The 56820-nt window shown below is 66.8% G+C and carries 49 protein-coding genes and 2 pseudogenes (2 of these 51 running past the window's edge); 23 read left to right on the top strand and 28 right to left on the bottom strand.

The annotated features are described in order from the left end of the window. A protein-coding gene (locus AC6RIC_RS17020) for a molybdopterin guanine dinucleotide-containing S/N-oxide reductase (RefSeq protein WP_499733213.1) crosses the window boundary here: on the top strand, positions 1-401 show its 3' end. 1948 nt of this gene lie to the left of the window's left edge; 401 of the gene's 2349 nt are visible here — the last part of the coding sequence; its start codon lies beyond the left edge, outside the window; the stop codon is at positions 399-401. A gap of 94 nt (positions 402-495) precedes the next feature. Then, positions 496-1773, top strand: coding sequence for an NAD(P)/FAD-dependent oxidoreductase (locus tag AC6RIC_RS17015; protein ID WP_499733212.1), 1278 nt, complete (start codon positions 496-498; stop codon positions 1771-1773). A gap of 147 nt (positions 1774-1920) precedes the next feature. On the opposite strand, the gene AC6RIC_RS17010 is transcribed toward AC6RIC_RS17015, so the two are convergent. The 10 genes and pseudogenes from AC6RIC_RS17010 to AC6RIC_RS16965 all read right to left on the bottom strand — a co-directional run bounded on the left by AC6RIC_RS17010 (position 1921) and on the right by AC6RIC_RS16965 (position 12630). Continuing rightward, positions 1921-2091: a hypothetical protein gene (locus tag AC6RIC_RS17010; protein WP_499733211.1), complete on the bottom strand. Its 171-nt coding sequence runs from the start codon at positions 2089-2091 to the stop codon at positions 1921-1923. Between the two features lie 201 nt (positions 2092-2292). Beyond that, on the bottom strand, positions 2293-4035 hold the full coding sequence (locus AC6RIC_RS17005) for an ABC transporter ATP-binding protein/permease (protein WP_499733210.1): 1743 nt from the start codon (positions 4033-4035) through the stop codon (positions 2293-2295). After that, positions 4032-4904 (bottom strand): ChaN family lipoprotein, encoded by an 873-nt coding sequence (locus AC6RIC_RS17000; protein WP_499733209.1) that lies wholly within the window; start codon positions 4902-4904, stop codon positions 4032-4034. Before AC6RIC_RS17000 ends, AC6RIC_RS17005 begins: the two co-directional genes overlap by 4 nt. 4 nt (positions 4905-4908) lie before the next feature. Beyond that, a complete protein-coding gene (locus tag AC6RIC_RS16995) occupies positions 4909-5655 on the bottom strand; it encodes a hypothetical protein (protein ID WP_499733208.1) in 747 nt (248 codons plus the stop codon). Positions 5656-5747: 92 nt separating this feature from the next. Beyond that, a complete protein-coding gene (locus AC6RIC_RS16990) occupies positions 5748-8006 on the bottom strand; it encodes a TonB-dependent hemoglobin/transferrin/lactoferrin family receptor (protein ID WP_499733207.1) in 2259 nt (752 codons plus the stop codon). A 240-nt stretch (positions 8007-8246) separates the two neighbouring features. Next, a complete protein-coding gene (locus AC6RIC_RS16985) occupies positions 8247-8783 on the bottom strand; it encodes a chromate transporter (protein WP_499733206.1) in 537 nt (178 codons plus the stop codon). 10 nt (positions 8784-8793) lie between these two features. Further along, positions 8794-9342, bottom strand: coding sequence for a chromate transporter (locus AC6RIC_RS16980; protein ID WP_499733205.1), 549 nt, complete (start codon positions 9340-9342; stop codon positions 8794-8796). 513 nt (positions 9343-9855) lie between these two features. Next, positions 9856-10653: pseudogene (locus AC6RIC_RS16975) on the bottom strand (endonuclease/exonuclease/phosphatase family protein); the annotation flags it as partial. An 87-nt stretch (positions 10654-10740) separates the two neighbouring features. Beyond that, positions 10741-12186, bottom strand: coding sequence for a phospholipase D-like domain-containing protein (locus tag AC6RIC_RS16970; RefSeq protein ID WP_499733204.1), 1446 nt, complete (start codon positions 12184-12186; stop codon positions 10741-10743). 39 nt (positions 12187-12225) lie between these two features. Then, the gene (locus tag AC6RIC_RS16965) at positions 12226-12630 is read right to left on the bottom strand and encodes a TonB-dependent receptor plug domain-containing protein (RefSeq protein WP_499733203.1); all 405 of its coding nucleotides are present in this window, start codon (positions 12628-12630) and stop codon (positions 12226-12228) included. Between AC6RIC_RS16965 and AC6RIC_RS16960 the strand changes: the two genes are divergently transcribed. The 7 genes from AC6RIC_RS16960 (at position 12631) to AC6RIC_RS16930 (ending at position 22309) form a co-directional block, all read left to right on the top strand. Beyond that, entirely contained in the window at positions 12631-12894 is a 264-nt protein-coding gene (locus AC6RIC_RS16960) for a helix-turn-helix domain-containing protein (RefSeq protein WP_499733202.1), read from the top strand. A 32-nt stretch (positions 12895-12926) separates the two neighbouring features. Then, on the top strand, positions 12927-13778 hold the full coding sequence (locus tag AC6RIC_RS16955) for an ImuA family protein (RefSeq protein ID WP_499733201.1): 852 nt from the start codon (positions 12927-12929) through the stop codon (positions 13776-13778). After that, complete coding sequence (locus tag AC6RIC_RS16950) at positions 13684-15228, top strand: Y-family DNA polymerase (protein ID WP_499733200.1); 1545 nt, start codon at positions 13684-13686, stop codon at positions 15226-15228. Before AC6RIC_RS16955 ends, AC6RIC_RS16950 begins: the two co-directional genes overlap by 95 nt. After that, positions 15225-18641, top strand: a complete 3417-nt coding sequence (locus tag AC6RIC_RS16945; RefSeq protein WP_499733199.1) for an error-prone DNA polymerase — start codon at positions 15225-15227, stop codon at positions 18639-18641. Before AC6RIC_RS16950 ends, AC6RIC_RS16945 begins: the two co-directional genes overlap by 4 nt. A gap of 325 nt (positions 18642-18966) precedes the next feature. After that, positions 18967-19776, top strand: a complete 810-nt coding sequence (locus AC6RIC_RS16940) for a phosphoadenylyl-sulfate reductase (RefSeq protein ID WP_499733198.1) — start codon at positions 18967-18969, stop codon at positions 19774-19776. Continuing rightward, complete coding sequence (gene cysD / locus AC6RIC_RS16935) at positions 19773-20675, top strand: sulfate adenylyltransferase subunit CysD (RefSeq protein WP_454657361.1); 903 nt, start codon at positions 19773-19775, stop codon at positions 20673-20675. Before AC6RIC_RS16940 ends, cysD begins: the two co-directional genes overlap by 4 nt. Further along, positions 20675-22309, top strand: coding sequence for a sulfate adenylyltransferase subunit 1 (locus AC6RIC_RS16930; protein ID WP_499733197.1), 1635 nt, complete (start codon positions 20675-20677; stop codon positions 22307-22309). The genes cysD and AC6RIC_RS16930 overlap by 1 nt, the downstream gene beginning before the upstream one ends. A gap of 191 nt (positions 22310-22500) precedes the next feature. Here the strand turns inward: AC6RIC_RS16930 and AC6RIC_RS16925 are convergent, their stop codons facing one another. Genes AC6RIC_RS16925 through AC6RIC_RS16900 form a run of 6 tightly spaced genes read right to left on the bottom strand, consistent with a single transcriptional unit; the run spans position 22501 to position 27943 of the window. Beyond that, positions 22501-22908: a RidA family protein gene (locus tag AC6RIC_RS16925; RefSeq protein WP_499733196.1), complete on the bottom strand. Its 408-nt coding sequence runs from the start codon at positions 22906-22908 to the stop codon at positions 22501-22503. Positions 22909-22955: 47 nt separating this feature from the next. Continuing rightward, complete coding sequence (locus AC6RIC_RS16920) at positions 22956-24596, bottom strand: benzoate-CoA ligase family protein (RefSeq protein WP_499733195.1); 1641 nt, start codon at positions 24594-24596, stop codon at positions 22956-22958. Then, complete coding sequence (locus AC6RIC_RS16915; RefSeq protein ID WP_499733194.1) at positions 24562-25806, bottom strand: acyl-CoA dehydrogenase family protein; 1245 nt, start codon at positions 25804-25806, stop codon at positions 24562-24564. The genes AC6RIC_RS16920 and AC6RIC_RS16915 overlap by 35 nt, the downstream gene beginning before the upstream one ends. A 1-nt stretch (position 25807) precedes the next feature. Further along, positions 25808-26644: an enoyl-CoA hydratase family protein gene (locus AC6RIC_RS16910; protein ID WP_499733193.1), complete on the bottom strand. Its 837-nt coding sequence runs from the start codon at positions 26642-26644 to the stop codon at positions 25808-25810. Further along, positions 26644-27180, bottom strand: coding sequence for a MarR family winged helix-turn-helix transcriptional regulator (locus AC6RIC_RS16905; protein WP_499733192.1), 537 nt, complete (start codon positions 27178-27180; stop codon positions 26644-26646). The genes AC6RIC_RS16910 and AC6RIC_RS16905 overlap by 1 nt, the downstream gene beginning before the upstream one ends. A 1-nt stretch (position 27181) precedes the next feature. Further along, complete coding sequence (locus AC6RIC_RS16900; RefSeq protein ID WP_454657354.1) at positions 27182-27943, bottom strand: SDR family NAD(P)-dependent oxidoreductase; 762 nt, start codon at positions 27941-27943, stop codon at positions 27182-27184. A gap of 233 nt (positions 27944-28176) precedes the next feature. Here AC6RIC_RS16900 and AC6RIC_RS16895 point away from each other — a divergent pair, with 233 nt between their 5' ends. Continuing rightward, the gene (locus tag AC6RIC_RS16895; RefSeq protein WP_499733191.1) at positions 28177-30501 is read left to right on the top strand and encodes a bifunctional salicylyl-CoA 5-hydroxylase/oxidoreductase; all 2325 of its coding nucleotides are present in this window, start codon (positions 28177-28179) and stop codon (positions 30499-30501) included. 9 nt (positions 30502-30510) lie between these two features. On the opposite strand, the gene AC6RIC_RS16890 is transcribed toward AC6RIC_RS16895, so the two are convergent. Beyond that, positions 30511-31773 (bottom strand): MFS transporter, encoded by a 1263-nt coding sequence (locus tag AC6RIC_RS16890; RefSeq protein WP_454657352.1) that lies wholly within the window; start codon positions 31771-31773, stop codon positions 30511-30513. A gap of 461 nt (positions 31774-32234) precedes the next feature. Between AC6RIC_RS16890 and AC6RIC_RS16885 the strand changes: the two genes are divergently transcribed. After that, positions 32235-33332, top strand: a complete 1098-nt coding sequence (locus AC6RIC_RS16885) for a DUF2778 domain-containing protein (protein ID WP_499733190.1) — start codon at positions 32235-32237, stop codon at positions 33330-33332. A gap of 101 nt (positions 33333-33433) precedes the next feature. Here the strand turns inward: AC6RIC_RS16885 and AC6RIC_RS16880 are convergent, their stop codons facing one another. From AC6RIC_RS16880 to AC6RIC_RS16870, 3 genes are all read right to left on the bottom strand, one after another. Next, on the bottom strand, positions 33434-33904 hold the full coding sequence (locus AC6RIC_RS16880; RefSeq protein ID WP_499733189.1) for an aminoacyl-tRNA deacylase: 471 nt from the start codon (positions 33902-33904) through the stop codon (positions 33434-33436). A gap of 225 nt (positions 33905-34129) precedes the next feature. Further along, positions 34130-36805, bottom strand: a complete 2676-nt coding sequence (gene topA / locus AC6RIC_RS16875; protein ID WP_499733188.1) for a type I DNA topoisomerase — start codon at positions 36803-36805, stop codon at positions 34130-34132. A gap of 362 nt (positions 36806-37167) precedes the next feature. After that, complete coding sequence (locus tag AC6RIC_RS16870; protein ID WP_499733187.1) at positions 37168-38292, bottom strand: serine hydrolase domain-containing protein; 1125 nt, start codon at positions 38290-38292, stop codon at positions 37168-37170. Between the two features lie 140 nt (positions 38293-38432). Between AC6RIC_RS16870 and AC6RIC_RS16865 the strand changes: the two genes are divergently transcribed. The 4 genes from AC6RIC_RS16865 to dprA are packed head-to-tail and all read left to right on the top strand — an operon-like array spanning position 38433 to position 42578. Then, positions 38433-39377, top strand: a complete 945-nt coding sequence (locus tag AC6RIC_RS16865) for an aspartate carbamoyltransferase catalytic subunit (protein WP_454657347.1) — start codon at positions 38433-38435, stop codon at positions 39375-39377. A 17-nt stretch (positions 39378-39394) separates the two neighbouring features. Beyond that, positions 39395-40696, top strand: a complete 1302-nt coding sequence (pyrC, locus tag AC6RIC_RS16860) for a dihydroorotase (RefSeq protein WP_454657346.1) — start codon at positions 39395-39397, stop codon at positions 40694-40696. Positions 40697-40729: 33 nt separating this feature from the next. Beyond that, complete coding sequence (gene plsY / locus AC6RIC_RS16855; RefSeq protein ID WP_499733186.1) at positions 40730-41353, top strand: glycerol-3-phosphate 1-O-acyltransferase PlsY; 624 nt, start codon at positions 40730-40732, stop codon at positions 41351-41353. A 7-nt stretch (positions 41354-41360) separates the two neighbouring features. Then, positions 41361-42578, top strand: coding sequence for a DNA-processing protein DprA (dprA, locus tag AC6RIC_RS16850; RefSeq protein WP_499733185.1), 1218 nt, complete (start codon positions 41361-41363; stop codon positions 42576-42578). Positions 42579-42586: 8 nt separating this feature from the next. On the opposite strand, the gene AC6RIC_RS16845 is transcribed toward dprA, so the two are convergent. From AC6RIC_RS16845 to AC6RIC_RS16835, 3 genes are all read right to left on the bottom strand, one after another. After that, positions 42587-43063, bottom strand: coding sequence for a GNAT family N-acetyltransferase (locus AC6RIC_RS16845; protein ID WP_454657343.1), 477 nt, complete (start codon positions 43061-43063; stop codon positions 42587-42589). A 161-nt stretch (positions 43064-43224) separates the two neighbouring features. Further along, positions 43225-43497, bottom strand: coding sequence for a hypothetical protein (locus AC6RIC_RS16840; RefSeq protein ID WP_454657342.1), 273 nt, complete (start codon positions 43495-43497; stop codon positions 43225-43227). 114 nt (positions 43498-43611) lie between these two features. Then, entirely contained in the window at positions 43612-44526 is a 915-nt protein-coding gene (locus tag AC6RIC_RS16835) for an AEC family transporter (RefSeq protein WP_499733184.1), read from the bottom strand. 274 nt (positions 44527-44800) lie between these two features. Between AC6RIC_RS16835 and AC6RIC_RS16830 the strand changes: the two genes are divergently transcribed. Both AC6RIC_RS16830 and AC6RIC_RS16825 read left to right on the top strand, forming a co-directional pair. Then, on the top strand, positions 44801-45181 hold the full coding sequence (locus tag AC6RIC_RS16830; protein WP_454657340.1) for a hypothetical protein: 381 nt from the start codon (positions 44801-44803) through the stop codon (positions 45179-45181). Between the two features lie 145 nt (positions 45182-45326). After that, positions 45327-45710: a hypothetical protein gene (locus AC6RIC_RS16825; protein ID WP_499733183.1), complete on the top strand. Its 384-nt coding sequence runs from the start codon at positions 45327-45329 to the stop codon at positions 45708-45710. Positions 45711-45781: 71 nt separating this feature from the next. Here the strand turns inward: AC6RIC_RS16825 and ruvX are convergent, their stop codons facing one another. Further along, positions 45782-46285, bottom strand: coding sequence for a Holliday junction resolvase RuvX (gene ruvX, locus AC6RIC_RS16820; RefSeq protein ID WP_454657338.1), 504 nt, complete (start codon positions 46283-46285; stop codon positions 45782-45784). 202 nt (positions 46286-46487) lie between these two features. Between ruvX and AC6RIC_RS16815 the strand changes: the two genes are divergently transcribed. Beyond that, complete coding sequence (locus AC6RIC_RS16815) at positions 46488-47069, top strand: GNAT family N-acetyltransferase (protein WP_499733182.1); 582 nt, start codon at positions 46488-46490, stop codon at positions 47067-47069. Next, positions 47066-47998, top strand: coding sequence for a hydroxyacid dehydrogenase (locus AC6RIC_RS16810; RefSeq protein WP_499733181.1), 933 nt, complete (start codon positions 47066-47068; stop codon positions 47996-47998). The genes AC6RIC_RS16815 and AC6RIC_RS16810 overlap by 4 nt, the downstream gene beginning before the upstream one ends. A 434-nt stretch (positions 47999-48432) precedes the next feature. On the opposite strand, the pseudogene AC6RIC_RS16805 reads toward AC6RIC_RS16810, so the two are convergent. The 3 genes and pseudogenes from AC6RIC_RS16805 to ade form a co-directional block, all read right to left on the bottom strand. Next, a pseudogene (locus AC6RIC_RS16805) lies at positions 48433-48576 on the bottom strand (adenine deaminase C-terminal domain-containing protein); the annotation flags it as partial. Positions 48577-48662: 86 nt separating this feature from the next. Then, a complete protein-coding gene (locus AC6RIC_RS16800; RefSeq protein WP_499733180.1) occupies positions 48663-48911 on the bottom strand; it encodes a DUF6719 family protein in 249 nt (82 codons plus the stop codon). Positions 48912-49041: 130 nt separating this feature from the next. Beyond that, the gene (gene ade / locus AC6RIC_RS16795) at positions 49042-50742 is read right to left on the bottom strand and encodes an adenine deaminase (protein WP_499733179.1); all 1701 of its coding nucleotides are present in this window, start codon (positions 50740-50742) and stop codon (positions 49042-49044) included. Positions 50743-50864: 122 nt separating this feature from the next. On the opposite strand from ade, the gene AC6RIC_RS16790 reads away from it, so the two are divergent. The 4 genes from AC6RIC_RS16790 to AC6RIC_RS16775 all read left to right on the top strand — a co-directional run bounded on the left by AC6RIC_RS16790 (position 50865) and on the right by AC6RIC_RS16775 (position 53960). Further along, a complete protein-coding gene (locus tag AC6RIC_RS16790; RefSeq protein WP_499733178.1) occupies positions 50865-51563 on the top strand; it encodes a metal-dependent hydrolase in 699 nt (232 codons plus the stop codon). Positions 51564-51676: 113 nt separating this feature from the next. Beyond that, on the top strand, positions 51677-51964 hold the full coding sequence (gene gatC, locus AC6RIC_RS16785; RefSeq protein WP_199087433.1) for an Asp-tRNA(Asn)/Glu-tRNA(Gln) amidotransferase subunit GatC: 288 nt from the start codon (positions 51677-51679) through the stop codon (positions 51962-51964). A gap of 83 nt (positions 51965-52047) precedes the next feature. Beyond that, positions 52048-53562, top strand: a complete 1515-nt coding sequence (gene gatA, locus AC6RIC_RS16780) for an Asp-tRNA(Asn)/Glu-tRNA(Gln) amidotransferase subunit GatA (RefSeq protein WP_454659007.1) — start codon at positions 52048-52050, stop codon at positions 53560-53562. A 188-nt stretch (positions 53563-53750) separates the two neighbouring features. Then, positions 53751-53960 (top strand): hypothetical protein, encoded by a 210-nt coding sequence (locus AC6RIC_RS16775; protein WP_454657331.1) that lies wholly within the window; start codon positions 53751-53753, stop codon positions 53958-53960. 141 nt (positions 53961-54101) lie between these two features. On the opposite strand, the gene AC6RIC_RS16770 is transcribed toward AC6RIC_RS16775, so the two are convergent. Continuing rightward, positions 54102-56820, bottom strand: the 3' portion of a protein-coding gene (locus AC6RIC_RS16770) for an efflux RND transporter permease subunit (protein WP_499733177.1). The gene runs 473 nt beyond the window's last position; the window shows 2719 of its 3192 coding nt (coding positions 474-3192); the start codon falls outside the window, past its right edge; it ends in the stop codon at positions 54102-54104.

Genomic DNA, 56820 nt, shown 5'->3' with positions numbered 1-56820 from the left:
TCGGCGGCCATAGCAGCGACGCCAAGCATCGCGGCCGCGAGGTCGCGCATATGCACCCGGACGATGCGGCGCTGCGCGGCATCGCCGATGGCGACATCATCCGGCTCTCGAACGAGCGCGGCGCCTGCCTCGCGGCCGTCCATGTCACCGACGGCATCCGTAAGGGCGTGATCCAGCTGCCCACCGGCGCCTGGTACGACCCCGTCGACCTGACCGAGGACAAGCCGCTCTGCGTCCATGGCAATCCGAACGTGCTGACCCGCGACATCGGCACCTCGGCCTTGGCGCAGGGCTGCACCGGCCAGCTCACGACCGTGCAGGTCGCGCGCTTCGACGGCAACCTGCCGCCGATCCAGGCCTTCGACCCGCCGGGGTCGCGCACGGCGCAAGCCGCCGAGTAAGCCTCGATAGCCGCGATGCGCTGCCGGGAAAACCGGTGGCGGATCGCGCGAGCCGACAACGAAAACAACCCGCCGCCTGCCTTCGCGAGACCGCATGTCCTCTTACATCGACACCTATTACCGCCGCACGCTTGCGACCGAAGAGAGCTATCCGCCGGCCGAAGGCACGCTGAAGACGGATATCTGCATCGTCGGCGGCGGCCTCGCCGGCCTCACCGCCGCGCTCAATCTCGCCCGTGCCGGTCGCTCGGTCCTGCTGCTGGAGGCCGAGCGCGTCGCCTGGGGCGCGTCGGGCCGCAACGGCGGCTTCGTCAGCCCGGGCTATGCGACCTCGCTTTCCGCGATCGAGCGCCAGACCGGCCGCGAGCAGGCCGACGAACTCTATCGCCTGACGATGGAAGGCGTGGAGATCGTTCGCGGCAACATTGAAAGCCTCGCCATCGCCGAGGCCGCGCCGTCGCCCGGCATCATGAAGGTCGTCCGCTATGACGGTGGCGCCGGGCTCCAGGCGGTGCGTGACACGCAGGAGAAGCGCTTCGGCCGCAAGCTGCGCTATCTCGGTCGCGACGAGACCCGAGCCCTTCTGAATTCGCCGAAATACCACGCCTCGCTCACGGCCGACGATTCCTTCCATTTCCACCCGCTGAACTATGCCCGTGCGCTGGCCCGCGAGATCGTCCGGCTGGGCGGCAAGATGCATGAGGGCTCGCCGGTCATCTCCTGCGAGCTCGACGGCGCGGTGAAGCAACTGAAGACGGCCAAGGCGACGATCGAGGCCGATCAGGTGCTGTTCACGACCGGCGGCTATACCGGCGATGTGCTGCCGGCGCTGCGCCGCGCCTATATCCCGATCGCGACCTATGTGCTGCTGACCGAGGCCGCGCCGGACCTGATCCGTTCGGCGATCCGCATCAGCACCGGCGTCGGCGACGACCGGCGCGCGGGCGATTATTACCGCACGGTCGAGGGCGGCTCGCGCATCCTCTGGGGCGGGCGCATTACCACGCGCACGACCGAGCCCAGCGACGTCGCCGCAATCCTGCGCCACGAGATGGTCACGACCTATCCGCAGCTGGCCGAGCTCAAGGTCGAGGCTGCCTGGTCGGGCCTCATGTCCTATGCGCGCCATCTGATGCCGCAGATCGGCCAGTATCGGCCGGGCGTCTGGTACTGCACCGCCTTCGGCGGCCATGGCATGAACACCACCGCGATCGGTGGCACCGTCATCGCCGAGGCGATCCGCGGCGCCAGCGACCGCTACAAGCTCTTCGCGCCCTTCGGCCTGGTCTGGAACGGCGGCCCCTTCGGCACGGCGGCAGTTCAGATGACCTATTGGAGCTATCAGGCTGCGGACCTGATCCGCGGGCGGTAAAGCTCTCCGATTCTCGGCGGAACCAAGCCGTCATCCCGGGCTTGACCCGGGATCCATCTTGGAGCGCAGAGCCCTTCGATGGCTTCCGGATCGGCGCCGCTGCCGCGGCGCGTCCGGAATGACGGCGCGTTTCCTGGAGAACGCCCTTCAATGTGCTGCTACGAGATGCGCCTCGACCAGCAGGGTCGGCAGCAGGGCGGCTAATAGCAACACGATCAGCCAGGGTACGAAGAACACGAGCCCTGCGACCAGCGCGAGCAGCGTCACCGCATTCTGGAGCTGCGTGAGGGGATTGGTTACGAGCTGGTCGCCGAGCATCGCCGGCGGCTGGAGCGCGCAGCAGGCGCACCACCGCGATAGCCACGAAGAGCCGCGGGCCGGTCTGCTAGAGCGAGCGCATCAGGCGCGGAACATCGCGCCATTGGGCGAGCCGGCGCCGCAGGGCGCCCGTCATGTCAGCGAGCGAAGGAAAGGCCATCAGCGCAGCGAGAGCGGACGAGAAAGACGTTCCATCTTGGTTCAGCTTGCCGGCTCGGGTTGGGCGAGGACACTGCCGAGAGTGGCGTCGGAGCGCGACGCTTGCTGCCGAAGCTCGATCATCCGCAGCGAGCCAAGCCCTTGCGGGGCGCGATGCGCGATCAGGACCAAAGTGCTCGCCGGCAGAGCCCGGCGCAGCGCCGACAGCGTCTGCGCCTCGGCCTGCGCATCCAGCGCGCTCGTTGCCTCGTCGAGCACCAGCCAGTCGGGCGCTTGCAGCAACGCGCGCGCAAGGGCGAGGCGTTGCTGTTCTCCGCCTGACAGGCCGCGCCGCCTGTCCGTCCAGCCGTCATCGTCGAGCGACCAAAGATCTTCGAGGCCGACGGCGGCGAGCGCCTGGCGCAGTGTTGCCTCGTCGACCGCGTCGGGTGGTTGCGGGTAGGCCAGCGCGGAGCGCAAGCTCCCGAGCGGCAGATAGGGCTGCTGCGGCAGGACGAGAATGCGGCCCTCGGGCCGCTCGATCCGGCCCTCGCCATGCGTCCAGAGCCCGGCGATGGCTTTTGCCAGCGTGCTCTTGCCATGGCCGGACGGTGCCGCGAGCCAATAGCTGCTGCCGGCCTCCAGCACGAGATCGGGCATGGGGGTGAGGCGGCGCCCGGACGGCGTTGCGAGCACGAGGTCGCGCAGGCGTAGCCGCGTGTCGCCCGCCTTGTGCAGGGCAGGGCCGGCCTGCGGCGAGATGGCGCCTTCGGCTCCCCGCATGAAATGCGAGAGACGGCTCGCAGCCGCGGCGAGTTCGGTCAGGTCGCGATAGGAGAACACGAACCAGGACAGCGTCGTCACCACGTTCTGGAAGGCCGAACCGATCTGCATCAGCCCGCCGAAGGTGACCCGTCCGGCGAGATAGGCCGGCAACGCCAGGAAGAGCGGGATGCGCAGCACGGTCTGGAAATAGGGGCGGGTGAAGAAGCCGAGTATGAGTTCGCGATTGGCGAGCCTCTGCCAGTTCCGGGCGATGGCACCGAAGCGCTCGCGGAAGAGCCGCCGTTCCGCCGGCTCGCCGTCGGCCAGCGCCACCGCCTCGACATGCTCGCGCAGGCGCACCAGCGAGAAGCGGAAATCGGCCTCGCGCCGCTGCTGCTCGACCGTCAGCGCCTTCAGCGGGCGGCCAAGCCCATGCGTGATGACGGTGGCGATCGCGACATAGAGCGGTGCGGCCCAGACCATGTAACGGGGAATCTCGATGGGATACCCGAACAAGCTGAATGACAGCGCGAAGGTCGAGAGCGACCACAGGATCGAGACATAGGTCACCAGCGCGACGATATTCGTGGCAAGTTCCAACCCCTCGACCGTGAGCTTCTCGACGAAGATGCGGCAATCCTCGGCGATGCGCTGGTCGGGATTGTCGAGCCCGTGATCGGTGCGCTCGCGCATGTGCCAATAGGCCTTGCCGGCGAGCCAGCGGTCGAGCGCGGCCTCGGTCAGGGCGCGCCGCCAGCGGATCTGCACCATCTTGCGCAGATAGGCGCTGGTGAGGTGGATGCCGACGCTGATCGCGATCAGCCCGAAGAAGATCGCGATCTGCCGGAGCGCGCCGTCGACATCGATCTTCTGCAGCGCATTGTAGAAATCGGCGGTCCAGGAGATCAGACGGACCATGACCTGCACCCCAGCGAGGCCTAGCCCGAAGATCAGCGCGAAATAGAGCGCGCCGACCTTGCCGCCCGGCCCGGCGATGCAGAGCCGGGTCAGCCCGATGATCTGGGAGAGCACGGCTTTCATGACGCCGCTCGCGGCGTCCGTCGCGATTGCGGCGGCTCGGGCGTGTCGAGCCGGAACAGCGCATCGGCAATGCCGGCAAGTGGCTCCGCTTCAGGCGCAGCGTCGGTTGCCGGCAACAAGACCGCGACATCCTCGATGCCGAGATCGCGGAGCTGGAACGGCGTGCCATGGCCGTATTCGAGATGGCCGCGCCCGATGATGCCGATGACCAGCGGATCGTCGGTCGCCTCAGCCAGATGATCGGCGATGCGGCAGGCGAAGGAGCGGTCCCAGCATTGCTGCGCCCGCACGAAGCGATCGAAGCGCTCCGGCGCCATCGCCTCCGGCTTGGCCGAGCCGCTGAAGCGGCCGGTGATGGCGGCCAGATAGTCGCGATAGCCATCGGTCGCGGGGGCAGACGGCGTGACCCCATCGCGCTCCTCGACCGGGATGGCGTCCCAGCCGACCTGTCCGACCCGCGTGACCAGCGGGCGGTGGCAGTTCAGCGCCAGCATCTTCACCCGCTGCTGCCGGCAGAAATGGAACAGCGGCAGATAGAGCTCGGGATCGAAGCCCCAGACCTGCACCCATTCGCTACGCTCGATGAAGGTCGCGGTGTCCAGCTCGCCCGCGACCCAGGCATCGAGCACTGGCTGGATGCGTAGCGGGAACATCTCGAAACCGACAGCTATCTGCGGCCGCAGCAGGTGCAGGCAGGTGGTAACGTGCAATTGCCAGCGATGAATCTCGGCGACGTCATGCGTCTCGCCGAGCACGACGACGTGCTTCTGCGCCATAGCCTGCATCAGTTCGCCTTGCGCCAGCAGGCGGCCCGTGTCGGGGCAAAGCCATGTCGCGCGCGGATGGGCGAAGGTTGCGCCTGCAGGCACCGGTTCAGCCGCGGGAGACATCCGGCACCTCTGCGAAGGCGGCCGCCGGGCCGCGCAGGACGAGGCCGAAGCTCTTGCCCTCGCTGTCGCGGGCTTCGAGCGCCACGGTTCCCGCGCTTTCCGTCCGGGTCCAGTCGGAGACCGAGCCAGCCTTGAGGTGCAGATGGAAATCGCCCTGCATGATGTTGACGAAGCCCATCGCCGGTTTCGGCTCGGGCAGGGCGCCCTGCCAGTGCTGGAACAGCCCGGCGCGCTCGACATCGATCGCGATCGCCTCGCCGCTGGCCAGGATCGCTGCGAAGCTGCGGGCGCCGAGATCGTCTTGCGGCACGTCCGCCGAGCCACCGCCACCCGGCGCCTCGCGCTGCACCGGCTCCAGTTTCTCGCCGGCGCCGAACGGCTCCAGCGCCTTGTCGAAGGGCTTCAGCCCATCGAGTCCGATCAGGCTGAACAAGGTCTCGCCGGACGCGTCCTGGCACTCCAGGCGCGGCAGCACGCGATCGCGCATCTTGCTGGTCCGGTCGGCGACGATACGCACGACCGTGGCGAGGTCGATGCGGCTGTCGTGGAAGGCGCCGGACAAGCGGACCTCGTTGCCGGCGATGGTCACGGCCTCGACCACACCCATCCGCTCATGGGTCGCGCCGCCGGAGCGGGTGCTCAGCATGACGCGCCCCATGGCGGGCAGGCTCTTGAGGATCTCGGCCGGCGCTTGCGCGAGCTTTTCGCGCGGATTGGTCTCGTTGTTCATATTGGTCTCCGGAAAGGGCTGCGACGCCCCGGGGTCTCGGCCAGGGCGCCGCTGATTCGCCGGGCTTTTGGCGTCCGGCGTCTCGAACAGGATCAGAATTCGACGGAAGCGGAGAGCTTGAAGGTGCGCCCCGGCGCCGTCTGGAGTTCCAGCGGGTTGGCGGCCGCGGTCGATGCCGGCGACGGAACCTTCGCATAGGACGTTCCGCCGACGAGATTGGCGAAGTAGCGCTTGTCGAAGATGTTATCGACGCCGCCGCGCACAGTAATGGCGGAGGTCGGCTTCCAGCTCAGATAGGCGTCGAACACCGAGTAGCCGCCCTGCTTGAAGAGGGTGGGCGAGCTGGCGCGGGTCGCGCCGCCGGCGAAGGTGCCGATGACTTCGGCCTCGAGCCCGTATTCCGGCATCAGGTACTTCAGCCCGGTGACGGCCTTGAACGGATTGACGTCGAAGGGTGTGACGGGCAGGCCCGCCTCGACGCGCTGCTTGCCGTACTGGTAGCTGAGCGTCGCGCTCGCCAGCCAGCGCTCGTGGAAGCGCCACTCGGCCGAGGCCTCGACGCCGGAGATCTGCACCTGCGACAGGTTCCGGTAGGTGTAATCGTTCGTGCCGGGGATGTTGTACAGGGACTGAATGAAGTCCTTGTAGCGTGCGTGGAAGACGCCGACCGAGAACCAGCCATCGGCGTACTTGCCGCGGAAGCCGGCCTCGTAGGAGCGCACGCTTTCCGGCCGCAGATCCGGGCTCGGGATCAGGGTGAAGGTCGAGGACGGCAGCGAGGTATAGAGCTGCTCGGCCGTCGGCATCTTGAAGCCCTCGGCATAGCGGCCATAGACCGAATAGGTATCGTCGAGCTTGAAGAGCGTGCCGATCTGGGGAACCAGCCGGTGCGAGGTGAGTTCGCGCGGCTCCTTGCCCTTGGTGGCCTGGTAGCCCGGCCCCGGCCGTGGATCGATGTTGTAGTTCGCGTAGCGCAGGCCGGGCGTGATCGTCCAGCGGCCGGATAGCAGCTCGATCTCGTCCTGGAGATAGAAATCGTAGCGGTTCGTCGTCGAGTTCGCGAAGTTGAAGCCGCCTGCGATCGTTGTCGTCGTCACGCCGGTGGTGAGATTCCGCACGTCGTCGCGACGCTCGTAGTTCGTCTTGGTGATGTCGCCCTGGAAGCCGTAGGTCAGGCGGTGGAAGCTCGAGCTCAGCGCGAAGCTCGACTTCGCCTGGATGTCGAGCTGTGAGAACTGTTCGGAATAGTCGTGCAGGCCGCGTGTCAGCCGTTGCTGGCCATTGGCGAGCCTCTGCAGGTTGTTGGTGACGAAGGTCCGCTCCTGCGGCGAGAACGACGCCTGCCAGCGCACGGAATCGAGGAAGCTCAATCCGGCCTGCCATTCGTGCTCGAATGCGACCCGCTTGCGGCTCTTGACCTGGTTGCGGATATTCGGCCCGTTCCGAATGCCCGCGCTCACGACGTTGTAGTTGTAGAGCTGGTTCACCGTCGAATCGCTGTCGTAATATTCGCCGGTCAGCTTGAAGGTATGATCCGCCGTCGGCTTGAAGACGAGCTTGGCGAAGCTGTTCCAGACGGTGACGTCGAGCGGATTGAGCTTGTCGCAGCCAAGGAAGCGCAAGGTCGGCACCGGGCAGCCCCAGCGGCCGCCATCGGCGCGCGCCTTGCTCAGCCGTGCCTCTTCGGCGCTCTTGTGACTGACGCCGATGATGCCTTCGAGCATCGGCGAGAAGCGGAAGGCCGCGATCCCGGTCTTCACGAAGGAGCGGTCGAGGCTGTCATAGCTGGTGCTCAGCCGGGCCGCATAGGGCTTGTCCTTGCCCTTCAAGAGATCTTCCGGGTCCAGCGTTCGGTAGGCGACGATGCCGCCGAGCGCGTCCGCACCCCAGAGCACCGAGCCGGGACCACGGACGATCTCGACATTCTTCAGGAAGGGCAGGTCGACGAAATCGCGATTGCCGTCGGTGACACGCTCGATCACGCGGGAACCGTCGACCTGCATCTGCACGCGGTTGCCGCCGACGCCACGGATGGTGAAACCGCCGTAATTGCCGAACGGGTCCGTGGCGGTGGTGATGCGGTTGACACTGACGCCAGGCTGGTAGCGCACCAGATCCTGCGTGTCGCGCGTGATCCGTTCGTCGAGTTCCTGCCGGGTGATCACGCTGACGGTGCCGGGAACATCGAGCACCTGTTTCTCGCCGCGCGACGCCGTGACCGTGATCTGGTCGAGCGAGATCATCTGTTCGCTGCTGCGCCCTTTGGCCTGCGGCGTTTGCGCCTGTGCCACCGAAAGCGCCGTCGTCGACAGCAGCGCTGTCAGGAAAACCAGTCTAGAATTATTATTCATTACGTAACCCCAGTCCCATGTCCGGGGCGTGTAATGGTCTAGCGAAAGGATTCGCAAGTTGATTCTTTGTGAATCTATAATATAATAATTGATATAATTCAAAACTGAGCGTTGTATATAATATAATTATTGTAAGGCGCGGGTTTGTAGAAGGGGTTGCAGACTGATTGAGAGATTGATTGTTCGAGATGTTCGCTGTTCTGGCGCGGTGTCTGTTGGCTTCAGCGTTGCGACAGGCGCTTAGATCAGCGCCAGAAAGTGCAGCCCGACGAAGCAGCCGGCGCCGCCGGCGATCAACAGCAGTGGATTGATCGGCGTCAGCAACAGCAGGGCGGTCGAGGCGAGCGCGGTGCCACGGCCGAGCCAGCCGCTGTCGAGCGACTGGATCAGGACATAGCTCGCCGCCAGGATCATCCCAGCCGCGACGGGCCGTAAGCCCTTCTCAAGCGCACGCAGCAGTCGGGCGCCCTCGTAGCGCGACCAGATATGGGCGACGCCGTAGATCAGGAAGGCGGTCGGCCCGAAGATGCCGGCGGTGGCCGCAAGCGCGCCCCAGAACCCGGCGATCTGCCAGCCGATCAGCGTCGCCAGCAGCGAGCCCGGGCCGGGCGCCAGCCGCGCGATGGCGAAGGCATCGACGAACTGCGCGGCGCTCATCCAGTGATGCGCCTCGACGATCTGGCGGTGCATGTCGGCGATGGCGCTCTGGCCGCCGCCGATGGTCACCAGCGAGAGCGGCAGGAAGACGAGCAGGATGCTGAAGGGCAGGGATTGCATGCTGTGGCGCTCAGCCGTCCCGGTAGGTCACGGCGACGCTGAGCGAGCCGAAGCCGAGCACCGTCCAGAGCAGCGGCCATTTCAGGATCGCGACGGCCACGAAAGTCGCGGCCATGATCGCGAGCGGGAACAGCCGGCGCGGCACGCGCCTTGCCGCGGTCAGCCCCATCGCCAGCGACAGGCCGATCGCTGCCGAGGCCGCGCCGCTGAGCGCGACATGGCTGAGCTCATAGCCGGCAAGCGAGGCGAAGACGCTGCCGATCAGGACGATGACGAAGGCGGCCGGCACGACGATGCCGAGCCAGGAGGCGATGGCGCCGTTGCGCCCGCCGAGCCTGTAGCCGATCCAGATCGCCATGTTGGTGACATTGACGCCGGGCAGGGCCTGCGCGACCGAGAGCCCGTTGAGGAAATCCTCCTCGCTCATCAGGCGTCGCCGCTGCACGAATTCGCGGAGCATCCAGCCGCTCAGGCCGCCGCCAAAGCTGGTCAGCCCGATCCGCGCGAAGATCAAAAAAAGTTGCAGCGCGCTCGGGCGCTCTGCCAAGGCATCCGGCATCTGATTCTGCGTCCTGAGACGGCTGGCGAATCCAGAAAGCAGGCTTCGCCGGGATTGGCCAGCGCTGAAGCGCATTGCCGGCATGACCATGGGTGCAAACTACCCTTGTCATTCCGGGGCTTCGCGCAGCGAAGAACCCGGAACCCACGACTGGGCGAGCCGCTCGCAACCGAACACACGATGTCTCACCCGGTCGTGGGTTCCGGGTTCGCGCCTGCGGCGCCCCCCGGAATGACAAGAGGGGGGCGGGCAGGCGCGGCCAGAAATTGGCCGTGTCACCTAGCGCGGCGGCGTGTCCGGTCGTCGCAAGGTCCGTTTGACGGCGCGTTTCAACTGGTCGCCGGCCTTGCGCACCAGTTCGCGGTTGCTGCCGCGGCGACCCTTTCCGGGCGACAGGGCGGTGAGCGGCAAGGGCGTTTCCTTGTCTCGCGGCGCGGCCCTTCCGGGTGGTGCCGCCTCGGTCGGCACGAGCACGAGCTCGGGTGCGCTGACCGGCAGCGCTGCCATGGCGGGGTCGACGAAGGCCTTGATCGGGAGATGGTCGGAAGCGACGCGCGCCAGCGGCGAGTCGTGGACCGCGACCTCCGACAGGATTTCGGGGCGGTTGGCGATGATCCGGTCTAGGGCCAGCAAAGGCAGACCGGCCGGGAAGCTCGGCACCGGCACCGGCATCGCGCCGAAGGCGGCATCGAGCGCGCTGAGCGCCGAGCGGCCGCCGAGGCGCCATTCGTTGAGGTCGCCGAGCAGGAGGGTGGGGCGCTCGTCCCGGCTGCGCATCAGGTCGATGATCATGCGGGCCTGCTGCGAGCGCGAGCGCCTGAGCAGGCCGAGATGCGCCGCGACGATCCTGAGCGCCGCTCCGCTTTCGAGGTCGATGTCGACGACGAGCGCGCCGCGCGGTTCCAGTCCCGGCAGCGAGACCTGATGGACGTCGCGCACCAAGCCCTGCCGGAACAGCACGACATTGCCGTGCCAGCCATGGGCCGCGGCATTGGCGCTCTCGACGGGAACCGGCATGAGGCCGGTTTCCTCCTTCAGTCGGGCGAGATCGAGCAGGCCGTGGCGGGCGCCGAAACGCTTGTCGGCTTCCTGCAAGGCGATGACGTCGGGCGCGATCTCGCGGATCACCTGCGCGACCCGGCCGGGATCGAAGCGGCCATCGATGCCGACGCATTTATGGACGTTGTAGGAGGCGACCAGCGTGCCGCCGGAGCGTCCGTCCGCGCCGGCCGGGATGGTGCCGGGGCGGTTCTTACGCTGGCGCAGCGAGGCGATGATGCTGGCGGGCAGGCTCTGGCTCTTCTTCTGCATCGCTCCGCCGGCTCGTGCTCCGGATCCGCTTGGTCGAACGGGAACCGGCATAGGCATTCATGGCATCAGGGGTATGACCGCTGCGGCTCAGAGATAGGGTGAGCCGAGCCAGATCAGCCTGTCGATCAGACGCATGACATAGGGCCGGGCGCGCAGGCCGGCAAGCGTGACCGGGGTCGCAGTGGCCATCACCGTCTCGATCCGGCGCTCGATCGCGCGGGCGAAACCGTGGTCCAGAACCTCGAGGTCGATCTCGAAATTCAGACGCAGAGAGCGCGGGTCGAGATTGGAGGAACCGACATAGGCCCAGCTGCCGTCGATGGCGAGGAGCTTGGAATGGTCGAAGGCGCCGGTTGAGCGCCAAATCCGGCAGTAATTCTTCAGAATCTGGTCGAATTGCGCAGTCATGGCCCGGTCGACCAGCACGAGATTGTTCACCGAGGGGACGACGATATCGATGTCGACACCGCGCCGTGCCGCGGTGACGAGCGCGCTGATCAGTTCCTGGTCCGGCAGGAAATAGGGCGACATGATCCGGACCGAATGGCGCGCCACCGACAGCGCCCCGATCAACAGCTTGTGATTGGTTTCGAGATAGGAATCCGGCCCGGTCGGCACCGCGCGCGCCAGCACCGGCATGCCGCCGCGCGCCAGTGCCGGAATCTCCCAGGCGGGGCCTGCGAGTGCTTCGCCTGTGGCGAAGCACCAGTCCTCGGCCGCGACCGCGAAGAGATCGGCCACCACGGGGCCTTCGACACGGAAATGCGTGTCATGGGCGAAGGCATCGCCGGCGAATTCGCGGGTGAAGCCCTCGCGGATGTTCATGCCGCCCATGAAGCCGACCGTGCCGTCGACGACGATGATCTTCCGGTGCGTCCTGAGATTGGCGTAGGGCAGCCTGAGGCCCACGATGATGTTGCCGTTGAAGACGTCGACGGCGACACCGCCCTCGCGCAGATGCCCGGCGATGCTCGGCACGGAATAGCGCGCCCCGACTGCGTCGATCAGCACCCGCACCGCGACGCCGCGTCGATGCGCCTCGATCAGCGCGTCGGCGATGCGCAGGCCGAGCGGATCGCGGTCGAAGATATAGCTTTCCAGGATGATGCTGCGTTCGGCCACAGCGATCGCGGCGAGCATCGCGGCATAGGCCGCGTCGCCGGTCTCCAGCGTCTCGATGCGGTTGCCTGTGGTCAGCGGATGGCGGGCGACACGGTCGCCGAGCGTCTTGAGCGCGAGGAAGCGCCGGCCGAAATGCGTCCCGACGACTTCGTCCTCGACATGGAAATCGGCGGCGGCCATGCCGTGGCCCGGCCGCTGCGCCAGGATCGAGGCGCGCCGGATGCGGTTGACCCCGGCGATGGCGTAGAGCAGCGGCCCGACGATCGGCGAGAGGATGATGACGCCGACCCAGCCGATGGCGGCACGCACCTCGTCCTTCGTCATCACCGCATGCGCGCCGGCGACGGTCGACGTCACGACGGTGATGACCGCGAGGATATGCGGCCAATAGGTTGAGAGAATCTCCCACATGCGGCCAAGGCTAGCGCGGGGACGGGCTCTCCGCCATGCTCAGCCGAGTTCGATCGTTCCGGCGCCCGGTGGCTGCATGATCTTCGCAGCGCGAGCATCCGGGCCGTCGCGATCACGGCGATGGCTGAGATGGCGGTCGCCAGCGAGAACAGGCAACCGTAGCCCATCGCGTCGGCGACCTTGCCGGAGACCGTGACCGAGGCTTCCGGCGCCAGCGAACGGCCGATATCTGGGGAATCCGCGGATTGCGGTGCTGACCGCGCCGCCGGTCGCGCCCGCACCATAGAGGCTGGAGGCACCCGCGACGAGTTCGATCCGCTCCACCATGTTGAGATCGATCAGTGAGGGGATGCGCGAGACGTCACGCCGCGGCGCGTTCGTCGGCATGCCGTCGCTCATCACCAGAAGCTGTTCGGGGCCGAGGGCCGGACCTTTTCCGGTCATGTGCTGGAGCGCCGGCTCGACCGCGCCTGGCAGCGGCTGGTCACGGCCGAGGCTGCGACCCTGGCCATCAGCGCCGTCGCTTATGAGGTCGGTTTTGGTGGTCTCTCCTATTTCAACCGCTGCTTTCGCAAGCGCTTCGGCCGCCCGCCCTCGCAGATCAAGGCCCTGGCGTCAGCGGCGAGACCTGGTCCGCGTCACCCTCTGGCAGGGGCATGGGGACGGCTGGAAGACTCGACTCGCCTTCCGGCCGGGAGCGTTCTATAAAAGAACAAAGAGAGAACAATTATCGTACTCCCATGCCAGAGACCGCACCGACCCTGTCCGATCTGCGCCGCAGCCTTGCTGAGGCCGCTCTGCGGAGCGGTCCGGCCGCGGCCGGCCGGATCGGTCTCGGCGTGCCTGCTCTGGACGAGGTCCTGAACGGCGGGCTCGTAAGGGCCGCGCTGCACGAGATCTACGCCGCTGAGGTCGCCGATCTCGCCGCTGCGACCGGTTTCGCGCTCGGACTCGCATTGCGGGCGGGGCAGGGCGAGGAGAAGGCCGATGAACGCACCATTCTCTGGGCGCGGCAGGATTTCGTCGATGCCGAGACCGGGCGACTCCATGCGCCGGGGCTGAACGAGCTCGGGCTCGATCCGGCGCGCCTGCTCCTGGTCCGGGCGCGCGATGGCGAAGGGGTGCTTCGGGCCGGGGCTGAAGCGGCGCGCTGTGCCGCGTTGGGCGCCGTGCTGATCGAGCCTTGGGGCGAGCCGCGCCCTTTCGACCTGACGGCGAGCCGCCGGCTCGCCCTCGCGGCGGAAGCCTCGGGCGTGCCGGTACTGCTGCTGCGCGTCGCGGCCGCCGAGGCACCGAGCGCGGCGCGCACGCGCTGGCAGGTGAGGGCGCTCGCCTCGCGGGCTCTGGAGGCGAATGCGCCGGGCGCCCCGGCCTTCGCCCTGAGATTGCTGCGCCAGCGCGGCGGCGCGGCCGAGCGTGAGTGGCGTGTGGAGTGGGACCGTGACCGACATTGCTTTGCGGAACGCAGCCTTTTCGACCGAGCTTCCCGGACAGACCATGCCGCGCCGCTATCTCGCCCTCTGGTTCCCCTATCTGGCGACGGACAGGTTGCGGCGGACGGGCGCGATACCGGCCTCCGGCGCGCCGGCTGAGAAGCCGCATGTCCTGACCGGGGTGCAGGGCAACGCGCTGCGCCTCGTCGATTGTGACCAGCGCGCCGTCGCTCTCGGCCTGACGCGGGGGATGACGCTGGCCGATGCCCGCGCCCGCATTCCCGATCTCGTTGCATTGGAGACGCAGCCGCAGGCCGACAACGAATTCCTCGAAGCGCTCGCCGGTTTCTGCGACCGCTTCACGCCGCTGGTCGCGCTCGACGAGCCGCATGGCCTGATGCTCGACATCACCGGCTGCGCTCATCTCTTCGGTGGCGAGGCGGGGCTCGGTAATCTTGCCGGGCGCGCCATGCAGCGCGGTGGCCTCAAACTGAAAGCCGCCATCGCCGGCACGCCCGACGCCGCTCGCGCCTGCGCCCGCCATGGCCGGGGTGGCATCGTCCCCCCCGGCCAGGAAGAGGCGCTGCTGCGTTCACTGTCGACTGCCGCGCTCGATACCGACGCCGAGACCGTGATCGCGCTCTCCCGCGCCGGCCTCAAGACGCTCGACCATCTCGCGGAGCGTCCCTCTGAGACGCTCTCCGCCCGCTTCGGCGAGGCGCTGGCGGTCAAGCTCCGGCGCATCCTCGGCCATGAGGACCGCCGCATCACGCCCTTGCGCTCGCCGCCCGATTGCGTAGTCGAGCGTCACTTCGCCGAGCCTTTTGCCGATACCGCGAGCCTAGAGACCGTCGTCGTCAGGCTGATCGGAGAGGCAGCCCGTGTGCTGGAAGCGCGCGGTGAGGGCGGGCGCGTCTTCGAACTCGGCTTCTTCCGCAGCGATGGCGCCGTGCGCCGCCTCGCTATCGAGACCGGCCGCCCGTCACGCGACGCCGGGGCGCTGCTCCGGCTCTATCGCGAGCGCGTCGAGACCCTGGCTGATCCGCTCGATCCGGGTTTCGGCTTCGATGCGATCAAGCTCGCCGTGCCGCTCTGCGAGCCGCTCGACACGCCCCAGCACAGCCTCGACGGCCGGGCGGTCGAGGAGGAGGCGGTGGCCGATCTGGTTGACCGGCTCGTCACGCGCTTCGGCCGCAATCGCGTGCTGCGCTTCGCGGCGCAGGACACGCATCATCCCGTCCGTGCTGCCAAGGCACTCTCGGCCGCAGCGCCGTTGCCGGAAACGCCTTGGTCCGCGCCCGAACCGCAGGAGCCGCCGGCCCGCCCGCTCCAGCTCTTCGAGCCGCCCCAGCCGGTCGAGGCCATCGCGGAGGTCCCCGATGGACCGCCGATCCGCTTCCGCTGGCGGCGCCTCATCCATGACGTCGCCCGCGCCGAAGGCCCCGAGCGCATCGCCCCCGAATGGTGGCGTGACGGCTCGGACGAGCCGATGCGCGACTATTACCGCGTCGAGGATGCGCAAGGACGCCGCTTCTGGCTTTACCGCATCGGTTTCTACGAGGCCGACAGCGCTCCGCCGCGCTGGTTCCTGCACGGGCTCTTCGCATGAATCAGATTGCGAATGCCTTCGTCGAACCCGTTGCCGCCACGCATTTTTCCTTCCTGCGCGGCGCCTCGCCGGGGCCGCATATGGTGCTGACGGCGCTGCTGCTCGGCTATTCCGGCATCGGCATCGCCGACCGCAACACGGTGGCGGGCGTCGTGCGCGCCTGGGCAGCGCTGAAGCAGTTGCGCGAGGATGGCCTGCCGGCGCCCGACAAGGTCAGGGAAGGTGGCAGCCCCGGCGAGTATTACTGGGCCGAGAACCCTGAATTCGCCGCCCTGCCTTTCACCCCCGCGCAGATGAAGGCGAAGGCGGAGTGCTTCAAGCTCGCGACTGGCACCCGCCTCGTCTTCGCCGACGGCACGCCCGATATCGTCGTCTACCCTGCCAATCGCGCCGGCTGGGGCCGGCTCTGCCGTCTGCTCAGCCATGGCAACCTGAAGGACGGCGTGAAGAAGGGCGAATGCCGTCTCGTTCTTGACGACCTCCTGAACGATGCCCGCGACCTGCTGCTGATCCTGATGCCCGCGCGCAGCCTCGATAGCCTGCCCGCATTGCTCGCCCGGCTCGACGAGGCCGCGCCCGGCGCGGTCTGGCTCGCCGCTAGCATGCACCGGCGTGGCGACGACCGCCGCCGCCTCGCGCGCCTCAGGAATATCGCCGCCGCGACCCGCACCCCGCTGATCGCGACCAATGACGCGCTCTACGATTCCATCGCCCAGCGCGACCTGCAGGACGTGCTGACCTGCATCCGCGAGGGCACCACCATCGAGCGGGCCGGGCGCCTGCTCGAATCCAATGCCGAGCGCCATCTCAAGCTGCCGCAGGAGATGGCGCGCCTCTTCCGCGACGCGCCCGAGGCCGTCGCCGAGACGCAGGCCCTGTTCTCCCGCATCGAGTTCGATCTTGGCGAGCTTGAATATGAATATCCCGACGAGCCGATTCCGCCCGGTTGGAAGGATCAGGACTGGCTGGAAGAGCTGGTCCGTCAGCGCAGCCTGATCTGCTACCCGGAAGGAGTGCCTGCAAAGGTGGCAGGGCTGCTGACCAAGGAGCTTGTGCTGATCAAGAAGCTCAAATACGCCCGTTACTTTCTGACCATCCGCCAGATCGTCGAGTTTGCCGACAGCCGGGGCATCCTCTGCCAGGGCCGTGGCTCGGCCGCCAATTCCGCTGTCTGCTACGTGCTCGGCATCACCGCGGTCGACCCCGCCGAGAATGACGTGCTGTTCGAGCGCTTCATCTCCACCGAGCGCCGCGAACCACCCGATATCGATGTCGATTTCGAGCATGAGCGGCGCGAGGAGGTGATCCAGTGGATCTACGGGAAATACGGCCGCCACCGCGCCGGCATCGCCGCGACCGTGATCCATTACCGGCCGCGTAGCGCGATCCGCGAGGCCGGCAAGGTGCTGGGCCTGACCGAGGACGTCACCGCCCGCATCGCCGATACCAATTGGGGGAGCTGGGGCAGCGAGATCGGCGATGCCCGCGTCCGCCAGGCCGGGCTCGATCCGACCAATCCGACGATCCGCCGCGCCGTCGATTTCGCCACCCGGCTATTGGGCTATCCGCGCCATCTCTCGCAGCATGTCGGCGGCTTCGTGCTGTCGCGCGGGCGCCTCGACGAGACCGTGCCGATTGGCAATGCCGCGATGGAGGACCGCACCTTCATCGAATGGGATCGCGACGACATCGACGAACTAGGGCTGATGAAGGTCGATGTGCTCGCGCTGGGCATGCTGACCTGCATCCGCAAGGCGTTCGATCTGATCAAGGCGAACGGAGGAAGGGATTACGCGCTCGCCGATCTCAAGGATGGCGACGAAGCGACCTATGATATGCTCTGCGAGGGCAAGTCGCTTGGCGTCTTCCAGGTCGAGAGCCGCGCCCAGATGAACATGCTGCCGCGGCTCAAGCCGCGGAAATTCTACGATCTCGTCATCCAGGTTGCGATCGTCCGGCCCGGCCCGATCCAGGGCAACATGGTCCATCCCTATCTGAAGCGGCGGGCGGGGATCGAAGACGTGACCTATCCGGCTCCTTCGCCGGAGCATGGACGGCCGGATGAGCTGTTCGAAGTCCTGAACAAGACCGAAGGCGTTCCGCTCTTTCAGGAACAGGCGATGCGGCTCGCCATGGTTGCCGCCAAATTCTCCGACATCGAAGCCAACGGCCTGCGCAAGGCGATGGCGACCTTCCGCAATGCCGGCACCATCGGCAATTACGAGACGATGATGGTCGAGCGCATGGTCGCACGCGGCTATGAACGCGATTTCGCCCAGCGTTGCTTCGAGCAGATCAAGGGCTTCGGTAGCTACGGCTTCCCGGAGAGTCATGCGGCCTCCTTCGCCAAGCTGGTCTACATCTCCTCCTATCTCAAGAAGCACTATCCGGCGGCTTTCGCTGCCGGATTGCTGAATTCCCAGCCGATGGGCTTCTATGCTCCGGCCCAGATCGTACGGGAGGCGGAGGAGAACGGCGGCGTCGAACCACGGCCGGCCGATGTCAATTCCAGCTTTTTGGACAACAGCTTGGAAGCTGTTTCGGAAACAAGTTCTTACCGCGATCGGCCGCGCCAGGAGAGCGGGAGAGACCCCTTCGCCCTGCGGCTCGGCTTCCGCCAGATCGACGGCTTCAAGGATGAGTGGGGCCTCGCCATTGCGGAGGAGCGGGAAGCTGGCGGCCCTTACCGCGACGTCGAGGAGCTGATGCGTCGAGCCAGTCTACCCGCCCGCGCCATGCGTCTGCTCGCCGATGCCGATGCCTTCCGCTCGCTGGGCCTCGACCGGCGCGAGGCGCTCTGGGCCGTGCGGCGCCTGCCGGACGATCCCGCTTTGCCGCTGTTCCAGTCCGCGCAGGCCCGCGAGCTGGGCTCGGAACGGAGCATGGCGCTGCCGCTCATGCCGCTGGCCGAGCATATCGTCGCCGATTACCAGATCGTCCGGCTCTCGCTGAAAGGGCATCCGATGCAGCTCCTGCGCCCGCGCTTCCGGCGCGAGGGCGTGCTGAGTTGTGCGGAAACCGAGGCGAAGCCCGATGCCGCCTTCGTCCGCACGGCAGGCATCGTGCTGGTGCGCCAGCGGCCGGGCAAGGGCAACGCCATCTTCGTCACGCTGGAGGACGAGACCGGCATCACCAATGTCGTGATCTGGGCGCGATTGTTCGAGCGCTTCCGCCGCGAGGTCATGGGCGCGCGATTGATGCTGGTCGAGGGCCGGGTCCAGAAAAGCGTCGAAGGCGTCACTCATCTCATGGCGCAGCGCATCGCCGACCGTTCGATCGATCTGCTCTCGCTTTCGGATACGCATCGCGCCGAGGTGCCGATGCCCATCGACGAACTCAAGAACCCGCCGCTGCCGCGCCATCGCCATCCGCGCAATGTCCGCATCCTCCCGAAATCGCGGGATTTCCATTGAGCGGCAGGTGTTTCGCATGGTCTTAGCCATCTCCATGCGGGTCATCCCGGGCGACCGAAGGGAGACCCGGGATCCATTCCGGAGCCTCTATTCGATAGGCTCCGGAATGGATCCCGGATCGGCGCGACTTCGTCGCTTGTCCGGGATGACGGCGAGGAGGAGGCAAGGGCGGAGCATCGCTCGAGGCGTCGTCGGAAACGTCCGCCAAAACAAACTTCTCCAACGGAAGTGAAATAAGAAAAAACACGCTACCTACTGTAAATTGAACCTTTGTTGCCATGGGTATAAGTGGGTCGTTCGATTTACCGAACAGGCGGCCACGACCATGGCGAATGGCTTCGGCTCGGACGAACCCACCGCGACCACGCCGGCAGAGGCGCTGCTGGCGCATCGCGCAGCCGCGCTCGATGCGGCGTTCGGCAAGGCGGATGTTGCCGGGCGTCTCGCCGGCATTATCGCGGAAGCGAACGGGCGCGTGGTCTTCACCACCTCCTTCGGCCTCGAAGATCAGGTCCTCACCCATTTCATCGCGACGGCGAAGCTGCCGGTCACCTTTGCGACGCTCGATACCGGCCGACTCTTTCCCGAGGTCTACGCTCTCTGGCAGGAGACCGAGGAGCGCTACGGCATCATGATCCGTCCCTACTACCCGCGTCATGACACGCTCGAGCTTCATGTTCGCCAGAACGGCATCAACGGCTTCTATGCCTCGCGCGATGCCCGCAAATCCTGCTGTGATATCCGCAAGGTCGAGCCGCTCGGCCGTGCACTCGCCGGCGCCGATATCTGGCTGACCGGCCTGCGCGCCGACCAGTCGGCGGCTCGCGGCGGGGTAAAGCTGGCGGAGGCCGATGCGGCCCGCGGCCTCGTCAAGGCGAGCCCGTTGATCGATTGGACGCGTGAGCGCGCGCTCGCCTTCGCGAAGGAGAACGCCGTGCCGCTCAACCCGCTGCACGGGCAGGGTTTCGTCTCGATCGGTTGCCAGCCCTGCACCCGCGCCATTCGCCCCGGCGAGCCCGAGCGGGCCGGGCGCTGGTGGTGGGAGGACGACGCGGCCAAGGAATGCGGCCTGCATGTCGGGCAGGACGGCAAGCTGGCGCGCGCCGCGCGCTCGGCCACGGAGGTGCGCCAATGATCCAGCTCAGCCATCTCCAGAAGCTCGAGGCGGAAGCGATCTTCATCATCCGCGAGGTCGCGGCGACCTGCGACAAGCCGGTTCTGCTCTATTCGATCGGCAAGGATTCCGCCGTCCTGCTGCATCTCGCGATGAAGGCGTTCTACCCGGCCAGGCCGCCGTTTCCGCTGCTCCATGTCGACACGACCTGGAAGTTCCGCGAGATGATCGCCTTCCGCGACGAAACCGCGAAGCGGCTCGGGCTCGACCTGATCGTCCATATCAACCGCGAGGGCGTCGAGGCCGGCATCAATCCCTTCGCCTCCGGCTCGCGCGTCCATACCGATGTGATGAAGACGCAAGGGCTGAAGCAGGCGCTCGACCTCCACAAGTTCGATGCGGCCTTCGGTGGCGCGCGCCGCGACGAGGAGAAGAGTCGGGCCAAGGAGCGGGTCTTCTCGCTGCGCTCGCCCGAGCATCGCTGGGACCCGAAGAACCAGCGCCCGGAGCCCTGGCAGCTCTTCAACACCCGCAAGCATCGCGGCGAGAGCTTCCGTGTGTTTCCGCTCTCGAACTGGACCGAGCGCGACGTCTGGGACTACATCGCGCTGGAGAACATCCCGGTCGTGCCGCTCTATTTCGCGGCGCCGCGCCCCGTCGTGCAGCGTGGTGGCGCCTGGATCATGCGCGACGACGAGCGCATGGAATTGCGGCCCGGCGAGGCCGTCGAAACCCGCATGGTCCGCTTCCGCACGCTGGGCTGCTATCCGTTGACCGGCGCGGTCGAGAGCGAGGCGGCGAACCTCTCCGACATCATCGCCGAGATGCGCTCCTCCCGATCCTCCGAGCGGCAGGGCCGCGTCATCGACCATGACGGCTCCGGCTCGATGGAACAGAAAAAGCAGGAAGGCTATTTCTGATGGGCTTCGCGCTCGCCAAAAAGAAGGCACCGAAACCGGCGCAGGCACCGCTTCCGGCCAATGATGCGCCCGCCACCAGCGAAGCCGGCCAGCATTCGCTGCTGCGCTTTATCACTTGCGGCTCGGTCGACGACGGCAAGTCGACCCTGATCGGCCGCATGCTCTACGAGGCCGGTGCGGTCTTCGACGACCAGCTCAGCGCCCTCGACAGCGATTCCCGCAAGTTCGGCACGCAAGGCGAGGCGCCCGATTTCGCGCTTCTGGTCGACGGTCTGTCGGCCGAGCGCGAGCAGGGCATCACCATCGATGTCGCCTATCGCTATTTCGCGACGCAGACGCGCAGCTTCATCGTCGCCGACACGCCCGGCCACGAGCAATACACCCGCAACATGGCGACCGGCGCCTCCACCGCCGATCTCGCCATCATCCTGGTCGACGCGCGCAAGGGCCTGCTGCCGCAGACGCGGCGCCACTCCTTCATCGTCTCGCTGGTCGGCGTGCGCCATGTCGTGGTCGCCATCAACAAGATGGATCTCGTCGGCTATGACGCGGACATTTTCGAGCGGATCGCGAATGATTATCGCGCGGCGGTGCAAAACCTCGGCTTCGCCTCGATCCGTTTCATCCCAGTTTCTGCCCGCGACGGCGAGAACGTCATGCGCCCGTCGGCGCTGATGCCCTGGTATGACGGCCCGGCGCTGCTGCCCTATCTCGAAAGCGTCGCGATCGCGCGCGCCGCGCCGGCCGATGAGGGCTTCGTCCTGCCGGTGCAATGGGTCAACCGGCCCGACCTCGATTTCCGTGGTTATGCCGGCACGCCCGTCGCCGGCCGCGCCCGCGTCGGCGATCCCGTCGTGGCGCTGCCCTCCGGTCGCTCCAGCCGCATCGCGCGATTGATCGGTGCTGCCGGCGAAGCCAGCCAGATCGCCGCCGGCCAGGCCGCGACGGTGACGCTGGAAGACGATATCGACATCTCGCGCGGCGATGTCATCGCAGCGGTCGGCGCGGCATTGCCGGTGAGCCGTGGCCTCAAGGCGCGGCTGCTCTGGACCGGCGAGCGCGCCATGCTCGAAGGTGGCCAGTTCCTGGTGAAGCTCGCGACGCAGAGCGCCAATGCCACGGTCGAGACGCTGCATCACAGCATCGATATCGAGGGCTTCCAGGCGCTGCCGGCGCAGAGCCTGGGCATGAACGGCATCGGTCTGGTGACGCTGCGCCTCGATCGTCCCCTGGTCTCGCTGCCCTATGTCCGCAGCCACGAACTCGGCGGTTTCATCCTGATCGATCGCATCAGCAACGAGACGGTGGCCTTCGGCTTCGTCGAGCCGGGAGAGAATGATGCCCAGCGTGCGGTTGGCGAGGGCGGGGCGCTGGCGCGGGCGCAGCGTGGCGTCATCCGCATCGTCGGCCGGTCGGGCACGCCGGATCGCAGGGTCTGGCTTGCCGGCGTGAGCTGGCGCGTGCTGAGCACGGCCGGACTGTTCGCAGCGGCTTTCGCCTTGACGGCCAATGCGGCGGCGTCCCTGGCGCTGGCCTTCGGCGACATCCTGCTTCGGCCGGGCCTGCGGGCACTGCATATGCGGCTCTGGCGCAAGGCGCCGGCCGGGACCTTGCAGGACGGCGCGGGGATCTGACGACGGCGGGTCTTTCTTCCCCTTTTGTCATTCCGGGGCACGCCGCAGGCGTGAACCCGGAACCCATGACTGGGTGAGACATTCAACGCTCGGCTGCCGGCGGTTCACCCGGTCGTGGGTTCCGGGTTCTTCGCTCCGCGAAGCCCCGGAATGACAACCGAGGCTCCGGCTTTATCTCGGCAACTTGCACGCTACCGCGCGACCACCGCCGTCGCCTCGATCTCCAGCAGCGCCTCCGGCTCGACCAGCGCCGTCACCGCGACCACGGCCATCGCCGGGAAATGCCGGCCGAACACCTCGCGATAGGCCGGGCCCATATCCTTGAGGCTGGCGCGATAGGTCGCGATATCCGTGACGTACCAGGTCAGCCGCACGATATCCTCGACGCGCCCGCCACCGGCCTCGACCACCGCCCTGATATTGAGGAAGGTCTGGCGCAGCTGGCCGATGAATCCCTCAGCGAAGACGCCCTCGGCATCCCAGCCGACGAGCCCGCCGGTCACCAGCACGCGGCCTTCCGCCACCATGCCGTTGGCGTAGCCACGCGGCTGCGGCCAGCCTTCGGGCAGGATGGCGCGGGATTGCGGGAGTTCGGACATGGTGTGTCGCCTCGGTTTCGGCCGTTCGGGCTCTGTTGGACGGAAAATCAGGTCTTGGCTTGCGCCATCTGGCGCAAGGCGAAGCGTTGCAGCTTGCCGGTCGCCGTCTTCGGCAGGACCGGGACGAATTCGATGGCGCGCGGATATTTGTAAGGCGCGATGCCGGCCTTCACATGCTCCTGCAGCGCCTTGGCCAGCGCGGCGTCGCCGGTGACGCCCTCGCGCAGCACGACATAGGCCTTCACGATCTGCCCGCGCTCGGGGCAGGGCGCGCCGACCACGCCGCACTCCGCTACCGCCTCATGGGTCAGCAGGCAGGCTTCGACCTCGGGCCCGGCGATGTTGTAGCCAGCCGAGACGATCATGTCGTCGGAACGGGCCTGGTACCAGAAATAGCCGTCCGTATCGCGCAGATAGGTGTCGCCGGTGATGTTCCAGCCGTCGAGGACATAGACCGCCTGCCGCGGGTCGGCGAGATAGCGGCAGCCGGTGGGACCGCGCACGGCGAGACGCCCGGGTGTGCCGTCGGGCACGTCGCGCCCTTCGGCATCGACGATCTTCGCCTCGTAGCCCGGCACCGGAATCCCGGTCGAACCCGGCCGGATCGCCTCGCGCGGCGCGCCGATGAAGATATGCAGCATCTCGGTCGCGCCGATGCCGTCGAGCAGTTTCATGCCGGTCCGCGCCTGCCAGGCGTCGAAAGTCGCCTTGGGCAGCGCCTCGCCGGCCGAGACGCAGATCCTGAGCGAGGAAATGTCGCGCCCGTCGAGCTTGTCGAGCATGGCGCGATAGGCGGTCGGTGCGGTGAAGACGACGCTGACCTTGTGCCGCTCGACCGCGTCGATCAGATCGGCCGGGCCGGCCTTCTCGGGCAGCACCATCGCCGCGCCGATCCGCATCGGGAAGAGCACGAGCCCGCCGAGCCCGAAGGTGAAGGCGAGCGGCGGCGAGCCGGTGAAGCGATCGTCCGGCGAGGCCTTCAGCACGCGCGCGCCATAGCAGTCGCAGATCGCCAGCATGTCCTGGTGGAAATGCATCGTGCCCTTGGGCTCGCCGGTGGTGCCGGAGGTGAAGGCGATCAGGCAGACATCGTCGCGGGCCGTGTCGGCCGCTTCGAAATGCTCGTAGCCCGGCTGCGCCATCAGTGCTTCCAGCTCGCTGCCGTCGCTGCCGAAGGCGACGATGCGGGCAAGTTCCGGCACTTGCGCCCTGGCGCTCTCCAACTCGGCGGTGAGGCGGTGGTCGCAGAGCGCGAGCGCGATCCTGGCCTTGCGCAGGGGATAGGCGAGCTCGCCCGCCCGCAGCATCGGCATGGTCGCGACGGCGACGCCGCCGGCCTTGATCACCGCGAGATAGGCGGCGACCATCATCGGCGTGTTGCCGGCGCGCAGCAGCACGCGGTTGCCGCTGACCACGCCGAGATCGCGGGTCAGCACATTGGCGATGCGGTTCACCTGCTCGGCAAGATCGGCATAGCTCCAGTGCAGATCGTTGGCGATCACCGCCGTGCGTCCGCCGCGCCCCTCGGCGATGTGCCGGTCGAGCAATTCCACGACGCAGTTCAGCCGCTCGGGATAGGCCAGCCCTGCTTCTTTCAGTCTCAGATCGGGCCAGCTTTCGCGCGGCGGCAGGTTGTCCCGCGCGAAGCTGTCTTCATGTCCCGATCTCGCGAACCCGGTTGCTGTCATTCCGTTCCCCTGCCTTTCCGGCATGTGTCTTGAGCAGGTCGCGCGCGATCACGACCTTCTGGACCTCGCTTGCGCCCTCGTAGATGCGCAGCGCCCTGATCTCCCTGTAGAGTTCCTCCACCTTGACGCCCTTGGTGACGCCGAGACCGCCATGGATCTGGACGGCCCGGTCGATCACGCGCTGGGCGTTCTCGGTCGCGATGAGTTTCGCCAGCGCCGCTTCGCGGGTGACGCGCGCCGCGCCACGGTCCTTGGTCCAGGCGGCGCGATAGACGAGCAGGGCGGCGGCATCGACCTCGGCGGCGCTGTCGGCGATGGCCGCCTGCGAGAGCTGGAGGTCGCCGAGCGTGCCGCCGAAGAGCTTGCGGCCATTGGCGTGCGCCAGCGTCTCGTGCAGCGCCCGCCTCGCGAAGCCGAGCGCGGCGGCGCCGACTGTCGAGCGGAAGATGTCGAGCGTCGCCATCGCGACCTTGAAGCCGTCGCCGGGCCCGCCGATGCGGTTTTCGAGCGGCACGCGGCAGCCCTCGAAGCGCAGGGTCGCCAGTGGATGCGGCGCAATCACCTCGATACGTTCGGCGATGGTCAGTCCGGGCGTATCGGCCTCGACCAGGAATGCGGAGAGCCCGCGCGCGCCGGGCGCCTCGCCCGTGCGAACGAAGACGACGTAATGGTCGGCGATGCCGCCATTCGAGATCCAGCTCTTCTCGCCGTCGATGCGGACATGGGTATGGCCGTCCGGCGTCGCGGTCGTCGCCATGGCGGCGACGTCCGAGCCGGCTTCCTTCTCGGAGAGGGCGAAGGCGGCGATGCGTTTGCCGGCCGCGACATCGGGCAGGATGCGCTGCTTCATCGTCTCGGAGCCGGCGATCGAGATCGAGCCGGTGCCGAGCCCCTGCATGGCGAAGGCGAAATCGGCGAGCCCGTCATGCGCGGCCAAAATCTCGCGGGCGAGGCAGAGCGTGCGGACATCGAGCTTGTCGGAGAGCCCGCCATAGGCAGCAGGCACGGCCGCCTTCAGGAATCCCGCCGCGCCGAGCGCCGCGACGCGCGCCCGGCAGGCCTCGTCGACTTGCGTATGCGGCAGGTCCGCCAGATAGGAATCGGCCCAGCCGGAGAGCTCCGTGGCAAAGGCACGGTGGCTCTCCCCGAAGAACGGCCAGTCCAGCGTATCGCCGAGGATGTCGAGGCCGAGGGGGGAAGCGCTGCCCATCTCAGTTGCCCTCGAAGACCGGCTTCTGCTTGTTGGCGAAGGCGTGGTAGGCGCGGGAAAAATCCTCTGTCTGCATGCAGAGCGCCTGCGCCACGGCTTCCGCCTCGATCGCGCTCTCGACCGACATCGCCCATTCCATTTCAAGCATGCGCTTGGTCATGGCATTGGCGAAGGTCGGGCCATCGGCGAGTTCGGCAGCAAGCGTCTGCGCCTCGATCAAAACGGCCTCCGGCGCGCAGAGCCGGTTGAGGAAGCCCCAGCGTTCGGCTTCCTCGCCTTTGAGCACACGGCCGGTATAGAGCAGCTCGGCGGCGCGGCCCTGGCCGATGATGCGCGGCAGCATCGCGCAGGCGCCCATGTCGCAGCCGGCCAGCCCGACGCGGTTGAACAGGAAGGCAATCTTGGCTCCGGCCGTGCCGAGACGGAGATCGGAGGCCATCGCGACGATGGCGCCCGCGCCGGCGCAGACGCCGTCGATCGCGGCGATGATCGGCTGCGGGCAGGCCCGCATCGCCTTGACCAGTTCGCCGGTCATCCGGGTGAACTTGAGCAGGTCCTTGGTCTCCATCGCGACCAGCGGACCGATGATCTCGAAGACATCGCCGCCCGAGGAGAAATTGCCGCCGGCGCCGGTGACGACGATCGCCTTGACGTCCTCTTCCTTCTGCGCGGCGAGGAAGAAATCCGTGAGTTCGCGATAGCTTGCGAAGGTCAGCGGATTCTTTTTCTCAGGCCGGTTCAGCGTCACCGTCGCGACCTTGCCGGAAACCGAGAGGGCGAAATGCTCCGGCTTGAAGCCGGCGAGCGGCAGGGTCGTGGCATTGGCGGTCAGGGCCATCAGGCATCTCCCTTGGCGGCTTCGCCGGCCCGCCCCGCGATGGCGCGATGCAGCGAGCTCTTGGTCTCTCCGAGCAGCCTGAAGAGCTGCGCGATGGCGGGCTGGTCGAGCCCGGCGAACAACTCGGCGATCCAGTCCTCATGGCGCTCGGCCATGGCGCGGAAGACCTTGCGGCCCTGTGCCGTCAGGGTGAGGATCTGCACACGCCGGTCCTGCGGGGCGGAGCGCTTGTCGACGAGCCCGTCGGTCACGAGCCCGGCGACGACGGCGGTGACATTGCCGTTCGAGACCATCAGGCGCTGCGACACCTCGCCCACGGTCATGCCGACCACGCTCTTGTCGAGCTGCGCCATCAGGTCGAAGCGCGGCAGCGTTGTCTTGAATTCCTCGCGCAGGCGATTGCGGATCTCGGTCTCGATCAGGGTCGAGCAGGTCAGCATCCTCAACCACAGGCGCAATTCGTCCTTGTGGTCGCCGGGGCGCTCGCTGGCCTTGGTCTCGCGGTCGAGGATGAGCGAAGAGGGAGGTGTTTCCATCTCAGAACTCCCCGCCATTGACGAGCAGCGACTGGCCGGTGACGGCATCGCTGCCCGGTCCGCAGAGATAGAGCACGGCGGCCGCGACTTCTTCCGGTGCGATCAGCCGTCCCTGCGGATTGTCCTTGATCATGGCCGCAAGTGCCTCCTCGCGGCTCTTGCCGGTCTTGGTCGCGACATTGTCGATGCTGGCGGTCGCCATGTCCGTGTCGGCATAGCCCGGGCAGACGGCGTTCACAGTGACGCCGGAGCGCGCCGTCTCCAGCGCCAGCGATTTCACCAGCCCGACCACGGCATGCTTCGCCGCCGTATAGGCGCTGACATAGGGGTAGCCGCGATGCCCGGCGGTTGAGGCGATGGCAATCAACCGCCCGCGACGGCGCTCCAGCATCGCCGGCAACGTGGCGTGGAACAGGTTCACCGTGCCGATCAGGTTGATGTCGAGCATGCGGCGGAAGCGCTCGCTGTCGCTGCGCATGAACGGGCCGGTCTCGACCGCCCCCGCATTGGCGATGGCGATATCGAAGGCATGCTGGCGGGAGAGCCGGTCGAGCGCCGCGGAGACCGAGGCTTCGTCGCGCACATCGCAGGCCGCCCAATCGGCCGCGGCCCCGTTGGCGACGGCCTCCTTCAAGGTCGCCTCGTCGCGTCCGAGGATGCTGACCTTGGCTCCGGCCTGCGTCAGTGCGGCGGCAATGGCCCGGCCGATTCCGCGTCCGCCACCTGTTACCAGTGCACGCTGTCCCTGCAGTGTCATGGCCATTCGACCTCCGCGGCAAATATATTTTAAGTCTGAAGGAATTTGCAAGCGGGCTGACAGGGAACGGGAAATGGCGCCATCTCGCAGTGCAAAATGCCATGCTGGCAATGCGTTTTGCCGTATGCGACGCACGTGTGACCGCCGGAGAGGTCGCAAAAGCCTCTTGAGTTCGAAAATATTTCAGGCTTAAAATAATTCCTCAAGCCGGGTCGGCCGGCTCCCGGATGGAGGCGTCGATGCGTATCGCGGTCGTGGGCGGAGGGCCGGCGGGGCTCTATTTCGCGCTCCTGATGAAGCGGGACTGGCCGGAGCTGACGGTCGACGTCTTCGAGCGCAACCAGCCGGACGACACCTTCGGCTTCGGCGTGGTCTTCTCTGACCAGACGCTCGACACCTTCAGGGCGGCGGATGCGCAGAGCTATGCCGCGATCCGCGATAATTTCGCCTACTGGGACGATATCGAAATCCACTTCAAGGGCGACAGCTACCGCGTGCCCGGCAACGGCTTCTGCGGCTGCTCGCGCCGCTCGCTGCTGATGCTGGTGCAGGCGAGGGCGCGCGAGCTCGGCGTCAACCTGCATTTCGGCAGCGAGGTCGCCGATGCCGAGACCCTGAAGCGCGATTACGATCTCGTCGTCGGCGCCGACGGCATCAATAGCCGCATCCGCGAGAACTGGCGCGAGCGCTTCCAGCCGCAGACCGACCTGCGCCCGAACCATTTCACCTGGATGGGCTCGACCCGCCCCTTCGACGCCTTCACCTTCTTCTTCAAGGAGACGGAGCACGGCGTCTTCATCGCCCATTGCTACCAGTACGAGGCCGGCCGCTCGACCTGGGTGCTGGAGACCGACCCCGAGACCTTCGCGAAGGCGGGGCTCGGCGCGATGGACGAGGCGCAGTCGGCCGCCTTTCTCGAAGGCGTCTTCGCCGAGGAACTCGAAGGCCACAAACTCATCACCAATCGCTCGCTCTGGCGCAATTTCCCGATGATCCGCTGCCGCCATTGGGTGGTCGAGAATGTCGTGTTGATCGGCGACGCCAAGGCGACGGCGCATTTCTCGATCGGTTCCGGCACCAAGCTCGCGATGGAGGACGCCATTGCGCTGCACAAGGCGATGGGGCAGGCGAAGCTCGATGTCGCCGCCGGCCTAAAGCTGTTCGAGACGCAGCGCCGCGAGGAGGTCGAGAAGACCCAGCATGCGGCCGATGTCTCGCTGGTCTGGTTCGAGGAACTGAAGCGATTCTGGGATTTCGAACCCCTGCGCTTCGCCTTCGGCCTGATGACCCGCTCCAAGGCGATTACCTATGACAACCTGGCCCTGCGCGCGCCGGAAATGGTGACAGCGGTCGACAGGCTCGTCGCCGATGGGCTCGGGGATCTCGCGAAACGGCGCAAGGACGGCTCGCCCGTCCCGCCGGCCTTCCAGCCCTTCAAGCTGCGCGAGATGCGGGTCGAGAACCGCATGACGCTCTCGCCGATGTGCCAGTATTCGGCTGATAACGGCCTGCCGGGCGACTGGCATCTGATGCATTACGGCTCGCGCGCCATCGGCGGCCCCGGCCTGATCTTCACCGAAATGACCTGCGTCGCGCCGGACGCCCGCATCACCCCCGGCTGCACCGGTTTGTGGAATGACGAGCAGGAGGCAGCCTGGAAGCGGATCACGGCTTTCGTTCACGCGAATTCCGCCGCGAAGATCTGCCTCCAGCTCGGGCATGCCGGGCGAAAGGGCGCGACCAGGTTGATGTGGGAGGGCATGGACCGGCCTCTGCCGGAAGGCGCCTGGCCGATCGTCTCGGCTTCGCCGCTGCCCTATTATCCGGAAAGCCAGGTGCCGCGCGAGATGACCCGCGCCGAGATGGACCGGGTCAAGGCCGAGTTCGTCGCCGCCGCCGAGCGTGGCGAGCGCGCCGGCTTCGACATGCTGGAGCTGCACTGCGCCCATGGCTATCTGCTCGCCAGCTTCCTCTCGCCGCTGACCAACAAGCGCACGGACGAGTACGGCGGCCCGGTCGAGAACCGTCTGCGCTATCCGCTGGAAGTGTTCCGGGCACTGCGCGAGGCCTGGCCGCGCGAGAAGCCGATGTCGGTGCGCATCTCCGCGACCGACTGGGTCGAAGGCGGTCTCTCAGCGGCGGATTCCGTCGCGATCGCCGAGGCTTTCGCGGCCGAGGGTTGCGACCTCGTCGACGTCTCGACCGGCCAGACCGCACGGGAATCGCGCCCTGTCTATGGCCGCATGTTCCAGACGCCGTTCTCGGACCGCATCCGCAACGAGGCCGAGGTCGCGACCATGTGCGTCGGCAACATCACCTCCGCCGATCAGGTCAACACCATCGTCGCCGCCGGCCGTGCCGATCTCGTGGCGCTCGGGCGCCCGCATCTGGCCGACCCGTCCTTCGTGCTGCGTGCCGCCGCCTGGTACGGCGTCGATACCGATCAGCCGGTGCAGTACGGGCCCGGCAAGGACCAGCTCATGCGCAACACGCCGCGCGAACGGCAGGATCTGGAAGAGCTCAAACTCAAGGCCAAGCCGAGCCGCCACGCGGTCGCGAAATAAGGCCGCCGCCTAATTCCCTTCGGCCTCGCTCCGGCGTCCCGAAGGCGAGACGTCGGGGATGGTCGGCGCCATCGGCTTGCGCTCGCCGAACGGGTTGGCCGAGGGCGGGTTGCGCCGCAGCCGGAAGGCGAGATAGGCCGCCGCGGCCGCCGAGAGCAGGCCGAGATAGGCCAGGAGCCCGTTCGGCCCCGCGGCCTGCATGAAGGCGGCAGCAACCAGCGGGCCGATCGCGGAGCCCACCGCCCAGAGGAACAGCAACTGAGCGGAGAGGCCGAGCGCGCGTTCGCGGCCGAGCCGGAAATAGGCATGCGCGACGGCGACGGTGTAGATCGGCATCGCGCCGGCGCCGATCAGGGCGAACAGCCCGAACAGCCAGAAGCGCGTATGGGGAACGGAGAACCAGAGCACCGCTCCGAGCGCCAGCGAGCAGAGTACGACCGAGCCGGTGGCGCTCAGCATGATCTTGCGGCTGTCGACGCGGTCCGCCAGGAGCCCGAGCGGCCATTGCAGCACGAGCGCGCCGATCTGGATGCCGGCGGTGAGCAGGATCGCCCAGGCCTGGTCGAGGCCGATCAGGATGCCATAGGCCGGTGCGATATTGGTCAGCGCGCCACCCATCAGGCCGACATAGAGGCAGCCGATCACGGAGGCTGGCGCATATTGCCACATCGTGTTGAGGCGGACCGAAACGACCTCGCCCGATTCCGGCCCCTTGGCGCGGGTCATGCCGACCGGGATCAGCGCGATGGAGAAGGTCGCGCTCGCCAGCAGGAAGATGTCGTGTGACTGCAGCGAGACGTAGCCGACGCCGATCTGCGAGCCGATCAGCGCCAGGCGGTTGAGGATCTGGTAGAAGCCGAACAGCCGCCCGCGCTGGCCGGCCTTGGCCTGGCCGCTGATCCAGCTCTCGATGCAGATCGCGTGCCCGGCGCCGGCAAAACCCATGCCGAGCCGCGAGATGCCCCAGATATCGAGCGGCGTCAGCGCGAAGCTGATGGTGAAGACCGCCTGCAGGGCGGCGAAGACTGCGAAGGCGCGGATATGCCCGACGCGGCGGATGAACGCCGGTATCACGAAGCAGCCGGCGAGGAAGCCGACGGAATAGGCCGAGCCGACGAGGCCGATCAGCAGCGGCGCCTTCTGCTCCAGCGCCATCTTCAGCGGCACCACCGTGTTCACGATGGTCGAGGCGATCTGCAGGATCAGCGCGCCGCTGACGATCGCGCCGAGCGCTGCGACGGAACTGGTCCTCGGCTCGGCTGGCTGGCTCACGGCGGTCCCGGCCTCCGGCGCAGGCGCGTTGGAATCCTGCGACTCCGGCGGCTGCAACTCCTGCGGTTGCGATGCTTGCGACATATCCGATTCGAAGGCCGGTTTGGGAAAAATGGGCTGAGATTGCAGCCTTGCCGGAAAAGATGGGCCAATCGGGGCAGCCCACGAAAAATCCTCGTCTTTTTTCCTCCATCCTCCGGGCTCGATCGCGCCGTCTTTCGATGGTCATGCATCTCCGCGCCGAAGCCTGCTCCGCCGCGCGCGAATCGCGAAAATTTATCGATGCGGTTCACCGGCGATTAACCAAGGCAGCGCCTTATCGATACGGAACGAAGTTTGAGTTCTCCCGGCATGCTCTGTCACACCGCGACGTGCATTGCGCCCGGCTTTGTCGGGGCGCGTGCGGCAACGCTGTGCCTGCGGCCGCCGGGCGTGGCGTAAGCGTATCGAGAGTGCGGCGGATGACCTATGCGACCTATGTCCGGGAAGGTGGCGCGCCCTATGTGCGGCCTCGCCGCCGCCGCCGGCCTTTCCTGAAGGGGTTTTTGCTCGCACTCGCGCTCAGCGGTGGTGCGATGTCCGGCTTCTGGATGCTGGGGCAGGGCGCTCCGGGGCCGGATGCCAACAACCCGTCGTCCGCGAATGCCCGCAAGGCATCCGCCGTCCGCGTCGCGCAGCAGGCACCGGCCTATAGCGGCCTGCTGAATCCCGGCTTGTCGGATGGCAAGGGCTCGACTTTCACGCAGGGCGCTCCCGCCCGTTCCGCCTTCCAGCTGGCCGGTCAGACGCCGTCATCCTCCGCCATCGCGGCTGCCGCTCCCACCGAGCCCGCCTTGCCGCTGCCGCCGCAGCCGCCGGTCACGCTGGCGGAGAAGGCCGCGCCCATGCCCGTGCCGCGTCCGCTCGACCTGCTGCCGAAGGCAGACCCCCAGCAGCCGCAGCAGCTCCAGCCGCGCGTCGCGCAGCCGACGACGCCGCGCCGCAACCGCACGGCCGCCGCATCCGCGCCGACGCCGGAAGACAACCGCAATTTCTTCGAGAAGCTCTTCGGCGTGCAGAAGCAGGCTGCGCCGGCGGGGGCCGCGCTCGCCTATGCCGCGCCGCAGGACGACATCATCGACCGCGGCCGCATCACTCGCTTGAGCCCCTCGGTCGGAACGCCGACGCGCACCGCCGAGGCCGGCACGGCGATCTACGATATCGCCGCCAAGATGGTCTACATGCCCAATGGTGAGCGGCTGGAGGCCCATTCCGGCTTCGGCGAGATGATGGACGATGTCCGCTATGCCCATGTCCGCATGAAGGGCGTCACCCCGCCGCATACCTACACGCTGACCGAGCGCGAGGCGCTTTTCCACGGCGTGCGCGCCATCCGCCTGAACCCGATCGGCGGCAGTGGCGCCATCCATGGCCGCACCGGCCTGCTCGCCCATACCTATCTGCTCGGACCGCGCGGCGACTCGAACGGCTGCATCTCGTTCAAGGACTATGACCGCTTCCTGCAGGCCTTCCTGCGCGGTGAGGTCAAGCGCATCGTGGTGGTCGCCGGAAACGCCTGACCTGCGGTCGGCGCGCCTGCTGCCGCCCGAGGTCCGGGTTTTCGCCATGCTGCACCCCGGAGAGCGTCCGTTTCCCGCTGCGCCGGCGATGGATCAAAGCCCTATGACGGGTGGCTGAAGCTTTCGACCCGCGCATCCTTCATCAGGCTGCGGAAGTCGGCACCGCTGACATGCACCAAGGTCCGGTGGTCGCCGCCTTCGAAATAGACTTCCTTGGCGTCGCCCAAGCTTTTGTCGAGGATCACCGGCACGTCATAGGCCGATCCGACCGGCGGTACGGCGCCGATGTCGCAATCGGAGAACAGCGAGCCGATTTCGTCCTCGGAGGCGAGGCCGAGCCGCTTCTCCATCATGGCCTGCAGGCGCGAAAGCTCGATCCGGTGCGTGCTCGGCACGACGGCGAGAACATAGCCGGTCTCGTGATGGACGACGACGGATTTGGCCAGCTTGCTGCCGGGAATATGGGCCGCCTGCGCCGCCTGGCTGCTGGTGGCCGTTCGATGGTGGGCGACGGTGTCATAGGCGATGCCCTGGCCGTCGATGTAGCTTTGGAGCTTCTTTGCGATGGTCATGATAGGCGCCCCTCTCTTGCACGGTGACGCATCAGAGCAGATATCCTCCTCCCATCGCTGGCGAAGTCAACGGCGGAGCGGGGCGGGGCTGGGCCGCCAAGCGCCGCCATGCCCGGGCTGGATCCGGGCATCTCATGCGAGACGCTGCATGCTGGTTTGCGTCACTCCCGGGGCAGAGCGGAGCTTGTTCCGGGGCAGATCGAGGCGGGGCAGCCCCTTGTCGGATCAGCCGCTCGCCGCCTTGGCCCTGCTCTTGGCCGGTGCCTTTTCGGCCACTTCTCCCGTCGCCTTCTTGGTGGCGGCCTTTTTCGCGGGAGCCTTCTTCGCCGGTGCCTTAGCCTTGGCTGCACCAGCGGCGGCCTTCGGCTTGCCCTTGCCGCCCTTCGCTTCGGCCTTGGCGTTGGCCAGCTCGATCGCCTGTTCGAGGGTGACGCTCTCGGCCGTCATCGTCTTGGGCAATGTCGCGAAGATCTTGCCCCAGGCGACATAAGGGCCGTACTTGCCGGCCTTGACCTCCAGGGCGCCACCGGCGGGATGGTCGCCGAGCGCCCGGCCCGGCGTCGCTGCCCTGCCGCCGCGCCCGCCGCCGCTCTCCTTGGCGACGATCAGGTCGATGGCGCGGTTGGCGCCGAGTTCGAGCACGTCGTCGTCCTTGTCGATATTGGCGTAGACCTTGCCGTGCTGGACATAAGGCCCGAAGCGCCCGATGCCGACGAGGATCGGCTCGCCGCTCTCGGGATGCCGCGCCACTTCGCGCGGCAGCGAGAGCAGGGCCAGCGCCTTCTCCAGCGTGACGCTTGCCGGGCTCATGCCCTTGGGCAGGCTGGAGCGCTTCGGCTTCTCGCCCTCGCCGAGCTGGATATAGGGGCCGAAGCGGCCGTCGCGCAGCGTGACTTCGAGATTGGTCACCGGGTCCGTGCCGAGGATGCGCACGCCCGGCGCGCCCTGGCCGCCCTCAGTGCTGGCCTCGCCATCGGCGGCAGGGACGGAGAGCGGGCGCGTATAGCGGCATTCCGGGTAGTTCGAGCAGCCGACGAAGGCGCCGAACTTGCCGAGCTTCAGCGAAAGCTGGCCGTTGCCGCAGGTCGGGCACACCCGCGGGTCGGAACCATCGGCCTTCTGCGGGAAGATATACTCGCCGAGGATGCCGTTGAGCGCCTCCAGCACGTCGCCGACGCGCAGGTCCTTGGTCTCGCCGATCGAGGCCTGGAATTCCTCCCAGAACTCGCGCAGCAAAGCCTTCCAGTCGATCTCGGCATTGGAGACGCGGTCGAGCTTCTCCTCGAGATTTGCGGTGAAGTCGAACTCGACATAGCGCTTGAAGAAGCTCTCCAGGAACGACGTCACCAGCATGCCCTTGTCCTCGGGCACGAGGCGCTTCTTCTCGATGCGGACATATTCGCGGTCGCGCAGGGTCGAGAGCGTCGCGGCATAGGTCGACGGCCGGCCGATGCCGAGCTCTTCCATGCGCTTGACGAGGCTCGCTTCCGAGAAGCGCGGCGGCGGCTCGGTGAAATGCTGGTCGGCGGCGATGGCGCGCTTTTCCAGCTTGTCGGCGGCCTTCATCGCCGGCAGCTTCTTCGAGTCCTCGTCTTCCTCGTCGTCGCGGCTTTCCTGGTAGAGCGTCAGGAAGCCGTCGAAGAGCACGACCTGGCCGGAGGCGCGCAGGTCTAGATTGCGGGCGCCGACCTTGGCCGCGATGTCGACTGTGGTGCGCTCCATCTCGGCCGATTCCATCTGGCTCGCGATGGTGCGCTTCCAGATCAGCTCATAGAGCTTGGCCTGCTCCGGCTCGAGCTGGCGCGCGACCATCGCCGGCAGGCGGCCGAGATCGGTCGGGCGGATGGCCTCGTGGGCCTCCTGCGCGTTCTTGGCCTTGACCATGTACTTGCGCGGCGCGTTCGGGACGTATTTCGCGCCGAACTCCTTGCCGATAACGCTGCGCGCCGCCGCAATGGCCGAGCTGTCCATGTCGACGCCGTCGGTACGCATATAGGTGATGAGGCCGACAGTCTCGCCGCCGATATCGACGCCCTCATAGAGGCGCTGCGCGAGCTGCATCGTCCGCGCCGGAGCCAGGCCCAGTTTGCGCGAAGCCTCCTGCTGCAGCGTCGAGGTCTGGAAGGGCGGCTGCGGATGGCGCTTGACCGGCTTGGCCTCGACCTCGCTGACGGTGAAGAGCGCAGTTTCCAGCGCCGCCTTGAAGGCTTTGGCCTCTTCCTCGTTGCCGATATCGAGCCGGGCGATCTTCTTGCCGTCGGCGCCGACGAGGCGGGCCTCGAAGGTCTGGCCGGACGCGGTCGCGAGCGTCGCGACCAGAGACCAGTATTCGCGGGCCCGGAAGGCCTCGATCTCGCGCTCGCGGTCGCAGACGAGGCGCAGCGCCACCGACTGCACGCGGCCGGCCGAGCGGGCGCCCGGCAGCTTGCGCCACAGCACCGGCGACAGCGTGAAGCCGACGAGATAGTCGAGCGCCCGGCGGGCCAGATAGGCATCGACCAGCGCCTGGTCGATCGCGCGGGGATTGGCCAGCGCCTTCTGCACGGCGTCCTTGGTCACGGCGTTGAAGGTGACGCGCTCGACGGGAATGCCCTTGAGCACCTTCTTCTGGTTCAGCGCCTCCAGCACATGCCAGGAGATGGCCTCGCCCTCGCGATCCGGGTCGGTGGCGAGGATCAGCTTCTCGGCGCCCTTCACGGCGCGCGCGATCTCGGCGACCTGCTTGGCGCCGCGGCCCTCGATCTCCCATTTCATGGAGAAGTCGTTGTCTGGCTCGACCGAGCCGTCCTTGGCCGGCAGGTCGCGGATATGCCCGAACGAGGCGATGACCTCGTAGTCGGAGCCCAGGTACTTGTTGATCGTCTTGGCCTTGGCCGGCGACTCGACGACGAGGAGCTTCATGATTTTCGTGTCTCGATGACAGCCTTGATCAGAGCGCGGAGCCGGCCCTGAAGGGCGGTCCCGCGACCCGCAAGACCGCTGCGGTTCGGATTTGCGCGCGAAGGTGGTTCAGCGCGCCCGCCGTGTCAAACCCCGAATGGGTGGTGACGACGATCGCCGGCCCGCTGATGCAGCGGTGAGACATGGGGACGATCGCAGGCTTTGCAAGCGAAGAAGCGATCGCTCCGCACCACCGCCAAGGGGCTGCCCGTTTTCGTCATGGTCGGGCTTGTCCCGACCATCCACGTCTTCATCGATGACTGATTGCATTCAAGACGTGGATGCTCGCCACAGAGGCGAGCATGACGGGGAGGGCGGGGCCCTCAGGCTCGCGCCGCCACCAGTCGGTCGATGAAGCCATCGGTCTGGGCGCCGTTGATCCAGCGCAGCACCGCGACGACATCCTGCTCGGGATCGACCCAGATCACGTTGCTGCCGGCGCCGAGCGCCGAGAAGGACGCAGCCGGCACGCCCGGACGCGCCGCCAGCCACCAGAGATAGCCGTAATTCGTCAGGGTGGGCGAGGGCGTCAGCATGCGCCTGACCCAGTCGCGCGACAGGATCTGCCGGCCGCCCCAGTCGCCCTCGCGGCCGATCAGCAGGCCGAAGCGGGCATGGTCGCGCGCGCCGATGAACAACCCGCCGCCCCAATGGCCGCCGCCCGGCACCGACTGGATCGAGCGCCCGTCAACCTCCGTGAAGGAGGAAGAGTAGCCCTCCCAGCGCCAGTCCGGCGAGGCGCCGATCGGGTCCATGACCCGCTCGCGCAGAACCTCAGGCAGCGGCCGGCGGAAGCGCTCGAGCAGTGCGTAGGAGAGAACGTTCACGCGCACGTCGTTGTACTCGTAGAAGCTGCCGGGCGTCTTGAGCTCGCGGCGCTGGCCCTTGCGGCTGTTGTCGGCGCCTGGGCCGATCTGGCGATTGTGGTCGACCTGGTCGGACTTGCCGAAGATCTCGCCCTGCCATTCGCTCGATTGCTGCAGCAGGTGGCGCCAGGTGATCTGGCCGTTATGCGCGCCGGAGAAGATTGGGCTGGCGACCGTCGCGCCCACCGCCTCGTCCACATCCTTGATCAGCCCATCGTCGAACGCGATGCCGGCGAGCACCGAGAGGTAGCTCTTCGCGATCGAGAAGGTCATGTCGGTGCGGGCGGTGTCGCCCCATTCGGCGACGATGCGCCCGCCCTTCAGGATCAGGCCGGCCGGGCCGCCGCGCTCGCGCACCGGGCCGACGATCTCGGTCCAGGGGCCGCGCTCGTTCCACTCGACATTCCCGACATAGCTGCCGTCCGGGTAATACAGGCTGCGCGGCCAGGGGCTCTCCTGTTCTCGGGCGAAATCGACCGCCGCCTTCAGCCTGCCCGGGTCGAAGCCGGCCTTGGCGGGCGCGATCGTCTGCCAGAGGGCCCCATTGGGGGCGGGGACGAAGGCATCGGTCGGGCTGGACAAGGCGGCATCCTCAACGAGCGGCGGAAAACCCGATTGGTAGCGCCGTTTCGGCAAAAGCTCCACGACCCACAGGACATGTGCCCTCCCTGTCGGGACGCGCTTGCGCCGCGCCCGACTCGCGCCTAAACAGCCTGCTTCAAATGACATCGCCAGCACCGCTCTATCCGCACCGCCATCTCCTCGGGATCGAGGGGTTGTCCCATCTGGACATCGAAGCGCTATTGGACAGGGCGGAGGACTATGTCTCCCTCTCCCGCCAGGTCGAGAAGAAGACGACGGCCCTGCGCGGCCGCACCCAGATCAACCTGTTCTTCGAGCCCTCGACGCGGACGCAGGCCTCCTTCGAGCTCGCCGGAAAGCGCCTCGGCGCCGATGTGATGAACATGTCCGTCGCCTTCTCTTCGGTGAAGAAGGGCGAGACGCTGATCGATACCGCCGCGACGCTCAGCGCGATGCGCCCCGACATCATCGTCGTGCGCCATCACGCGGCGGGCGCGGTCAACCTGCTCGCCCGCAAGGTCGGCTGCTCGGTGATCAATGCCGGCGACGGCGCCCATGAGCATCCGACGCAAGCCCTGCTCGACGCGCTGACGATCCGTCGCAACAAGGGCCGCATCCAGGGCCTGACGGTGGCGATCTGCGGCGACATCCTGCATTCGCGCGTCGCCCGCTCCAACATCATTCTGCTCAATGCGCTCGGCGCGAAGGTTCGCCTGATCGCGCCGACGACGCTGCTGCCGCCCGGCATCGAGCGCATGGGCGTCGAGGTCTTCACCGACATGAACAAGGGCCTGGAGGGCGCCGACATCGTCATGATGCTGCGCCTTCAGCTCGAGCGCATGAACGGCGCCTTCGTGCCGTCGGCGAAGGAGTATTTCCGCTATTACGGGCTCGATCAGGAGAAGCTGGCGCGGGCTCAAGCTGACGCGCTGGTGATGCATCCCGGCCCGATGAATCGCGGCGTCGAGATTTCCTCGGCCGTCGCCGACGGTGCCCAGTCGCTGATCCGCGAGCAGGTCGAGATGGGCGTCGCCGTCCGCATGGCGGTGCTCGACGCGCTGGCCCAGCATCTGCCGAATGTCTGAGCGTAAAGAGACCGAACATGGCTGACACGCAGGACATCGCAATCGTCAACGCGCGCCTGATCGACCCGGCCACCGGGCGCGAAGGCACTGGCTCCGTTCTCATCCGCGACGGCGCGATCGCCGCGGTTGAATGGCAAGGCGCGCCCGCGACGGGTGAGGGCGTGCGCCGCATCGATGCGAAGGGGCAGGTTCTGACGCCGGGCCTCGTCGATCTGCGCGCCTTCCTCGGCGAGCCCGGCGCCGAATTCCGCGAGACGCTCGGCACCGGCTCTCACGCCGCCGCCGCCGGCGGCGTCACCACGGTCGTCTGCCGCCCGGATACCAACCCGGTGATCGACGACCCCGCGATCATCGATTTCGTCAAGCGCCGCGCCCGCGACAAGGCCGTCGTCAACGTCCTCTCCTGCGCCGCCCTGACCAAGGGGTTGGAAGGCAAGGAGATCACCGAGTTCGGCCTGTTGCTGGAGGCCGGAGCGGTCGCCTTCTGCGATGGCGCCAAGGGGCTTCGCAATCCGCAAGTCATGCGCCGCGCCATGATCTATGCGCGCAATTTCGACGCCCTGATCATGAACCATGTCGAGGATCCCGATCTGCGCGGCTCCGGCGTGATGAACGACGGCGAATTCGCCAGCCGCAAGGGCCTGCCGGGCATTCCGATCGAAGCCGAGACGGTGATGCTGGAGCGCGACATCCGCCTCGCCCGCGCCAGTGGTGCCCGCTACCACGCCGCGATGATCTCCTGCGCGGAATCGGTCGAGCTCGTGCGTCGCGCCAAGCAGGACGGCGTGCGCGTCACCTGCGGCGTCTCGATCAACAATCTCACCCTCAACGAGAACGATGTCGGCGAGTATCGCACCTTCTGCAAGGTCACGCCGCCGCTGCGCCATGAGGACGATCGCCTTGCCATGGTCGCGGCGCTGGCCGAGGGCGTGATCGACGTCGTCGTCTCCGACCACGACCCGCAGGACGTCGAGACCAAGCGCCAGCCCTTCTCCGAATGCGCGGATGGCGCGCTCGGCATCGAGACCATGCTTTCGGCTGCCCAGCGCCTGGTCCAGGCCGGGCAGATCGGCCTGCCGCAATTGCTCGCTGCGCTCTCGGCCCGGCCGGCCGCGCTGATCGGCCTTTCCGCCGGCAGGCTCGCCATCGGCGCGCCCGCCGACCTCGTGCTCTTCGATCCCGAGGCGCCCTTCGTCGTCGACAAGCGCAAGCTCAAGTCGCGTGCCAAGAACTCGCCTTTCGACGAGGCGCGCCTTGAAGGCATCGTCGCCGCGACCTTCGTCGGCGGCCGGGTGGCTTACGAAGCCGAGCCGGGCTAGGCTGTCCGCGAACCGCGGGGGAAAAGGGGCGGCATGACGGATGTTCTGAACTGGGGCCTCTCCGGCCCCGCCACGCTGGTTGCCCTCGTCGTCGGCTATCTCTTCGGCTCGATCCCCTTCGGCATCATCCTGACCAGGCTCGCCGGCGGGCCGGACCTGCGCAGCATCGGCTCCGGCAATATCGGCGCGACCAACGTCCTGCGCACCGGCAACAAGAAGCTCGCGGCGGCCACCCTCGTCGGCGACATGCTGAAGGGTACGGTCGCGGTTCTCGTCGGCGCGCGCTTCCTCGGCGGGCCGGAGGCTGCGCTGGCGGCGGGCGTCGGCGCCTTCCTTGGCCATCTCTTCCCGGCCTGGTTGCGCTTCAAGGGCGGCAAAGGCGTCGCGACCTATCTCGGCGTGCTGATCGGCGTGAAGGCCTCGATCGCGCTCGTCTTCGCCGCGATCTGGCTGAGCATGGCCTATCTGTTCCGCTATTCCTCGCTCGCGGCGCTGGTCGCCAGCGTCCTGACGCCGCTGCTGCTCTGGTTCTGGGCCGGGATGCCGAAGGCGGCGCTCATCATGGCCGGGCTCACCGTCCTGCTCTGGATCATGCACCGCGAGAATATCGCCCGGCTGCTGGCCGGGCGTGAAGGCAAGATCGGCCAGAAGGGCTGACGGCGACATGGCTGGGATCGTCCTTTCCGATCGCCAGCGTCTCGATTGGTTGCGGTTGATCCGCAGCGAGAGCATCGGCCCGCGCAGCTTCCGCTCCCTGATGAACCGTTTCGGCGGCGCGGCCGCGGCGCTCGATGCGCTGCCGGATCTCGCCCGGCAGGCCGGCCGCACTATCCGCATCTGCCCGGCCGGGGAGGCTGAGCGCGAACTCGGCGGCCTGTCGCGGCAAGGCGGCCGCTTCATCGCGCTCGGCGAGGCCGGATATCCCGTGCCCTTGCAGGCGATCGATTCGGCTCCGCCCCTGCTTGCTGTGCTCGGTCGCGCCGAGGTGCTGCAACGATCCGGTGTGGCGCTTGTGGGGTCGCGCAATGCCTCCGCGGCGGGAATGAAGTTCACCGCGCGACTTGCCCGCGAACTCGGCGAGGCGGATTTCAACGTGGTTTCGGGCCTCGCGCGCGGCATCGACACCGCCGCCCATGAGGCGAGCCTGGAGACCGGCACGGTCGCCGTGCTCGCCGGAGGGATCGACCAGATCTATCCGCCGCAGAACATTCCGCTCGCCCGCCGCATCCTGGAGCGCGGTGCGATCGTCAGTGAGATGCCGCTCGGCTGGGTCGCGCGGGCCCGCGACTTTCCCCGCCGCAACCGCCTGGTCTCAGGGCTGTCGCTGGGCACGGTCGTGATCGAGGCCGCGCGCCGCTCGGGCTCGTTGATCACCGCGCGCTTCGCCAACGAGCAGGGCCGGCTGGTCTTCGCCGTGCCGGGCTCGCCGCTCGACCCGCGTGCCGAGGGCGGCAACCACCTCATTCGCGAGGGCGCGACGCTTTGCGCCGAAGCCGCCCATGTCATCGAGGCCTTGCAGCCTCTGCGGCAGCGTGAGCCGGGGGCGCAGATGCTGCTGCGCGAGCAGCCACGCGACCCGGCCGGCGAGGCGATGTGGGATGAGCTCGATCTTCCGGAGGTGCTGCCGGCTCCGGACTTCACCGGGCAGGATGAGGATGCGGCCCCGCTGGCGCCGGCTTCAGTAGTAGTCGAAACCGCCGACGGGTTGCAGCTCAAGCGCGTCGTTCTGGATCTGCTCGGCGCTACGCCGGTCGCCCTCGACGATCTGGTGCGCGCGAGCGGGCAGGGCGCCGGCGCGGTTAATCGGACGCTGGTGGAGCTGGAACTGGATGGCGAGATCACCCGCCATCCAGGTGGTTTGCTGACGCGTTTGCGTCGCTGATCGCCGGGCTAGCGCGGCTCGGCCGAGCTTGCCGCGACGGGTTTCAGCAGCATTTGGGCGTTCTCGAACGGCAGCCCCTGATCATCGCTGGGCCTGCGCGACACCTCTTCGAACCCGAGAGCGCGGTAGAAGGCGTAGGCTCGATCGTTGGCGGTATAGACTTCAAGTTGCAACTGGCCCTTCAGCGCCAATGCATGTGCGACGAGCAGGCGCCCGATGCCGTAGCCTTGATGGCGCGGGGACACGAACAGCCCGCCGATGAAATCCTCCATCAGGCTGATGAAGCCGGCTTGCTCCCCGTCGCGCATGGCGACCCATGTTTCGGCACGGGGCAGATAGACGGTCTCGACCAAGGTTTGCTGCTCGCGCAGCCGGTCTTCGCCGATGAATGCGTGGACTTCGCTTGAGGCCGCGAGCCAGATTCGCGACAAGCCTTCGACGTCCGCCGTCTCATAGGCGCGGATAGTCGTATTCTCGGTTTTCATAATGTGTCCGTAGATGGATATGTGCAAAGACAGGCGCCACCTGGGCGCCGCAAAATTCCGCTCTCTGCGGGTTCAGTTCCGGCCTCTGCGCATAAATCTCCTTCTACCTTGTGTGCCGCTCTAGGGCGGCCAGGGCTGCAAGTAAAGCCACGTCGTGATGCTTAGACACGGTCTATTGCCCCAAGCTTGCCGGGTGCGTCGTTCACGTCGGCGATGCGGGCCACCTCGCTGGAGGCCTCGATGCGGGCCATCTCGAGAAAATAGCCGAGGCCGTCGAGCTTCGCCGCCTTGGCGATGCCGCGGAGTTCGGCCGCCATGCCCTCGATGAAAGAGGCGGCTTCCAGCGGTGACATCGGCCTATTGGGAACGTCGTCGCCGGTGCCCCCGCTTGCGATGGCTTCAAGTGAGATCAGCTTGGACGCTTTTTGCTTCATGGCGGATGGCTTCCCTCGCATAGTCGGGGACCAGCTCGTCCGGCAGAGCTTCGACTCCCGGATCGGTATACAATTATAGATTGCAAATGTGAATGAAATTCAATCTTTAGTATATTAGGCCAGCAGAAAAACTGCGGCCGGAAGCGTCGCTAGCGCAAGCAGCGTCTGCAGGGTCGTGATTTCAGCCATGAGGGGTGCGTCGCCGCCCAGGTCGCGCGCCAGGAAATAGGCGGCGGTCGCGGTCGGCACGGCGCTTGCGACCACCGTCATCGCGAGGGCAGGGCCGGTGACGCCGAACCAGCCGGCATACAGCCAGGCAAGCACGGGCAGGACCGCGAGCTTAAGGCCGACCGCCACGGCATGGGCCAGCCGGGGGCGGGCCAGCTTGCCGAGGTCGAGCGCCGAGCCGACCACGAGCAGGCCGATGCCGAGTGAGGCGCGGCCGAGCACGTCGAGATAGCCGGTGAAGGCGCTGGGCAGCATCCACTGGAGCTGGTTGAGCGCCAGCCCGGCCGCCGAGGACCAGATGAACGGGTTGTAGAGGATCGAGCGGATCGTCGCGCCGAGGCTCATCGGCTTGCCGCTGGCATAGCGGGCGAGCACGAACACGCACATTACGTTGAGCAGCGGGATCATCGAGGCGACGGCGATCGCCATCAGCGTCGTGCCTGTATGTCCCTGCAGGCCGGCCGCCAGCGCAAGGCCGACGAAGGTGTTCCAGCGCACCGAGCCCTGGAAGATCGAGGTGAAGGCCGGCCCGTCGATGCCGGCGCGCGCCAGCAGCGGGCGGGCGAGCAGGAGCAGGGCGGCGACGCTGAGAATGGCGAGGACGAGGCTCGAGCCCATGCCGAGCACCGGCATGCTGCGCAGGTCGGCCATGGCCAGCGTATGGATCACCACCGCCGGAAAGAGCACCTGATAGGTCAGGCGTTCAACGCCGACCCAATGCGCCGGCGAGACCACGCCTCGCGCTTTCAGGAACCAGCCCGTAGCAATGACGAGAAATACGGCGATCAGGCTGTCGAGCATGGAGGGGCCGGAGGCGAGGGCGGGGCAGGAGGGCGGGGGAGAGGCCGTTGCAAGAGGCCGTCGCGAGAGCCCGTCGGGAACAATACCGACGGGTAGCCGTTTTGACTGTCGAACCGACCTGTCCCTGTCATGCCCTCTCATGGCCGGCAAGGGCACGCGAGAAGAGCCGCCCTGTGCCTGCCGCAATGCCGCCGCGATTGGTTCAGGTCCCATTCAACCGGATTGCCCCATGCTGGCTTCAACATTGGGTGATCTCGCGAAAGGAGATGCCGTCATGATGTCTCTGAAGAAAAAGGCCGCTGTTGCGCTGACCGTGGCCTGCGTTGCCGCAGGCAGCTTCGCCGTTCCCGCCATGGCGGCCGAAACGCGCGGTTTCGACGCGGCGCGCCTCGACAAGGCTCAGGCCGAATACACCCAGTATCGCTACCGTAACGGCTATCGTGGCCATTGGCGCGGTCCGTCGCGCGGCGCGGCGGTCGCTGGCGCCATCGGTCTCGGCATCCTCGGCGCGGCGGCCATCGCGGCCCAGAACCGTGCCTATGCGGCGCCGAACTACTATTACGATGACGGCTACTATGCGCAGCCTGCGCCAGTCTACGCCTATCCGCGCCGCTATTACTATCAGCAGCCCTATGACTGGCGCTATGAGCGCTGACGGGCGTTGAATGGCCTGCCTCGCAAGGCCCGCGCAATGCGCGGGCCTTTGTATGTCCCGGGTTTATTGCGTTTGTCAGGATATTCTTGAGGTTTCGACGCCATGGAATGGTGTCATGTGTTTTCCGATGAGGGATGTCGTTACGATGAAGTCGCTTGGACGCGCAGTGGTGGCGGGCTTCGGTCTGGTCGTGATGGCCTGGGCTTCCGCCCAGCCTGCGGTCGCCCAGTATTATGGTGGCCAGGGCCAGGGTTACGGCTACGGCTATGAGCGCCGGCCCCGCGACGGCTACGATCGCCGTGGCTATGAGCGCCGGGATTTCCGGGGCGACGACGGCCGTGGCTCCCGGTACGATGACCGTGGGCCCCGTTATGGCGGCGGCTATGGTCGCGATGACGGTCGAGGCCGTGGCTATGGTCGCACGCAGAATCCGATGGCGGGCATGACGCTCGAAGAGCAGAAGCGCGCGGTCAAGAACGAGCGCGAGGCGCAGAAGCGGGCGATCAAGCGCGGCCAACTCTACCGCTAGGCCGGTTCCGTCCGGGATCCGCCACGCCGTTTTTCACGGAGGCCGCTTCGCGCCGTCGCGCGGGGCGGCCTTCAGTCGTTCTGGCCGTCGTCCTCGGCTTCCTGCGGGCCGAGCCGGCCGAGCCGGTCGAGCGCGCCTTGCAGGATGTAGGCTGCCGCCATCTTGTCGACGACGGCGGCACGCTTGGCGCGCGAGGCATCCGCATCGAGCAGGGTGCGCGTCACCGCCAGCGTCGACATGCGCTCGTCCCAAAACACGATCGGCAGCGCGGTCAGCGGCGCGAGGTTTCGCACGAAGGCGCGGGTCGACTGCACCCGCGGACCCTCCGTGCCATCCATGTTGAGCGGCAGGCCGATCACCAGCCCGGCCACTTGATGCTTTTCCGCAATCTTCAGAAGGGCAGCCGCGTCGAGCCCGAACTTCACCCGCTGGATCGTCTCAAGGGGCGACGCGATCTGCCGCTCGAGGTCCGAGAGGGCAAGCCCGATCGTCTTGCTGCCGAGGTCGAGCCCGAGCAGGCGCGCATGCGCCGGCAGGTCGATGAAGGATTCAAGCGGAACGACGGCGCTGGTCATGCCATCGCGGTATCATGCGCCGGCCCGCGTCGCGAGCAATACCTTCTCCGATGCGCCCGGCGAATGGCGGGTCCCCGGCAGCTGTAGCGCGACAGTCATCGCGTATTGCCGGCTATCAGGCTATATGCGCCGACTTGGATAGCGGCGCCCTTGGATAGCGGCGCCCTTGGATAGCGGCGCCGCCGCATGGAAGGACAGTCCCGTGCCGGCGCGGATTTCGCTGCAAGTTCCCGACAGGTCCCTGCTCGACGCCTATCAGGCGGCTTTGCGCGGCGGCTGGTCGCCGAATACGACGCGCAACGTCGCGCCCCAGCAGCTCGCAGCCATCGCGGCCGATCCCGATGCCTTCCTCGCCGAGACGCGTGGCGGCCCGGGCCGCGTGAAGCTGCCGGATGGCCGTGAGGTCGATCGCATTCCCGGCCCGACGCGCTGGATCTTCGCGGAGGATCGCCCGGAGCGGCCCTTCATCGGGTCGATCAACCTGCGCTGGCAGGAGAAGGACGGTCGCCCGATCCTGGCTCTGCCGGAGCATGTTCTCGGCCATGTCGGCTACACCATCCTGCCGGCCTTCGCCGGTCACGGCTACGCCACCGCAGCGCTCGCCGCGATGCTCGGCGTGGCGCACGAGGCCGGCTTGCCCGAAATCACCATCACCTGCGACGCGACCAACCATGCCTCGCGCCGTATTATCGAAAAGAACGGCGGGCGGCTGATCGAAACCTTCGTCGCGCCGCTCTACAGCCCCGATCAACGCCTTCGCTTCCTCGTCAGCACTGCCCCATGACCGATATCGTCATCACCGAATTCATGGACGACACCGCCGTCGCTAACCTGAAGGCGCGCTTTTCGGTCCATTACGATCCCGAGCTCTACGCCAACCCGGACGAGATGGCCCGGCTCTTCGCCGATGTCCCGGCCGTGATCGTGCGCAACCAGACGCAGGTGCGCGGCAAGGTGCTGGAAGCGGCGAAGCGGCTGAAGGTGATCGGCCGGCTCGGCGTCGGCCTCGACAATCTCGACATGGAGGCCTGCGCCGCGCGCGGCATCCGCGTCTTCCCCGCGACAGGAGCCAACAGCCTCTCCGTCGTCGAATATGTCATCGGCACGACGATGACCCTGCTGCGCGGCGCCTATTTCGCCAATGCCGCGATGGTCGCCGGCGAATTCCCCAAGACGAAGCTGATCGGCCGCGAGATCGCCGGCAAGCTGATGGGTCTCGTCGGCTTCGGCTCCATCGCCCGCGACGTCGCCCGCCATGTCCGCGCGATCGGTATGGAGGTGGCGGCCTACCACCCGCGCCTTCCGGCGGACGACCCGGCCTGGAGCGGCGTCCGGCGGCTGGAGCTCGACGAGTTGCTGGCCGAGGCCGACGTGATCAGCCTGCATGTCCCGCTGACCTCGGAAACCCGCGGCATGATCGACGCGAAGGCCTTCGCCCGGATGAAGCCGGACGCGATCCTGATCAACACGGCGCGCGGCGGCATCATGGACGAGGCGGCTCTGGTCAAGGCGCTCAAGGCCGGCAAGCTCGGCGGCGCCGCGATCGACGTCTACGAGCAGGAGCCGCTCGGCAAGGACGCCGCCAAGGTCTTCGCCGGCGCGCCGAACCTGATCCTGACGCCGCATATCGCCGGGAATACGGTAGAGTCGAACGGGCGGGTGTCCGGGCTCGTCGCCGAGAAGGTCATGGCGGCGCTGGAGGAGCGGATTTAGGGGAGTAATCTGGGCAATCGACAGAGACCGCTTCCGATCCGCCTATCGCGCCCGCAGCATTTCTGAAGATCGTAATTTCAAATTCTAATGCAGGAGGAAGGTATAAACTTTCTCCCGTCCATCGGTCCGTAGCAAGATTCTTCACAGATCTGTTGTTCGATCAGGGTGCCGTCATCCTTCCGTGTTACCCTGTGGCAAGCCATAAAACCTTTAAAACTCGGCATTTCTTTGCGAAAAAGATCTCCGAGTTTTCTGCCGTTCAGCGTTTCTTCAGCGCGCGCATGTTTAGAAAAAAATAATGCACAGTAAATAATGGAAATAGATATAATATAGCATTTATGTCTCATTTTAGGGTAATTGATGGATTCTGGAAATGTTCGTGTGCATGTTTTAAGAAGAAGATTTAGCATTGTGCTCGAAATAATCGCCGGCACTCATACGAAATCAAACCGATCGACATCGACCAGCCCCTTGTCGGTGATCTTGAGATGCGGGATCACCGGTAGAGTGAGGAAGGCGACCTGCAGGAAGGGCTCGGCCAGCACGACGCCGAGCGCCTTTGCCGCGGCGCCTAACCTGATCCTGACCCTGCATATCGCCGGCAATGCGGTGGAGTTGAACGGGCGCGGCTCTGAAGGGGCGTTCTGACGCGAAAATCAGGACTTTACCGACGCGCGACGCAACGACGCTGGCGCTCTGTCGACTGGCCTTGTCGATTTCGAAGGCCCGGATTTGTGCCGCCGGTTACCTCAAGTATTTGCCCTCTGGGGCATCGGCCGTCGTCGACGAGAACCTTCTGGCCGGCAATGATCTGTCCCTTGGCCGGCTCGCGGCTATAAATCTGCTGCGCGGTTGCTGGGCCGAGCAGCAGGAGCGACGAAAAGGCAAACGTGAAGATACCGCAGCGTGTCATGGCAACCTCATATCGAGACAAGAATATCTAAAGGATTCAGACGACCGATCGTCAATTGCACCTTCGGCCCGTTCCCGACCCATTCCAGATATCCGTCGACTGGCGCGCCCTACGGGCCAGCGCCACAGGCTCACACGAAATCGAACCGATCGACATCGACCAGTCCCTTGTCGGTGATCTTGAGATGCGGGATCACCGGTAGGGTGAGGAAGGCGACCTGCAGGAAGGGCTCGGCCAGCACGACGTCGAGCGCTTTCGCCGCGGCGCGCAAGCGTTCCAGATCGTGCCGCACCACCTCGAAGGGCTGCTCGCTCATCAGCCCGGCGACCGGCAGCGCCAGTTCTGCCGTCACCTTCCCGCCATCGGCCACGGCGAAGCCGCCGCCGATCGCGATCAGGCGATTGGCCGCCGCCGCCATCGAGGCCTCGTCGACGCCGACGACGCAGAGATTGTGGCTGTCATGCCCGACCGAGGAGGCGATGGCGCCGCGCTTCATGCCGAAGCCATGGACGAAGCCGGTGGCGATGCCGCCGTTCTTGCCGTGCCGCTCGATCACCGTGACCTTGATCGCATCCTGCGCGAGATCCGGCAGAGCCTCGCCGTTGCGCGAGGGCAGGGCCATCGCCAGACGCTCTGTGATGATCCGCCCCGGCACCACGCCGATCACCGGCGTCTCGCCGTCGCGGGCCTTCACCGCGAAATCGGCGGGGGAGAGCTTGCGGCTCTTCACGCTGCCGAGCCCGACGGGAGCGATATTCGCCCGGTCCGCGAACAGCGCCTCCTCGACCAGCCGGCCCCCCGTCAGGACCTGCTTCACTGAGCAGGCGGCAAGGTTTTCGACCAGCACGATATCGGCGCGCTTGCCCGGCCCGATGAAGCCGCGGTCGAAAAGCCCGAAATTCCGCGCCGCCGAGAGCGAGGCGATGCGGTAGGTCGCGAGCGCATCCGCGCCCTCCGAGATGGCGGTGCGGATCATGTAGTCGAGATGGCCCTCCTCGCCGATATCGAGCGGGTTGCGGTCATCGGTGCAGAAGGCGAGGAAGGGCGAGGCGTCGCGCGAGATCAGCGGGATCAGCTGATGCAGGTCCTTCGAGACCGAGCCCTCGCGGATCAGGATCGCCATACCCTTGGCGAGCTTTTCGCGGGCCTCGTCGGCGGTCGTCGTCTCATGGTCGGTGCGGATGCCGGCGGCCAGATAGGCGTTGATGTCCATGCCCCGCACCAGTGGTGCATGGCCGTCGATATGGCGATGCGAGAAGGCTTCGAGCTTGGCGAGGCAGCCGGGATCGCGATGGATCACGCCGGGGAAGTTCATGAACTCGGCCAGCCCGATCACCTTGGGATGATCCATCATCGGGGTGAGGTCGCCGGCCTCCAGCGCGGCCCCGGCCGTCTCCAGATGCGTCGCCGGCACGCAGCTCGACAGGTTGACGCGCAGGTCCATCCGCATCGCCTCGGCGCAGGCGAGGAAATAGCGGATGCCCTCGACGCCCAGCACGTTCGAGATTTCGTGCGGATCACAGATCGCGGTGGTGACGCCATGCGGCAGCACGCAGCGCTCGAATTCGAGCGGCGTCACCAGCGAGGATTCGATGTGCAGATGCGTGTCGATGAAGCCGGGCACGGCGATCAGGCCCTTCGCATCGATGACGCGCTTGCCCTCGTAGGCTCCATAGGTCCCGACGATGGTGTCGCCGCAGATCGCGATATCGCTCTCCACCAGCGTGCCGGTGACGAGATCGAGCAGCTTCGCGCCCTTGATGACGAGATCGGCCGGTTCGTCGCCATGTCCCTGGGCGATCCGGCGGGCGAGCGTTGCAGCGTCGGTCATGGGGCGATTCCGTGGGTTCGTCATGGCGCCAGCCTGCCTCTCTCCGTCCGCAATGTCGACTTGGTCGGCGGCCCGGATCGGCCTAGATAGTGGCCGGCATTTCGAAAGCCCGGAGCCTTCGCATGAAACTCACCTGGTACGGCCATTCCGCTTTCCGCGTCGATCTCGACGGCGCCGCCATTCTGATCGATCCGTTCTTCACCGGGAACCCGGCCTTCGCGGGCGATGTCGCGGCGATCTCCAAGGGCGTCAGCCATATCGTCGTCACCCACGGCCATGGCGACCATGTCGGCGACACGCTGGACATCGCTGCCAAGACCGGCGCGACCGTCGTCACGAACTATGACCTCGCCATGCATCTGGCCTCGCAGGGTCTGAAGAATTTCAGCCCGATGAACACCGGCGGCACGGTCGATCTCGGTCCGTTCAGCGTCACGCTCGTCCGCGCCGATCATTCGGCCGGGATGGGCGAGGGGGGCGTCAACGTCCCCGTCGGCAACGCCAATGGCGCGATCATCAAGGCCAAGGGCCAGAAGACGCTCTGGCATATGGGCGACACCGACATCTTCTCGGACATGGCGCTGCTCGCCGAGATCCATGGTGTCGAGGCCTGCATTTGCCCGATCGGCGATCGCTTCACCATGGGCGGCAAGGTCGCTGCGCTCGCCATGACGCGCTTCGTCAAGCCGAAGGTCGCGATCCCCGCCCATTACGGCACTTTCCCGATCATCGACCAGAATGCCGACGCCTTTGTCGCCGGTATGCAGGGCAGCGGCATCGAAGTCGTGCTGCCGAAGAAGGGCGAGGCTTTCGCGATCTGAGCCGGAGAAACCGGCCTGATTGCTCAATGCTGATTTACGTTTGCCCGTTCGCCGCGCTATAGCGCGGCGAACCGTTTCCGGCGCGCGATCCGCGCCCTATTCAGGAGTCCGCCATGTCGGTCGATCTCGCCACCGTCAAACGCGTCGCGCATCTCGCGCGCATCGCCGTGCCGGAGGCCGATCTGCCCAAGCTGCAAGGCGAGCTCAACGCCATCCTCGGCTTCGTCGAGCAGCTCAACGAGGTGAATGTCGACGGCGTCGAGCCGATGACCTCGGTGACGCCGATGGCGATGAAGCAGCGCGAGGACGTGGTCACGGATGGCGAGATCGCCGACGCGATCGTCGCCAACGCCCCGGCTTCCGAGGACGATTATTTCATGGTGCCGAAGGTGATCGAGTAAGCGCGCGGCGCGCTCCTTCATCATCCCGGATGCGAGAAGCGCCACCCGGGATCGCCATCCGCATGCAGAACGGAATTGAAACCGTGACCGATCTCACCCGCCTGACGCTGACCGAGGCCCGCGACGGCCTGAAAGCCAAGACCTTCTCCGCGACCGAATTGACGAAGGCGCATATCGCCGCCGTCGAGAAGGCCCGCGCCCTCAACGCCTATGTGCTTGAAACCCCCGAGCACGCCCTGAAGCAGGCCGCGGCTTCCGACGAGAAGCTCGCCAAGGGCGAGGCCGGCCCGCTCGAGGGCCTGCCGCTCGGCATCAAGGACCTCTTCGCGACCAACGGCGTGCGGACCACCGCCTGCTCGAACATCCTCGGCAATTTCGTGCCGGCCTATGAATCGACTGTGACGAGCCAGCTCTGGCGCGATGGCGCCGTCATGCTCGGCAAGCTCAACAACGACGAATTCGCCATGGGCTCGTCGAACGAGACCTCGGCCTTCGGCAATGTCGTGAACCCCTGGCGCCGCAAGGGCTCCAACGTGAGCGCAGGGCAGGGCGGTGCCGTCGAGGGCACCCATCTGGTGCCGGGTGGCTCGTCGGGTGGTTCGGCCTCGGCCGTCGCCGCCGATCTCTGCCTTGCTGCGACCGCGACCGATACCGGCGGCTCGATCCGCCAGCCGGCCGCCTTCACCGGCACGGTCGGCATCAAGCCGACCTATGGCCGCTGCTCGCGCTGGGGCACCGTCGCCTTCGCCTCCTCGCTCGATCAGGCCGGGCCGATCGCCAAGACGGTGCGCGACGCGGCGGTGATGCTGCGCTCGATGTCCGGGCACGATCCGAAGGACACGACCTCGGTGGACATGGCGGTGCCGGACTACGAGGCCGCCGTCGGCCGCTCGGTGAAGGGCATGAAGATCGGCATTCCTCGCGAATACCGGCTCGACGGCCTCAACGCCGAGATCGACGCGCTCTGGCAGCAGGGGATTGCCTGGCTCAAGGCAGCCGGCGCCGAGATCGTCGAGATCTCGCTGCCGCATACCAAATACGCCCTGCCGGCCTATTACATCGTCGCCCCGGCCGAGGCCTCCTCGAACCTCGCCCGCTATGACGGCGTCCGCTACGGCCTGCGCGAGCAGGGCAAGGACATCGTCGAGATGTATGAGAAGACCCGCGCCGCCGGCTTCGGCGCCGAGGTCAAGCGCCGCATCATGATCGGCACCTATGTCCTCTCGGCCGGCTATTACGACGCCTATTACGTCCGGGCCCAGAAGATCCGCACGCTGATCAAGCGCGATTTCGAGACGGTCTACGCGCAGGGCATCGACGCCGTGCTGACGCCGGCGACGCCGTCGGCAGCCTTCGGCATCGGCGAGAAGGGCTCGGCCGATCCGGTCGAGATGTATCTCAACGACGTCTTCACGGTGACCGTGAACATGGCGGGCCTGCCGGGTATCGCGGTCCCCGCTGGTCTCGACGCGCAGGGCCTGCCGCTGGGCCTCCAGCTTATCGGCCGCCCCTTCGACGAGGAGACGCTGTTCTCGCTCGGCGAAGTCATCGAGCAGGCGGCCGGGCGTTTCCCGGTCTCCGAGCGCTGGTGGGGTTGAGCCGGTTTCGGTTTTTGCTGAGGCCGCTTTGAAAGGCGCTGGTCATCCCGGACAAGCGGCGAAGCCGCGCCGATCCGGGATCCATGCCTGAACTGTTCCGGAATGGATCCCGGGTCTCGCGCTGCTCGCCCAGGATGACATGCGCATTCCCTGATCGTTAGGGTAGGCAACCCTCCGAGGAAACGGCGATGATCTTCAGCCGCGCCATGGCCTATGCCTGCTTGACCGCGCTTGCCGGCATCCTCGCCGTCGTCGTCGTGCTGATGATCCTGCTCACGGTCCTCCAGCTCATGCGGGGAGAGGTCATTCCTGATCCAGCCGCGCGAGCCATCGGAACGGTCGTTGCCGCCGGCCTCGCACTCATCTGCCGGGCGGTGGCGAAGCGGCTGATCGGTTGATCTGAGCCTGCGTGTTTGGCGCCCGAACCACGAAGCTGAAAAATGGCGAACAAAAAAGGGGCCGCAGTGATGCGGCCCCTTTTCCATATTGGTTATCTCTCTCCTTCCGGGATGCGCGAGCACCCCGGAAGGAGAGTGGCGTCAATGCGCCCCGGTCGGCTCGGCCGCCGTCGCCTTCCGCTTGGTCCCGCGCAGATCCGCCAGCCAGCGCACCATCACGTAGAACACGGGGGTGAAGATCAGGCCGAAGATCGTCACGCCCAGCATGCCTGAGAACACCGCGATGCCCATCGCCTGGCGCATCTCCGCGCCGGCACCGATCGACACCGTCAGCGGCAGCACGCCGAGGATGAAAGCCATCGAGGTCATCAGGATCGGCCGAAGGCGGGTGCGGGCGGCAGCGACGGCCGCGTCGCGGCGGTTCATGCCCTCGTCCTCGGCCTGCTTGGCGAACTCGACGATCAGGATCGCGTTCTTCGCGGCGAGGCCGACGAGCACCACCAGGCCGATATCGACCAGGATGTTGCGGTCGAGCCCCGCATAGTTCACCCCGAACATCGCCGCCAGGATACACATCGGCACGATCAGGATAACCGAGAGCGGCAGGAGCCAGCTCTCGTAGAGCGCAGCCAGCAGAAGGAAGACGAATACCACCGCGAGGCCGAAGGCGACGACCGCGGTGTTGCCCGCGAGCTTCTCCTGCAGCGCGATCTCGGTCCATTCGAAGCCGAAGCCTGCCGGCAGGCGCTCCGCCGCGATCTTCTCGACCGCCGCGATGCCCTGTCCGGTCGAATAGCCATGCGCCATCGAGAGCTGCACTTCGGCTGCCGGATAGAGGTTGTACCGCGGCACGCGATAGGCGCCGGTCGTGTCGTGGAACGACGCGATCGAGCCGATCGGCACCATCTCGCCATCCGCGTTGCGGGTCTTGAGATTGGCGACGTCGCGGGTGGTCAGGCGGAAGGGATTATCCGCCTGTGCCGTCACGCGATAGGTCCGGCCGAGCAGGTTGAAGTCGTTGATATAGGCCGAGCCCATATAGACCGACAGCGTCTCGAAGATGCGCGTCACCGGCACGCCGAGCATCTCCGCCTTGGTGCGGTCGATATCGGCATAGATCTGCGGCGTCTTGGTCGAGAACAGCGTGAAGGGCTGCTGGATGCCTGGAACCTGCCCGGCCGAGCCGGCGACGATCCAGGCCGCCCCTTCGAGCGCGGTGAGCCCGCGGCCGCCGCGATCCTGCACATAGCCCTTCAGGCCGCCACCGGTGCCGATGCCCGGGATGGCCGGCGGCTCGATCAGCAAGGTGAACGCTTCCGAGATGCCGAACATCTGTTGCCGGAGATCAGCAAAGATGCCCTGCGTCGTCAGCCCCAGTTTCTCGCGGTCCTTGAACGGCGCGAGCGTGACGAAGGCGACGCCGGTGTTAGGCGCGATGGTGAAGGTCGCGCCGTCGAGGCCGGCGAAGGCGACGGTATGCGCCACGCCAGGGCGTGACAGCAGTATCTCGTTGGCCTTGCGCAGCACGGCGTCCGTACGCTGCAGCGACGAGCCGGGCGGCAGCTGGAGCACGGCGATGAAATAGCCACGGTCGAGCTGCGGCACGAGGCCGGTCGGCGTCCTGCGGATGTCCCAGACGGTGGCCGCGATCAGGCCGGAATAGACGATCAGCAGGATCACCGCGATGCGGATGAGCCGCGAGGTGACGCGCCCATAGGTGCGCGACAGCCAGTCGAAGCCGGCGTTGAAGTAGTGGAAGAACCAGCGGATCGGGGCGCCCAGCTTGTAGAAGAAGCCGTGCTGCTCGTGCTCGTCATGCTTCTTGTGCGGCTTGAGCAGCACGGCCGACATCGCCGGCGAGAGCGTCAGCGAGACGAAGCAGGAGATCGCCGTCGAGGCTGCGATCGTCACCGCGAACTGCTGGTAGAAGGTGCCCTGCAGGCCGCTGATGAAGGCGGTCGGGATGAACACCGCGCAGAGCACGAGCGCGATCGCGAGCAGCGCGCCGCCGACCTCGTCCATGGTCTTGTGCGCGGCTTCCTTGGGTGAGAGGCCCTCTGCGAGATAGCGCTCGACGTTCTCCACCACGACGATCGCGTCGTCGACGACGATGCCGATGGCGAGAACCAGCGCCAGGAGCGAGATGGTGTTGAACGAGATGCCGACCGCGCTCATCACCAGGAAGGTGCCGACCAGCGAGACCGGGATCGCGACGATCGGGATGATCGCGGCGCGCCAGGTCTGCAGGAACAGGATCACCACGATCACGACGAGCACGATCGCTTCGAGCAGCGTCCGCACGACCGCGTCGACGGATTCGCCGATGAACTCGGTCGGATTGTAGATGATGCGGTGCTCGAGGCCGACCGGGAACTGCTTGGCCATTTCGCCCATCGTCGCGATGAGCTTGTCCGAGGTTGCGAGCGCGTTCGAGCCCGGGCGCTGGAAGACGCCGATGGCGACCGTGTTCCGGTTATCGAGATAGGCGTTGGTGGTGTAGTCCTGCGAACCGAGTTCGACGCGGGCGATGTCGCGCACGCGGATCGTGCCGCCATCCGCATCGGAACGCACGACAATGCTCTCGAATTCGGAGACGTCGGTCAGGCGGCCGAGCGTGTTGACCGAGAACTGGAACGCTTCGTCGGACTTCGCCGGTGGCTGGTTCAGCGCGCCCGCCGCGACCTGCACGTTCGCGGCCCGGAGAGCGGCGACGACGTCGGCAGCCGTGAGGTTGCGTGCCGCGACCTTGGCCGGGTCGAGCCAGATGCGCATCGAGAAGTCGCGCGCACCGAAGACCTGCACGTCGCCGACGCCATCGACGCGGGTCAGCACGTCCTTCACGTAGAGCGAGGCGTAGTTC

It is taken from the genome of Allobosea sp. TBD101 (assembly GCF_059817965.1).
This window is presented reverse-complemented; position numbering and strand designations above follow the sequence as displayed.

Bases quoted from the DNA above. Each gene is read 5' to 3' on its own strand.
- AC6RIC_RS16990 (WP_499733207.1), bottom strand. From the start codon at position 8,006: ATGAATAATAATTCTAGACTGGTTTTCCTGACAGCGCTGCTGTCGACG.
- AC6RIC_RS16830 (WP_454657340.1), top strand. From the start codon at position 44,801: ATGATGTCTCTGAAGAAAAAGGCCGCTGTTGCGCTGACCGTGGCCTGC.
- AC6RIC_RS16790 (WP_499733178.1), top strand. From the start codon at position 50,865: ATGAAACTCACCTGGTACGGCCATTCCGCTTTCCGCGTCGATCTCGAC.
- AC6RIC_RS16940 (WP_499733198.1), top strand. From the start codon at position 18,967: ATGGCGAATGGCTTCGGCTCGGACGAACCCACCGCGACCACGCCGGCA.
- AC6RIC_RS16950 (WP_499733200.1), top strand. From the start codon at position 13,684: ATGCCGCGCCGCTATCTCGCCCTCTGGTTCCCCTATCTGGCGACGGAC.
- AC6RIC_RS16970 (WP_499733204.1), bottom strand. From the start codon at position 12,186: ATGTGGGAGATTCTCTCAACCTATTGGCCGCATATCCTCGCGGTCATC.
- AC6RIC_RS16945 (WP_499733199.1), top strand. From the start codon at position 15,225: ATGAATCAGATTGCGAATGCCTTCGTCGAACCCGTTGCCGCCACGCAT.
- topA (WP_499733188.1), bottom strand. From the start codon at position 36,805: ATGAAGCTCCTCGTCGTCGAGTCGCCGGCCAAGGCCAAGACGATCAAC.
- AC6RIC_RS16925 (WP_499733196.1), bottom strand. From the start codon at position 22,908: ATGTCCGAACTCCCGCAATCCCGCGCCATCCTGCCCGAAGGCTGGCCG.
- AC6RIC_RS17010 (WP_499733211.1), bottom strand. From the start codon at position 2,091: ATGCTCGGCGACCAGCTCGTAACCAATCCCCTCACGCAGCTCCAGAAT.
- gatC (WP_199087433.1), top strand. From the start codon at position 51,677: ATGTCGGTCGATCTCGCCACCGTCAAACGCGTCGCGCATCTCGCGCGC.
- AC6RIC_RS16800 (WP_499733180.1), bottom strand. From the start codon at position 48,911: ATGACACGCTGCGGTATCTTCACGTTTGCCTTTTCGTCGCTCCTGCTG.
- AC6RIC_RS16810 (WP_499733181.1), top strand. From the start codon at position 47,066: ATGACCGATATCGTCATCACCGAATTCATGGACGACACCGCCGTCGCT.
- AC6RIC_RS17005 (WP_499733210.1), bottom strand. From the start codon at position 4,035: ATGAAAGCCGTGCTCTCCCAGATCATCGGGCTGACCCGGCTCTGCATC.
- AC6RIC_RS16775 (WP_454657331.1), top strand. From the start codon at position 53,751: ATGATCTTCAGCCGCGCCATGGCCTATGCCTGCTTGACCGCGCTTGCC.
- AC6RIC_RS16920 (WP_499733195.1), bottom strand. From the start codon at position 24,596: ATGACAGCAACCGGGTTCGCGAGATCGGGACATGAAGACAGCTTCGCG.
- dprA (WP_499733185.1), top strand. From the start codon at position 41,361: ATGGCTGGGATCGTCCTTTCCGATCGCCAGCGTCTCGATTGGTTGCGG.
- AC6RIC_RS16955 (WP_499733201.1), top strand. From the start codon at position 12,927: ATGCCAGAGACCGCACCGACCCTGTCCGATCTGCGCCGCAGCCTTGCT.
- AC6RIC_RS17015 (WP_499733212.1), top strand. From the start codon at position 496: ATGTCCTCTTACATCGACACCTATTACCGCCGCACGCTTGCGACCGAA.
- AC6RIC_RS16885 (WP_499733190.1), top strand. From the start codon at position 32,235: ATGACCTATGCGACCTATGTCCGGGAAGGTGGCGCGCCCTATGTGCGG.
- AC6RIC_RS16965 (WP_499733203.1), bottom strand. From the start codon at position 12,630: ATGACCGGAAAAGGTCCGGCCCTCGGCCCCGAACAGCTTCTGGTGATG.
- AC6RIC_RS16835 (WP_499733184.1), bottom strand. From the start codon at position 44,526: ATGCTCGACAGCCTGATCGCCGTATTTCTCGTCATTGCTACGGGCTGG.
- AC6RIC_RS16905 (WP_499733192.1), bottom strand. From the start codon at position 27,180: ATGGAAACACCTCCCTCTTCGCTCATCCTCGACCGCGAGACCAAGGCC.
- AC6RIC_RS16995 (WP_499733208.1), bottom strand. From the start codon at position 5,655: ATGAACAACGAGACCAATCCGCGCGAAAAGCTCGCGCAAGCGCCGGCC.
- AC6RIC_RS16880 (WP_499733189.1), bottom strand. From the start codon at position 33,904: ATGACCATCGCAAAGAAGCTCCAAAGCTACATCGACGGCCAGGGCATC.
- AC6RIC_RS16825 (WP_499733183.1), top strand. From the start codon at position 45,327: ATGAAGTCGCTTGGACGCGCAGTGGTGGCGGGCTTCGGTCTGGTCGTG.
- ade (WP_499733179.1), bottom strand. From the start codon at position 50,742: ATGACCGACGCTGCAACGCTCGCCCGCCGGATCGCCCAGGGACATGGC.
- AC6RIC_RS16900 (WP_454657354.1), bottom strand. From the start codon at position 27,943: ATGGCCATGACACTGCAGGGACAGCGTGCACTGGTAACAGGTGGCGGA.
- AC6RIC_RS16930 (WP_499733197.1), top strand. From the start codon at position 20,675: ATGGGCTTCGCGCTCGCCAAAAAGAAGGCACCGAAACCGGCGCAGGCA.
- plsY (WP_499733186.1), top strand. From the start codon at position 40,730: ATGACGGATGTTCTGAACTGGGGCCTCTCCGGCCCCGCCACGCTGGTT.
- AC6RIC_RS16895 (WP_499733191.1), top strand. From the start codon at position 28,177: ATGCGTATCGCGGTCGTGGGCGGAGGGCCGGCGGGGCTCTATTTCGCG.
- pyrC (WP_454657346.1), top strand. From the start codon at position 39,395: ATGGCTGACACGCAGGACATCGCAATCGTCAACGCGCGCCTGATCGAC.
- cysD (WP_454657361.1), top strand. From the start codon at position 19,773: ATGATCCAGCTCAGCCATCTCCAGAAGCTCGAGGCGGAAGCGATCTTC.
- AC6RIC_RS16865 (WP_454657347.1), top strand. From the start codon at position 38,433: ATGACATCGCCAGCACCGCTCTATCCGCACCGCCATCTCCTCGGGATC.
- AC6RIC_RS16910 (WP_499733193.1), bottom strand. From the start codon at position 26,644: ATGGCCCTGACCGCCAATGCCACGACCCTGCCGCTCGCCGGCTTCAAG.
- AC6RIC_RS16985 (WP_499733206.1), bottom strand. From the start codon at position 8,783: ATGCAATCCCTGCCCTTCAGCATCCTGCTCGTCTTCCTGCCGCTCTCG.
- ruvX (WP_454657338.1), bottom strand. From the start codon at position 46,285: ATGACCAGCGCCGTCGTTCCGCTTGAATCCTTCATCGACCTGCCGGCG.
- AC6RIC_RS16845 (WP_454657343.1), bottom strand. From the start codon at position 43,063: ATGAAAACCGAGAATACGACTATCCGCGCCTATGAGACGGCGGACGTC.
- AC6RIC_RS16915 (WP_499733194.1), bottom strand. From the start codon at position 25,806: ATGGGCAGCGCTTCCCCCCTCGGCCTCGACATCCTCGGCGATACGCTG.
- AC6RIC_RS16840 (WP_454657342.1), bottom strand. From the start codon at position 43,497: ATGAAGCAAAAAGCGTCCAAGCTGATCTCACTTGAAGCCATCGCAAGC.
- AC6RIC_RS16980 (WP_499733205.1), bottom strand. From the start codon at position 9,342: ATGCCGGATGCCTTGGCAGAGCGCCCGAGCGCGCTGCAACTTTTTTTG.